This window comes from Pseudomonas sp. PDM15 (assembly GCF_014851565.1).
GTDB lineage: Bacteria > Pseudomonadota > Gammaproteobacteria > Pseudomonadales > Pseudomonadaceae > Aquipseudomonas.
In genome coordinates, this window is the sequence record NZ_JACVAA010000003.1 from 509,605 (window position 1) to 565,935 (window position 56,331).

Here is a 56,331-nt window from a genome sequence, read left to right on the forward strand (position 1 = left end):
CGTAGCCGAGCATCTGCTGGGTGCGGGTGAACTCCTCGACGCTCGGATCGCCCTCGAAGAAGCTGCCGGAGATGCGCTCGCCATTGCGCTTGTGCAGGGTGCCGGAGGCCGGGACGCTGCCGTGGTAGCCGCCGTTCGGGTCGTGCTGCAGATAGGCGTAGAGGTTGAGCAGCGTGTCCTCGCCCAGGTTGAGCATCAGGCTGGGCATCAGCGCGTAGCGGGTTTCCTCGACATGGTCGACCTGAACGTCGGCGTCCTTGGCCAGGCCGACCAGGCGGTAGGCGATGTTGTCGTTGAGCGGGCCGGTGACGTCGAAGGCGGTCTGCTTGTAGTCGTGGCTGCCGTAGGACACGTCGATGCGCGCAGCCTGTTCGAACTCCGGACGCTTGGTGGTCAGCGCCGCCAGGCCGCCCGGGTTGCTGCGGCCGTAGAGCACCGAGGATGGGCCCTTGAGCACGTCGATGCGCTCGATGAAGTACGGGTCGATCTGCAGGCTGGTGAACGAGCCGGGATCACCCATGGACTTCAGGCCGTCGATGATGATGTTGTCCACCGAGCCGTCGTTGATCCCGCGCATGGCCAGGTAGTCGTAGCGGTGGGTGTTGCCGTAGGGGTTGGTGAGCACGCCGGCGGTGTAGCGCGTGGCCTCGGCGACGGTGCGCGAGCCCTGTTCCTCGATCTGCGCGGCAGTCACCACGGAGACGCTCTGCGAGGTCTTCACCAGCTCCTTGCTGGTCTTGGTCGCCACGCTGCTGTGGGTGGCGTTGTAGCCGTCCATGCTGCCCAGCGCGTTGCCCAGGGCGAAGCCTTCGACTTCGGTGGTTTCCAGCGACAGGCTGGCACCGCCCTCACCTGCCGCGCTCAGCGAGTAGCCGCCGCTGGCGTCGCGCACCACCTGCAGGCCGCTGCCTTGCAGCAGCTTGGCCAGGCCTTCGTCCACCGAATACTGGCCCTGCAGGCCCTGGCTCTGCTTGCCGGCGGTGAGCTGGCCATCGACCGCCAGGAGAATCTCCGCCTCGCCGGCGAACTGGCTCAGGGCGCTGGACAGCGGACCGGCGGCAATGGCGTAGCTGCGCAGGCTCTGCTCGGCTTCGGCGGCATGCGCCTGGCCAATCAGGGCCGGCTGCAGGGCGGCCAGCGGCATGGCCAGCACGGCGGCGCGAATGGCGCGGCGCAGGGTCTGAGGAGCCGGACGGTTGATGGTGCTACGCATGGAAATCCCCTGGGTCTCGTAAACAATGGCCGGGCGAAATCGCCCTTTTGCCCCTGGAGCCAGGCGAGATGAAAAAAGGGGAACCGCAAATGAAAAATATTTTCGCCTGCACTCAAACTGCAGCGGCGTTGCGTGGTTCGATGCTGATCCACCAGGGCAGCCGGCGCACCACGCGCACCGGCAGGCTGGCCTCCAGGGCGGCATAGATGCGCTCCGGCTCGGCCAGGGGGAAGGCGCCGACCAGGCGCAGATCGGCCACCTGCGGGTCACAGCCCAGGTGGCCGTGCTGATAGCGCGACAACTCGGCGATGAACTGGCCCAGCGGCATGTCGTCGGCCTGCAGGATGCCGTGGGTCCAGGCCTGCTGGCCCTGGCGCAGCGGCGCCGGGCGGTCCACCCACTGGGCATCGAAATAGGCCTGCTGCCCCGCCACCAGGCTCTGCCGGCGCGCACCGAGAATCTCCAGCGCGCCGACCTGGGTCGAGACCAGGTAGCCATCGTCCTGCTGACGCACGGCGAAACGCCCGCCCTGCACCCGCAGGCGCCCGTGGGCGGTTTCCAGCCACAGCGGGCGGGCATCGTCGGCCGCCTCGACCAGCACCTCGCCACGGTACAGCGCCAGGCGCCGCAGTTCGGCGGTGAAGTCCACGTCCAGCGCGCTGTCGGTGTTCAGCCACAGGCGGCTGCCATCGGCCAGCTGGCTGCCGAGCACCTCGCCCACCGCCGTGCGCTGGTTGGCCTGCCAGTGCTGCCAGGGCAGCGTGCGGCTAGTCAGCGCCAGCAGGCTGCCGCCACCGATGATCGACAGCACCTTGAGCGCCTGGCGCCGGTCCACGCCGCGCGCCTGCAGCGCCGAACGCGCCGCCTGGCGTTGCGGCAGACGCTCGAACTGGCCGCTGATGCTCTCCACCCGCTGCCAGGCCTGGCGATGCTGCGGCTGGGCCTCCAGCCAACGCTGCCAGGCCTGGCGGTCCAGCTCGCTGGCGCGCTCGTCGCGCAGCAGGGCGAACCAGTCAGCCGCCTGTTGCAGCACGACGAAGTCGATCGGGGAAGCGCTGCCGGCCATGATTCAGTCCTGCGCCAGGGTCAGGCAGTGCAGCATGGCCTGAGCCATGTACTTCTTCACCATGCGCTCGGACACACCGAGCTTCACGGCGATTTGCCCGTAGGTCAGGCCATCCAGCTGGGCCATCAGGAAGGCGTCGCGCACCTTGCCCGGCAGGCGGCGCAGCATGGCGTCGATCTGCAGCAGGGTGGCCATGATCAGCTCGCGCTGCTCCGGCGACGGCGCGTACTGCTCCGGTTGCAGGGCCAGGGATTCCAGGTAGGCGCGCTCGATGGCCAGGCGCCGCCAGTGGTTGACCAGCAGCGAGTGGGCGATGGTCGACAGGTAGGCGCGCGGATCGCGCAGCGGCGTGAGGTCGCGCTCCTTTCTCAGCAGACGCAGGAAGGTGTCCTGGGCCAGGTCCGCGGCGTTCTGCGCGCAGCCCATGCGCTGGCGCAGCCAGCCGTGCAACCAGCCGTGATGGTCGACATAGAGCTGTTGAAGGGCTTGCTGCTGAGAGGCCGCGCTGAGCGCCATGGAAAACGTCTGCCACTGGGCGTTGAGATGGCGCGAATGGTAATGCTTCTCAAGTGTTTTCCGCCAGCGTCGTCTGCGCTTTTTTGCCGTGCTTGCCGAATCGCTCGCGATAAGCGCTCGGTGGCAATCCCAGGTGATTGCGGAAGGCGATGCGGAAGCTCTCCACGGTGCGATAGCCGCACTGCTCGGCGATGCGCTCGACGCTCTGCGCGCCACCTTCCAGCAGCTCGCGGGCACGGGCCAGGCGCTCGTGCTGCAGCCAGGCCTTGGGCGTCATGCCGGTGGCCGCGCCGAAACGGCGCAGGAAGGTGCGCTCGCTCATCGCCACCCGCACCGCCAGCTGGCTGACCTCCAGCGGCTGGTCGAGGCGCTGGCGCACCCATTCCAGCAGGCCGGACAGGTCATGCCGCGACGAATGCGCCACCGGTGCGGGGATGAACTGGGCCTGACCGCCGGCACGCTGTGGCGCCATCACCAGGCGCTGGGCCACGCGGTTGGCCACCTGGTTGCCGAAGTCGCGCGCTACCAGGTGCAGGCAGGCATCGATGCCGGCGGCGCTGCCGGCCGAGGTGATCAGCTGGCCGGCGTCGACATACAGCACCTGCGGATCCACCTCGATGGCCGGGTAGCGCTGCGCCAGTTCATCCGTGTAGCGCCAGTGAGTGGTGGCGCGCTGGCCGTCGAGCAGGCCGCTGGCCGCCAGCACGAACACCCCGGAGCAGATCGACAGCAACCGCGCGCCGCGCCCGTGGGCCTCGCGCAGGGCATCCAGCAACGCTGGCGGCGGCAGCTCGGCACGGTCGCGCCAGCCGGGAATGATGATGGTGCGCGCCTCGGCCAAGCCTTCCAGGCCGGCATCGGCCAGCACCCGGATGCCGCCCATGGCGCGCATCGGTCCCTCGTCGAGACCGACGATGCGATGGCGATACCAAGGGAAATCGAACTCCGGCCGGGCCAGGCCGAAGATCTCCACGGCGATGCCGAATTCGAAGGTACACAGGCCGTCGTAGGCGAGAATGGCCACCAGGCCGGGGTCGTTGCGCATTGGCGGAAAATTTCCGATAGCTGTCCGAGCCGCCACTGTAGCCGAGTGGCGGCGACTCATACAGTGGCGCCATCCCCCACCACGAGGAGTTCCACCATGAGCCTGGTCAGTCAGTTCTCCGCCGCCCCTTACGCCGTCGCCCTGATGCACTTCAGCCAGCGCCTGAGCTTCGAGACCGATTGCTCGGACGTCCACCACAGCCAGCAGGAGGGCCAGGTCGACTTCGTCCTGCTCGACGTGCGCGGCGAGGCGGCCTACGCCGCCGGCCACGTACCGGGCGCGCTCAACCTGCCGCACCGCCTGATGAGCGCCGAGCGCATGGCCGAGTTCCCGCGCAACACGCTGTTCGTCGTCTACTGCGCCGGCCCGCACTGCAACGGCGTGCACCACGCGGCCGTGCGCCTGGCCAACCTCGGCTACGCGGTGAAGGAGATGATCGGCGGCGTCACCGGCTGGCTCGACGAGGGCCTGAGCCTGGTCGGCGGCGATGCCCAGCCGAGCACCGCGCCGCAGAGCGTCAGCTGCGCATGCTGAGCCCCGTGCGGGTACGTGCCGCCTGCCTGGCGGACGTGCCCATGCTGCTGACGCAGATGCGCGAACTGGCGGCGTTCGAGGACTACCTGGCGCAGTTCGCCGTGGACGAACAGGCGCTGCGCCAGCGCGCCTTCGGCCCCACCGCACAGTGCCAGGTATTCGTCGCCGAGGCCGAAGGCGAGCTGCTCGGTTATGCGCTGGCGCTGCTGATTCCGTTCACCTACGACCTGCGGCCCACGGCCCGGCTCAAGGAGCTGTACGTGCGCCCCGCCCGGCGCTCGTCAGGGCTGGGCCGGCGGTTGCTGGTAGAGCTGGCGCACTGGGCCCGCGGACAAGGCGCCGGACGCCTGCACTGGGATGTGCTGGCCGGCAATACGCGCGCCGAAAGCTTCTACCAGCGCCTGGGCGGTCGCCCGGTGCAGAAATGGATCGCCTACGAGATGGATGACGCCGCGCTGCGGATGCTGGCGCGCGGCTGAATCAGCCGGAGATCGGCCGGCGCCCGGCCAGGGCATGGGCCAGGGTACCGCCATCCACCAGCTCCAGCTCGCCACCCAGCGGCACGCCGTGGGCGATGCGCGACAGGACGATGCCCTTGCCGTTGAGCATCTGCGCGATGTAGTGGGCGGTGGCCTCGCCTTCCACCGTCGGGTTGGTGGCGAGGATCACTTCGCCGTACTGGCTGGCGCCGATATGCGCCAGCAGCTCGGGAATGCCGATGGCTTCCGGGCCCAGGCCATCCAGCGGTGACAGGTGGCCCTTGAGGACGAAGTAGCGCCCGCGATAGCCGGTCTGCTCCACCGCGAACACATCCAGCGGCCCCTCGACCACGCACAGCAGCGCGTCGTCGCGGCGCGGGTCGCTGCACTGCGGGCACAGCTCGTCCTCGCTCAGGGTACGGCAGCGCTTGCAGTGCCCAACCCCCTCCATGGCCGCCGCCAGCGCCTGCGACAGGCGCATGCCGCCGCTGCGGTCGCGCTCCAGCAACTGCAGCGCCATGCGCTGCGCTGTCTTCTGCCCGACACCGGGGAGAAGGCGCAGCGAATCGATCAGTTGGCGGATCAGCGGGCTGAAGCTCATGGATAAGTGTCGCTATGAGAAAGGAGCAGCACGGAGTAAGGGGGCGTTCAGGCGACGTGCAGGGCAAGGCGCGAAAAGGCGTGGGCACCGGAGTTTACTGGCGTAAATGAGGATGCCCGCGCCTTTGAGCAACGCAGCCATGTGCGTCGACTGGGCGGCCCGGTTTAGAACGGCATCTTGAAGCCGGGCGGGAGCTGCATACCTGCGGTCATGCCGGACATCTTCTCCTGGCTGTTCTGCTCGACCTTGCGCACGGCATCGTTCACCGCGGCGGCGATCAGGTCTTCCAGCACCTCCTTATCTTCCTGCATCAGGCTGTCGTCCAGGGTGATGCGCTTGACGTCGTGGCGACCGGTCATCACCACGCTCACCAGGCCGGCGCCGGACTGGCCGGTGACTTCGGCGTTGGCCAGCTCTTCCTGCATCTTCTGCATTTTTTCCTGCATCTGCTGCGCCTGTTTCATCAGGCCTGCCATGCCGCCTTTCATCATGATGCTGTCCTCAAGTGTTCAAGGGTTCGATGGAGTCGGCGCGGATCGACGCGCCGAACTGTTGGATCATCTGCTGCACCAGCGGGTCGTCGTGGATCGACTGCTCCGCCTGGCGCTGGCGTTCGGTGCGCTTGCGCGAAGCGGCCTGGGCCGGGGTTTCCTGTTCCGGGCGAACCAGCTCGATGCGCAGGTTGAGGGGGCGCCCCAGGTGCTGGTTCATCGCGTCGTTCAGACGACGCTGCTGAGTGGCATTGAACAGCGCGCTGTGCGCCGGGTCCAGGTGCAGCAGCCAGTCGTCGCCATTGGCTTCGATCAGGGTGCAGTTGGCGCCGATGCTGCCGGTCATGCCGGACAGCCCCAGGCGCGGGAACAGGTCGAGCCACTCGGCGGCCAGGCCGGTGGCCGGTTGCGCGGCCGGCAGCGGCTCTGCCACGGCGGCCTCCGGCTGGGCCGGCGCATCGAAATCGTAGTCGAGGCTGTCCGCATCGGGCTCGTAGTAGTCGTAGTCACCAGGTGGCGGCTCGTCGTCATCGTCGGCCTCGCTGGCGACCGGAGCGCTCGGAGCCGTATCGACCACCTGCGCCGTCGACTCGCCCAGCGGTAGCGCCACCGGCGTCTCGGCAGGAGCTTCGACGATAACAGTCTGGGGCACGGCCGGAACCTGCGTCGGAGCTACCGGCAGGCTCTCCTCGGCGGCAGTTTCCCAGGGCACATCGACGGCCACGGCAGGCTCAGCAAGCGCCTCGACCATTGCCGCCGACTCGGCCGGCGGCGCCGCGATGACGGGAGCAGGTGCAGGTACGGGCGCAGGGGCAGCAGCCACCGGAGCCGGAGCCGGAGCCGGAGCCGGAGCCGCGGCAGGCTGGGCGACGGGCGCAGGCTGCGCAGCAACCGGAGCAACCGGAGCAACGATAGCGGCCGGCGCGGCAACGGGGGCTGCGCCGGCCACCGGGGTCTTGTCGGAATCAGCTGTGGCCTTGCTGATCCCCAGATTCTTTAGCGGTGACCTTGGCGCACCATCGGCATCGGCCGGGCGGAACGCCAGCATGCGCAGCAGCACCATCTCGAAGCCACCGCGCGGCTCCGGCGCCAGCGGCAGGTCGCGGCGGCCGATCAGGCCCATCTGGTAGTAGAACTGCACGTCTTCGGCCGGCAACGCCTGGGCCAGCGCCAGCACCTTGTCGCGGTCACCCTGGCCGTTGTCCACGGCCTCCGGCAGCGCCTGGGCGATGGCCACGCGGTGCAGCACGTTGAGCATTTCCGAGAGCACGCCGTTCCAGTCCGGGCCCTGTTCGGCCAGGTGGCGCACCGCTTCGAGCAGCGCACGGGCATCGCCTTCCAGCAGCGCATGCAGCACGCCGTAGACCTGGCCGTGATCGAGGGTGCCGAGCATCGAGCGCACATCGCTCGCCACCACCTTGCCTTCGCCGAAGGCGATGGCCTGGTCGGTGAGGCTCATGGCGTCGCGCATCGAGCCATCGGCGGCGCGGCCAAGCAGCCACAGGGCGTCTTCCTCGAAAGGAATGTTCTCGGCGGTCAGCACATGGGTCAGGTGCTCGACCACCCGCTCCGGCGGCATGTTCTTCAGGGAGAACTGCAGGCAGCGCGAGAGGATGGTGACCGGCAGCTTCTGCGGGTCGGTGGTGGCGAGCAGGAACTTGACGTGGGGTGGCGGCTCTTCGAGGGTCTTGAGCAGCGCGTTGAACGAGTGCGTGGAGAGCATGTGCACTTCGTCGATCAGGTAGACCTTGTAGCGCCCGCGGCTCGGTGCGTACTGCACGTTCTCCAGCAGCTCGCGGGTGTCCTCGACCTTGGTACGGCTCGCGGCGTCGACTTCGATCAGGTCGACGAAGCGGCCCTCGTCGATCTCACGGCAGACCGAGCAGGTGCCACAAGGCGTGGAGCTGATGCCGGTTTCGCAGTTCAGGCACTTGGCGATGATCCGCGCGATGGTGGTCTTGCCCACGCCGCGGGTACCGGTGAACAGGTAGGCGTGGTGCAGACGCTGGCTGTCCAGGGCGTTGATCAGGGCCTTGAGCACATGGGTCTGGCCAACCATCTCGCGGAAGCTGCGCGGGCGCCATTTACGTGCAAGAACCTGATAACTCATGAAAAACCGTCGCGGCTGGGAAAGCGGAAGTGGCTAATCCTAGCGGAGCACCGGGTAAATTGCATCCGCCGTAGACAGCACCCCTCATCGGAGCGGACTTGTAGAGGTGCGCCTTATCAAATACTGTTTTTATATACAGTATTTTAGCGACACTGCCATGCCCACCCTCCCCACTCCTTCTTCCCGGTGCTCCTCATGAATGCATCGGTCATCGCCCTGGATCGTCTGCTCGACGAGCGCCGCGTCTGGAAGGGGCAACCCCAAGGCCAACCCAGCGGCCTGCAACCCAGTGGCCATAGCCGCCTGGACGCCGCCCTGCCCAGCGGCGGCTGGCCAGAGGCGGCGCTCAGCGAAATCCTCCTGCCCAGGCCGGGCCTGGGCGAGCTGCACCTGCTGTGGCCGACCCTGGCGCGCCTGAGCCAGGCCGGCGAGCGCCTGGTCCTGATCGCCCCCCCCTTCCTACCCTACGCGCCGGCCTGGCAGCTGGCCGGTATCGACCTGCACTGCCTGGAGATCGTGCGCACCAACGAGGAAGACGCCCTGTGGGCCGCAGAGCAGTGCCTGCGCTCCGGCAGTTGCGGCGCCGTGCTGTGCTGGCCGAGCCAGGCCAGCGACCGCGCCCTGCGCCGCCTGCAGGTAGCCGCCGAAACCGGGCAGACCCTGGGTTTCGCCTATCGTCCGGCCAGTGCCGCCCATAACCCCTCGCCCGCCGCCCTACGCCTGTTGCTGGAGGGGCCGGCGCAAGTGCGCGTGCTCAAGTGCCGCGGCGGCCTGGCGCCGGCGCGCGCCATCGCGCTCTGAGGCCGAGATGCGCTGGGCCTGCATTCTCCTGCCGCAACTGGCGCTGGACCACGCACTGCGCCAGCGCGACGATCCGCAGGCGCCGCTGGCACTGCTCAGCGGGCCGGCCAATCGCCGCGTGCTGCAGGCGCTCAACCCGGCGGCGCGCGAACTCGGCCTGCGCCCCGGCATGGCGCTGAACGCCGCCCAGCTGCTCAGTCGCGACTTCGCCACTGCCGACTACGACCTGGCCGCCGTGGAGCGCTGCCAGCAGTTCCTCGCCGCCTGGGCCTACCGTTTCAGCTCGCAGGTCAGCCTGCACTATCCGCGCGCCCTGCTGCTGGAGGTGCATTCCAGCCTGGCCCTGCTCGGCCCCTGGCCCCGCCTGGAGCAACGGCTGCGCACGGAACTGGATGCCCTGGGCTATCGCCATCGCATCGTTCTGGCGCCCAACCCGGCCGCCGCGCGGGCCCTGGCCAATGTCCACGCCGGCCTGGCCGTCGACGAGCGGCAACTGCCCCAGGCCATCGCTCAGCTGCCGGTCAACCGCGCCGGCCTGCCCGGCGAGATGGCCGGCGCTTTGGCACGCATGGGCCTGCGCCAGCTGCGCCAGGTGCTGGAGTTGCCGCGCGAAGGCCTGGCCAGGCGCTTTCCATCCCAGCTGCTGGGGCACCTGGACCAGTTGCTCGGCCACCGCCCGCTGGGGCTGGACTTCTATCTGCCGCCGGACGAGTTCAGCACGCGCATCGAGCTGAACTTCGAGGTTGCCTCGCACCAGGCCCTGCTGTTTCCGCTGCGCCGCGCGCTGGGCGACCTGGCGGCCTACCTGGCCAGCCGCGACGGTGGCGTGCAGCGTTTCAGCCTGACCCTGGAGCACCGCAGCGGCGTGGCCACCGAGCTCAAGGTCGGCCTGCTCGCGGCCGAACGCGACGCTGGCCTGCTCTTCGAGCTAACCCGCGTGCGCCTGGAGCAGCTGCAACTGCCCGCGCCGGTGCTGGCCCTGGCACTGACGGCCCGTGACCTGCCGGCCTTCGTACCCGAATGCCGCGAGCTGTTCGATCCACGCCCCCAGCAGAACCAGAGCTGGGAACAGCTGCGCGAGCGCCTGCGCGCCCGCCTCGGCGATGAGGCCCTGCACGGTCTCAACGCCCACGCCGACTCACGCCCCGAACACGCCTGGCGCCCTCTCTCCGGCAAGGCCATGCCTCTCGTCGATCGGCCGCGTCCGGGCTGGCTGCTGCACGAGCCACAACCGCTGCGCGAACCGCTGGCGCGCATCCTCGCCGGCCCCGAGCGCATCGAATCCGGCTGGTGGGACGGTGGCGACCTGCGCCGCGACTACTACCTGGTGGAAACCCGCAACGGCCAGCGCGCCTGGGTGTTCCGCAGCGTCGGCACGGACGAGCCGTTCCAGCTGCACGGGTGGTTCGCATGAGCGCTTATGCCGAGCTGCACTGCCTGTCCAACTTCAGCTTCCAGCGCGGCGCCTCCAGCGCCCTGGAACTGTTCGAGCGCGCCCGGCGCCTGGGCTATCGCGCCCTGGCGATCACCGACGAATGCAGCCTGGCCGGCATCGTGCGCGCCTGGCAGGCGGCCAAGGAAAGCGGTGTACCCCTGATCGTCGGCTGCGAGCTGCGCATCGACAACGGCCCCAAGCTGGTTCTGCTGGTGGAGAACCTGGCGGGTTACCAGCGCCTGTGCCAGCTGATCACCCGCGCCCGCCGGCGTGCCGACAAGGGCAGCTATCGCCTGCTGCGTGAGGACCTGTCGGCGCCGCTGGAGGGCCTGCTGGCGCTGTGGCTGCCCGAGCGTGACAGCACGCAGGACGGCCACTGGCTGCAGACGCTGTTCCCCCAGCGTCTGTGGCTGGGCGTGGAGCTGCACCGCGGCCCGGACGATGCCTCGCGCCTGACCGAGCTGCTGGCACTGGCCGAGCACACCGGCATTCCCGCCGTGGCCTGCGGCGATGTGCACATGCACGCCCGTGGCCGCCGCGCCCTGCAGGACTGCATGACCGCCATCCGCCACCACCTGTGCGTGGCCGAGGCCGGCCAGCATCTGTTCAGCAACGGCGAGCGCCATCTGCGCACTCCGGCGGAGCTATGCACGCTGTACCCGCCGGAGCTGCTGGAGGAAAGCCTGCGGATCGCCGAGCGCTGCCATTTCGACCTGAGCGAACTGCGCTACCAGTACCCGCACGAAGTGGTGCCCAAGGGCGAGACGCCGACCAGTTGGCTGCGCCACCTGGTCGAGCAAGGCATGCGCAAGCGCTGGCCGGATGGTGCGACACAGAAGGTCCGCGACCAGCTGGAGAAGGAGCTGCAGCTGATCGCCGAGCTGGAGTACGAGAGCTACTTCCTCACCGTGCACGACATCGTCGCCTACGCCCGCAGCCAGCACATCCTCTGCCAGGGCCGGGGCTCGGCGGCCAACTCGGCGGTGTGCTTCGTGCTCGGCATCACCGAGCTCGATCCGGGCCGCACCAACCTGCTGTTCGAGCGGTTCCTGTCGCGCGAGCGCAACGAGCCGCCGGACATCGACGTGGACTTCGAGCACGAGCGCCGCGAGGAGGTCATCCAGTACGTGTTCCGCCGTTATGGCCGCGACCGCGCCGCCCTCACCGCCGTGGTCAACACCTACCACGGCGCCGGCGCCATCCGTGACGTGGCCAAGGCCCTCGGTCTGCCGGCAGAACAACAAGGCGCCCTGGCCGACTGCTGTGGCCGCTGGACCGACCGCCTGCCGCCGCCCGAGCGCCTGCGCGAGGCCGGCTTCGACCCGGACAGTCCGGCGCTGCGCCGGGTGCTGGCGCTAACCGAGGCGCTGATCGGCTTTCCCCGCCACCTGTCGCAACACCCCGGCGGCTTCGTCATCTCCGAGCAGCCGCTGAGCGAACTGGTGCCGGTGGAAAACGCCACCATGGCCGAGCGCACGATGATCCAGTGGGACAAGGACGATCTGGACGAGGTCGGCCTGCTCAAGGTCGATGTGCTGGCCCTGGGCATGCTCACCGCCCTGCGCCGCTGCTTCGACCTGATCGCCCACTACCGCGGCCAGCGCTGGACCCTGGCCACGCTACCCCAGGAGGACCAGGCCACCTACGAGATGATCAGCCGCGCCGACACCATCGGCGTGTTCCAGATCGAATCGCGGGCGCAGATGGCCATGCTGCCGCGGCTGAAACCCGAGAAGTTCTACGACCTGGTGATCGAGGTGGCCATCGTCCGCCCAGGGCCGATCCAGGGCGACATGGTCCACCCCTACCTGCGCCGCAGAAATGGCGAAGAGGCAGTGACCTACCCCAGCGAGGAGCTGAAAAAGGTCTTCGAGCGCACCCTGGGCGTGCCGCTGTTCCAGGAGCAGGTGATGGAGCTGGCGGTGGTCGCCGCCGGCTATACCCACGGCGAGGCCGACGACCTGCGCCGCTGCATGGCCGCCTGGAAGCGCCGCGGCGGCCTGGAGCCGCACCAGCAGCGGCTAACCGAGGGCATGCTGGCGCGCGGCTACAGCGCCGAATTTGCCGCGCGCATCTTCGAGCAAATCAAGGGCTTCGGTAACTACGGCTTCCCCGAGTCCCACTCGGCCAGCTTCGCCCTGCTCACCTATGCCAGCAGCTGGCTCAAGTGCCACGAACCGGCGGCCTTCGTCTGCGCGCTGATCAACAGCTGGCCGATGGGCTTCTACAGCCCGGACCAGCTGCTGCAGAACGCTCGCCGGCATCAGGTCGAGATCCGCCCGCTGGACGTGCGCCACAGCAACTGGGATTGCAGCCTGGAGCCCGGCGCGGATGGACAACCCGCCCTGCGCCTGGGTTTGCGCCTGATCCGTGGGTTGCGCGACGAACAGGCGCAGCGCCTGGAACAGGTCCGCCAGATGCAGCCCTTCAGCGATATCGCCGATCTCTGCCTGCGCGTCGACCTCGACGACCGCTGCCGCGCCCTGCTGGCCGATGCCGGCGCCCTGCAGGGCCTGGTCGGTCATCGCCACCAGGCGCGCTGGGCGATCGCCGGTGTGGAGCGCCAGGCGCCGCTGTTCGCCGATCTGCCGGCCGCCGACGAGACGCCAGTGCAGCTACCGCAGCCGAGCCAGGGCGAGGACGTGCAGACCGACTACGCCACCATCGGCACCACCCTGGGCCCGCACCCGCTGACCCTGCTGCGCGACGACCTGCGCGCGCGGCGCTGCCGCAGTTCGCGGGAGCTGGATGGACTCAGCAACGGGCGCCTGGTCAAGGTCGCCGGCCTGGTCATCGGCCGGCAGCGGCCGCAGACCGCCAGCGGCATCACCTTCGTCACCCTGGAAGACGAGCACGGCATGCTCAACGTGGTGGTGCGCCTCGAACTGGCCGAGCGCCAGCGCCGCGTACTGGTGGGCTCGCGGCTGATGCAGGTGGACGGCCATCTGGAACAGGCCAGCGGCGTGCGCCACGTGATCGCCGGACGCCTGCACGACCTCACGCCGCTACTCGACGGCCTGGACGTGCGCAGCCGCGACTTCCACTAGCCGCGGCTGCGCACCGAGTCAGAAAATGTAGTCGGTGGTGATGAAGCCCGACTCGCGGTTGCGGATGATCTCGCTGACCAGCGCCTTGTTCTGCGGGTTGAAACGGGTCGCCACCAGGGTACGGATGGAGAACACGCGCAGGGCGTCCTGCACCGAGAGGGTGCCCTCGGCGGAGTTCTTGCGGCCGTTGAACGGGAAACTGTCCGGGCCGCGCTGGCACTGGGCGTTGATGTTGATGCGGCCGACCTGGTTGACGAAGGCATCGACCAGCCGCCCGACCTGCGCCGAATCGTTGCCGAAGATGCTCAGCTGCTGGCCGTAGTCCGAGTGCAGCACGTAGTCGATCACCTCCTCCACCTCGCGGTACGGCACCACCGGCACCAGCGGGCCGAACTGTTCCTCCTGGTACAGGCGCATGGCCGGCGTCACCGGGCTGAGCAGCGCCGGGTAGAAGAAGCTCTGCCGGTGCGCGCCACCACCGGGGTTGATCACCCGCGCCCCCTTGGCGATAGCGTCGTCGAGCAGGCCGTTGAGGTAGTCGACCTTGCCCGGCTCGGGCAGCGGGGTCAGCGCCACGCCATCCTCCCAGGGCATGCCGGGCTTGAGTGCGGCGAGCCTGGCAGTGAATTTCTCGAGAAAGGCGTCGAGCACATCCTCATGCACGAAGAGGATCTTCAGCGCCGTGCAGCGCTGGCCATTGAACGACAGCGCGCCGGTGATCGCCTCGTCCACCGCGTTGTCCAGGTCGACCTGCGACAGAACGATGCCCGGGTTCTTCGCATCCAGGCCCAGCGCGGCGCGCAGGCGGTGCGGGCGCGGGTGCAGCTTCTTCAGGTCGGCGGCGCCCTTGTGCGTGCCGATGAAGGCGAACACGTCGATCTTGCCGCTGGCCATCAGCGCGCTGACCGTATCGCGGCCGCGGCCGTAGATGATGTTGATCACCCCCGGCGGGAAGCTGTCGCGGAACGCCTCGAGCAGCGGGCGGATCAGCAGCACGCCGAATTTGGCCGGCTTGAACACCACGGTATTGCCCATGATCAGCGCCGGGATCAGCGTGGTGAAGGTCTCGTTCAGCGGGTAGTTGTACGGTCCCATGCACAGCGCCACGCCCAGCGGCACGCGGCGGATCTGGCCGAGGGTGCCCTGCTCCAGCTCGAAGCGGCTGGAGCGGCGGTCCAGCTCCTTGAGCGACTCGATGGTGTCGACGATGTAGTCGCAGGTGCGGTCGAACTCCTTCTCCGAGTCCTTGAGGTACTTGCCGATCTCCCACATCAGCAGGCGCACCACCGCCTCGCGCTGCTCGCGCATGCGCGCCAGGAAGTCCTCGACATGCTGGATGCGCTCGGCCACGCGCAGGTTCGGCCACAGCCCCTGGCCATGGTCGTAGGCCTGCACGGCGGCATCCAGGGCGATCAGCGCGGCATCGGCATCCAGCAGCGGCGTGCTGCCCAGCACCACCTGCTCATCGCCCTGCTCGCCGGCCAGGAAGATCGGGCTGCGCACGGTCGCCAGCGGGCCATCCCAGCGGCGCAGCTCGCCGTCGACCAGGTACTCGCGCTGCTCGATGGGCGCGCCCGGGCGGTAGCGTTCGGGAATCTCGGCGAGGGTGGGAAACAGGTGCTCGAGCTGGCTGGCTGTGGTCATGACGGGGCCTGGAAAAAGAGATGGGGTCAGTGTGCGGAACGGCTGGCAGGTGCATTGCCCTGCGCCGCTTCGCTGCGCGGGTTGAGCAGCTCCTGCTGCTCGGCGTAGCGCGCGCGGATATCGAAGTCGCGCGGCAGGTCCGGCTCGGCCTGCGGGTCACGTGGGGCGGTGTCTCGCTTGCTCTCGTTCATGGGCAATTCCTAGGGTTTCCTAGCGGTAGATGCAGCACCGGCCTCAGGCCAGCAACTGCAGGGCTTCGGCGCTGGCCGCCTGGATGCGCGCCCAGTCGCCCTGGCGAATCCAGTCGCGGTCCATCATCCAAGTGCCGCCCACGCACATCACGTTGGGTTGGGCCATGTAGTTGCGCACGTTGTCCGGGGTCACGCCGCCGGTGGGGCAGAAACGCACGTTGCCGAACGGCCCGCCGAGGGCCTTGAGCGCCGCCACGCCGCCGGAAATCTCCGCCGGGAACAGCTTGAAGCGGCGGTAGCCGAGGGCGTAGCCGAGCATGATTTCCGAGGCGCTGCTGATACCCGGCAGCAGCGGCAGCGGGCTGTACACGCCGGCGCGCAGCAGCTCGGCGGTGCAGCCGGGGGTGACGATGAACTGCGCCCCGGCCGCCTCGGCCTCGGCCAGCATCAGCTCGTCGAGCACCGTGCCGGCGCCGACGCACAGCTTGGGCCGCTGCTCGCGCAGGGTGCGGATGGCGCCCAGGCCGTGCTCGGAGCGCAGGGTGATTTCCAGCGTGTCCAGGCCGCCGGCGGCCAGGGCATCGGCCAGCGGCAGCACGTCTTCCTCACGCTCGATGGTGATCACCGGCAGGATGCGCGCACGGGCGCACAGGTTGTCGATCAGCTCGATCTTGTCGGCCATGTCAGGGACGGCGTCGCGCCGGCTCGCGCTGCGTTGCGGAATGCTGCTCATGGCAAGCTCCTCGGGCTCAGGGGCACCAGTAGATTTCGAGAGGTCGGCGCAGGAAGGCGCGGATCGGCATCTGTGCATCGCCTTCGGCGGCCAGGGCCTGCCGCAGGGTGTCGAGTTTGCCGCGGCCCTGTACGGCGAGCAGGGTCAGACGCGCGCCAGCCAGCAGTGCCAGCGGCATGCTCAGGCGCTGACGCGGCACGCTGGGCGCGTGCATCGGCAGGCAACGCTGGGCGCAATCGGCGCTCAGCGCCAGGTCGAGATTGCCGCTGGCGGGAAACAGCGAGGCGGTATGGCCGTCCTCGCCCATGCCCAGCACCAGCACATCGATCGGCTGCGGCAGCTCGGCCAACGCCTGGTGCGCCAGCATGGCCGCCCCCTCCAGCGTGGCGGCCGATTGATACAGGCCGATGAAGCGCGCCTTGGCTGCCGCGCCCTGCAACAGATGGCGGCGCACCAGGCCTTCATTGCTGTCGGCATGGCCGACCGGCACCCAGCGCTCATCCGCCAGGCTCACCGCCACCCGCGACCAGTCCAGTTCCTGGCGCGCCAGGCGCTCGAAGAAGGCAATCGGGCTGCGCCCGCCGGAGACCACCAGGCTGGCGGCGCCACGTGCGTCGATGGCGAGGCGCAATGCGTTGGCGACGGTCACCGCCAGTTCGCCGGCCAGCTGCTCGGCGTTGCCCAGGCCGAAGCCGAGTACCTGCGCCGGCAGTTGCAGATTAGAGATCGCCATACCAGTCCTTGCCATCACGGGTTATCAATGCAATGGAAGCCGTCGGCCCCCAGGTTCCTGCCGCATAGGGCTTGGGCGCGCTGCCCTGACGCTGCCAGCCATCGATCAGTTGATCGCACCACTGCCAGGCGTATTCGATTTCATCTTTGCGCACGAACAGGTTCTGGTTGCCCTTCATCACTTCCAGCAGCAGGCGCTCGTAGGCATCGGGGATGCGCGCACTGCGGTAGGTGTCGGAAAAACTCAGCTGCAGCGGCCCGCTGCGCAGCTGCATGCCCTTGTCCAGGCCCTGCTCCTTGGTCATCACCTGCAGGGAAATGCCCTCGTCCGGCTGCAGGCGGATGATCAGGCGATTGCTGATCATCGGCCGCTGCTCGGGGGAAAAGATGTAGTGCGGCGGCTCCTTGAAGTGGATGACGATCTGCGACAGCTTCTGCGGCATGCGCTTGCCGGTGCGCAGGTAGAACGGCACGCCGGACCAGCGCCAGTTGCGCACCTCGGCACGCAGGGCGACGAAGGTCTCGGTGTCGCTCTGGGCGTTAGAGTTCTCCTCCTCCAGGTAGCCCGGCACCGCCTTGCCCTTGATGCTGCCGGCCACGTACTGGCCGCGCACCACCTGGTGCGCCAGCTGCTCGCTGGTGATCGGCGCCAGCGCCTTGAGCACCTTGACCTTCTCGTCGCGGATGCTGTCGGCCGAGAGGTCCGAGGGCGGATCCATGGCGATCAGGCAGAGCAGCTGCAGCAGGTGGTTCTGGATCATGTCGCGCAGCTGCCCGGCCTGGTCGAAATAGCCCCAGCGCCCCTCGATGCCCACCTGCTCGGCCACGGTGATTTCCACGTGGCTGATGTGGTGCTGGTTCCACTGGGTCTCGAACAGGCTGTTGGCGAAGCGCAGCGCGATCAGGTTCTGCACCGTCTCCTTGCCCAGGTAATGGTCGATGCGATAGATGCGCCCCTCGGGGAAATGCAGGGCCACCGCCTCGTTCACCGCCCGGGACGACTCCAGGTCGTGGCCGATGGGTTTCTCCAGTACCACGCGGGTGCGCTCCGCCAGGCCGACCTCGGCCAGCCCCGCGCAGATCGCGCCGTAGACCTTGGCCGGGGTGGCGAAATAGGCGATCAGCCGCTCCGCCTTGCCGACCCGTTCGAGCAGCAGCGGATAGGCCTCGGCGCTGAGGAAATCCATGGTCAGGTGGCCGAGACGGGAGAGGAAGCGCTGCAGGGACGCCTCGTCGATTTCCTCCGCGGGCACGTAGCGTTGCAGGTGCCCTTCGATCACCAGCAGCTGTTGCGCGCCCTCGCCGCTTTCCCGGCCGAGGGCAAGGATGCGGGTGTCGGCATGCAGCAGGCCGGCGCGGTCGAGCTGGTACAGGGCGGGAAACAGCTTGCGCAGGGCCAGGTCGCCATAGGCGCCGAACAGGGCGAAGGTGCAGGGTTCAATCGCGTCAACGGTCATTTTATTTATTCTTACGTCAAACATTGGCATATGAATACACCTGCAAAAGTGATTCATCAAGACAAAATGTAGTAATAAAACTACATTTACCTAAAACCTTCATTCATCCCTGACTGCCAGCCAGATACCGGTGGCCGGACACCGGGGCGCTCAGTACGATAAGCGTCCGATTGCAGTCCCCTCCCAGGAACCGACATGGACCGCGTGAACAACCTGCTGGAGCAGATCCAGAACCGCCTTGGCGAACTCAACAAGGCCGAGCGCAAGGTCGCCGAAGTGATCCTCGCCGCCCCGCAGCAAGCCACGCGCTACAGCATCGCCACCCTGGCCCAGGAGGCCCAGGTCAGCGAGCCGACGGTCAACCGCTTCTGCCGCTCGTTCGGCGTCAGCGGCTACCCCGAGCTAAAGATGCAACTGGCGCAGAGCCTGGCCAGCGGCGCGGCCTATGTGAGCCGCGCGGTCGAGGCCGACGACGGCCCGGAGGCCTACACCAGCAAGATTTTCGGTAGCGCCATCACCTCGCTGGACAGTGCCTGCAAACAGCTCGACCCACAGCTGATCAGCCACGCCGTGGATCTGCTGATCCAGGCCCGGCAGATCCATTTCTTCGGCCTCGGCGCCTCCGCCTCGGTGGCCCTGGACGCCCAGCACAAGTTCTTCCGCTTCAACCTCGCCGTGTCCGCCCATTCCGATGTGCTGATGCAGCGCATGCTGGCGTCGGTGGCGCACACGGGTGACCTGTTCGTGATCATTTCCTACACCGGCCGCACCCGCGAGCTGGTGGAGGTGGCGCGCCTGGCGCGGCAGAACGGTGCCTCGGTGCTCGGCCTGACCGCTGCCGACTCGCCACTGGCCAAGGCCAGCACCCTGAGCCTGAACATCCCGCTGCCCGAAGACACCGACATCTACATGCCGATGACCTCGCGCATCATCCAGCTCACCGTGCTCGACGTGCTGGCCACCGGCATGACCTTGCGCCGCGGCGTGGACTTCCATCCGCACCTGCGCAAGATCAAGGAAAGCCTCAACGCCAGCCGCTTCCCCAGCGACGGCGAAGCCGACTGAACAACCCTCTGCGCACCCAGACCGACTGCGCATGATCGATAGTCAGGAGACCACCCCCGGACGCCCGGGGTTCACCCCTGCTCCAGCCTGGCGCGCAGGCTGAGCAGCGCCTCCTCGCCGGGCTGCAGGGTCCGGCTGTCGTCGCCACAGCCGGCCACCTGCACACTGAGAAAGCCCAGCGCCTCGCGCCAGGACACCTCGGCCAGCGGCCGGCCACCGGGGTGCCAGACCACGCAATTGGGGCCTGCGCCGGTATCGATGCGTAGGCGTCGCTGCCACGCCAGGTCCTGCAGGTGCAGGACTCCCGCCTGACGAAACACCCGATGGCAGGCTTCGGCCACCCGCAGCTCCCCCTCCTGCCGGCACGGCTCGCGCAACAGCAGATCGCGCCCGTGCGCCCCGTCCAGGCCGCTCAGGCTGACCCGCGACACATCGCTGACCGCCCAGTAGGCATGCAAGGCATGGCTGAGCTGGCAGGCCTCGCTGTCGCCGTGGCGGGTCATCAGCTGCAGGTCCAGATCCGCGCCAAGGCGGGCCGTCAGCTCCACCCGCCAGTCACACAGCTCCAGGCGCCACAACAGCTGCACGCCGTCCCGGTCCGCTTCGTTGCTGACCAGCCGCCAGTCATTCAGCCGCGCCCAGCCATGGTGCGGCCAGCCGCTCTCGCTGGGATGCCGACCGAACCACGGCCAGCACACCGGAACCCCGCCGCGAATGGCGCCGAGGTTGTGCCAGTGCGCCGCACACCACAGCCACGGGCGCTGCCCGCGGGGCTGGAAGTGCAGCAACTGGCCACCCTGCCGACTGAACACCGCCTGGCACAGCGGATGGTCGATCAGCAGAATGTCGCGCCCCTGATGTCTGTCCCAGCGGAACACCTGGCGCGACGGAAAACGGAACAGCGCCGCCAGCGGATGCTCCGCCAGCGCGCTGCGCCCGACAGGCGCGTGGTGTGGCTCAACGGCCACGACGACGCCACTCCTGCCCGGTCATTTCCACCAGTACTCCACCTGCACGCCGAAGTTGGAGCCGTGCAGATCGTCGCCGAACACGCCGCTGTCGGACAGGGCCGAACCCGCCGCGAGCTGGCTCGCCGAGCGCTGCGCCGCCTCGTTCCAGTTGGCATAGGTGTAATACAGGCGCACTTCCGGGCGGGTCCAGAAGCCCGGACCGGCCGGCGCCCAGGTCGGGGCGACGGTGAACTTGGTCAGCTTGCGGGTGCCGCCGGGGGCCTCCACCTGATCGCGGCCGATCTCGCCGACCAGCTTGAACTCCTCGGTGATGGCATAGCTGGCACGGCCGCCCACGGACAGCCAGTTCTGGTCGGCGCCGTCATCGCGCTTGTCCTTCTGGTACACCAGCTCGACTTGGCCACCCAGACGCGGGGTCAGCTGGAAGTCGAAGAACTCCACCGCGCGCCAACTGGTGGCGCTGCTGTCCAGGGTCGGATCGCCGGTGTAGCCGAGACCGGTGCCCGGGCCCTCGCCGTACTGCAGGGCGAAGGTGTTGACCCCACCGAGGAACTCCTTCTGCTTGTGCTGCGCGGTGACCGACCAGCCGCTGTGGGCATCGGTGCTGTCGGGCTTGTCGATGTAGCTGACGCCGACCTCCATCTCGCCATTGGGGTTGGTCTGGAACCCGGCGACGTTGAAGTCGTGGCGATTGATGTACGGCTCCTGGAAGTAGTCGTCCTTGCGCGAGAACACGTAGCTGTACTTGAGGTCGCCGATCTTCACGCTGTCCAGGCCGAAACCGGTGGCGCTCTGGTTCCAGTAGTAGAAGTCGGAGATGTGGATGTCGTTACGCTTGTAGAAACGGCGACCGGCCCACAGCGAGCCGCCATTGAGCGCCGACATGTTGCTCCACTCGGCGTACATCTGGTTCATCCGCGCGAAGCCGTAGTCACCGGTGAACTTGGGCGTGTGGCCGTACTCGTTGTACAGCTGGGCCATGCCCTCGACGCTGATCTGCGAGCCGTCGTCCAGCGTCAGCAAGTCCTGGCGCAGATCCAGCTCCGCGTACTGCTCGCACTCGTTGCCGAGGCGGTACTTGGACCGGGCACCGGGCAGCTGGAAGCAGGCCTGCGAGCCACCTTCCACGGAGCCGCCGGCACCGCTGCGCACGTAGCCGGTGAACTCCGTGCCGGGCGCCAGCTCCACACCCCAGGAAGCTCCGGGCAGCGCCAGCAGCGCGCAGGGGACCAGCCACAAACCTCTATTCGTTGCGTTCATATCCACTCCACAGGTTTTTATTGTTGTATTGCCTGGATAGCCAACCCGGCGCGCAGAGAGACGGCAGCCCGCGCCCGGGTCATTTTTCAGAACCTGTCTTGGATCTCGCAAGCTAGAGAAAAACCAGGCGAACGCGGCTGAGGAAGCGGAGTTTACGAACGGTAAATGAGCATTCCGAAGCCGCTTTCAACGCAGTTTTTCCGACGCGCAGCAGATCCAAGGCAGGTTCTCAGCGCCCGATGAAGCGCGCGACGTTTGTCGCTCGCTCACTGGCGCGGGTCTTTCCCGGCAGGCCCAGCCGCTCACCGCTTTGCGCGTCGAAGAGCAGGGTCTTGTCGGGATCGAATTGCAGGACCAGGCTGTCGCCCACCTGCGGCGCCGCATCGGGCGCCAGGCGGCAGCAGACCTTGGTCTGGTTGAGGCTGACGAACACCAGGGTGTCCGGTCCGGTCGGCTCGGTGACTTCCACCTCGGCGCGGATTGAGGGCAGCTCGCTGCCGCCGGCCAGCTGGATCTGCTCCGGGCGCACGCCGAGGATCACTTCGCGACTCTCCATGCCCTCCTCCAGCGCGCCCAGCGGCAGCTCGCAACGGGCCTGGCCGGAGTCCAGCAGGCCCCAGACCTGGCCGTCGCGACGCTGCAGGCGCAGCGGGATGAAGTTCATCGGCGGCGAACCGATGAAGCTGGCGACGAACAGGTTGGCCGGGTCGTTGTAGATCTGCTGCGGGGTGCCGAACTGCTGGATCACCCCGTCCTTCATCACCGCCACCTTGTCGCCCAGGGTCATGGCCTCGATCTGATCGTGGGTGACGTAGACCGTGGTGGTCTTCAGGCGCTGGTGCATCAGCTTGATTTCGGTGCGCATCTCCACGCGCAGCTTGGCGTCGAGGTTCGACAGCGGCTCGTCGAACAGGTAGATCTTCGGCCGCCGCGCCAGCGCCCGGCCCATGGCCACGCGCTGCTGCTGGCCACCGGACAGCTGGCCGGGCTTGCGCGTGAGCAGGTGCTCGATCTGCAGCAGCTTGGCCACCCGCGCCACCTCGGCGTCGATGTCGGCCGGCGCCATCTTGCGGATCTTCAGGCCGAAGGCGATGTTGTCGCGCACGGTCATGGTCGGGTACAGCGCGTAGGACTGGAACACCATGGCGATGTCGCGATCCTTGGGGCTCTGCCCACTGATGTCGGCACCGTCGACCAGGATCGCCCCGCCACTGATGTCCTCCAGACCGGCGATGCAATTCATCAGGGTGGATTTGCCGCAGCCGGACGGGCCGACCAGGATCAGGAACTCGCCCGAATCGATCGACAGCTCGATGTCCTTGAGGGTGTCCGCCAGGCCGCTGCCATAGCACTTGTTGACGTTGCGCAGTTCAAGGGTTGCCATGGATCGTTACCTCAGCCTTTGACGGCGCCGGCCGTGAGCCCGCGCAGGAAATATTTGCCGGCCAGCACGTAGACCAGCAGGGTGGGCAGGCCCGCGATCATCGCGGCGGCCATGTCGACGTTGTATTCCTTGGCCCCGGTGCTGGTGTTGACCAGGTTGTTGAGGGCCACGGTGATGGGCTGGCTGTCGCCGCTGGCGAACACCACGCCGAACAGGAAGTCGTTCCAGATCTGGGTGAACTGCCAGATCAGGCAGACCATGATCGTGGGCACCGACATGGGCAGCAGGATCCGCCCGAAGATGGTGAAGAACCCCGCGCCATCCAGGCGTGCCGCACGCACCAGGGCGTCCGGGATGCTGACGTAGAAGTTGCGGAAGAACAGCGTGGTGAAGGCCAGGCCGTACACCACGTGCACCAACACCAGGCCGGCGGTGGTGTTGGCCAGGCCGAACTTGCCGAGGGTGAAGGACGCCGGCAGCAGCACCACCTGGAACGGCAGGAAGCAGCCGAACAGCAGCAGGCCGAAGAACAGCTGCGAGCCCCTGAAGCGCCACATCGACAGCACGTAGCCGTTGAGCGCGCCGAGCAGCGTGGAGATCAGCACCGCCGGCACAGCGATCTTTACCGAGTTCCAGAAGTAGCCGCCGACACTGTCCCAGGCCTTGACCCAGCCGATCAGGGTGAACACGTCCGGCAGCGACAGCAGGTTGCCGGTGCGGATGTCGTCGGGCGTCTTGAAGCTGGTCAGCAGCATCACCAGCAGCGGGACCAGGTAGACCGCGCAGGCGACGATCAGGGTGGCGTAGACCGCTGCCCGGCTGAGGCTGAAAGCACGGCTAGTCATGGCGCTTGTTCCTCAGTTCGGAATACAGGTACGGCACGATGATCGCCAGCACGGCGCCGAGCATCAGCATCGCGCTCGCCGCGCCAAGGCCCATCTGGCCGCGGGTGAAGGTGTGGGCGTACATGAACATCGCCGGCAGGTCCGAGGAGTAACCGGGGCCACCGGCCGTCATCGCCGCCACCAGGTCGAAGCTCTTGATGGCAATGTGGGCGAGGATCATCAGGGCGCTGAAGAACACCGGGCGCAGGCTCGGCAGCACGATGCGCAGGTAGATGGTCGGCAGGCTGGCGCCATCGACCTGGGCGGCGCGGATGATCGACTGATCGACGCCGCGCAGACCGGCGAGGAACAGCGCCATGACGAAGCCCGAGGACTGCCACACGGCGGCAATCACCAGGCAGTAGACGACCCGGTCAGGGTCCACCAGCCAGTCCAGGCGAAAGCCTTCCCAGCCCCAGTCGCGCATCAGCTTGTCCAGGCCCAGGCCTGGGTTGAGCAGCCATTTCCAGGCCGTGCCGGTGACGATCATCGACAGCGCCATGGGGTACAGGTAGACGGTGCGGATAAAGCCTTCGCGGCGGATGCGCTGGTCCAGCAGCACCGCCAGGAGCACGCCGAGCACCAGGCTGATGGCGATGAACAAGCCACCGAACACCAGCAGGTTGTGGCTGGCTACCCACCAGCGATCGTTGTCCAGCAGGCGCTCATACTGCTGCAGGCCCACCCACTTGTAGCTGGGCATGAAGCGCGAGTTGGTGAAGGACAGCAGGAAGGTCCACAGGATGTAGCCGTAGAAGCCGACCAGCACGATCAGCACGCTCGGCGCCAGCACCAGCTTGGGTAGCCAGCGCTGCAGCGCGTCGAACGGCGACGCCTTGGCGAAAACTGCGATAGAACTCATGAATGACTCCGTGGCATGGATGCAGGGCGGGTGCAGCCCGCATCTCCATCGGTATTGCAAAACGCGGGTGACCCCGCCCTACACGGTGCGCACCGGCAGAAAATCGGCGCGACCGCTCCCACAGCGCATGCCGCGAGGCATGCACTCGGAATCGAAAACCAGGGAAACGGCGGGCCGGGCCCGCCTTACGACAGCGGCCGTCTAGGCGACGGCCGCGGGCGCCTTACTGCACCGCTTCGATGGCGGCAGCCAGTTGCTGGGCAGCCTTCTTCGGATCGGCGGCCGGATCGTTGAAGAAGTTGGTGACCACGTCGAACACCGCACCCTGCACGTAGCTGGAAGCGGCCATGCCGTGGGCCAGGCTCGGCTGCAGGCCGTCACCGGCGGCGGCCTCCTTGAAGTCCTTCATCGACTGCTGGGCGCAGCTGTCGAAGCTGCTCATGTCCTGGTCCAGGCGGACCGGGATGGAGCCCTTGTTCTGGTTGAAGAACTGCTGGAACTCCGGCGACATAACGGTGCGCGCCAGGTCGTTCTGCGCCTTGCGGTTGTCGTCGTCGCTGAGCTTGAACATGGCCAGGGAGTCGATGTTGTAGGCGAAGCTGCCCTGGGTGCCGGGGAACGGCAGGCACTGGTAATCCTGGCCGGCGACCTTGCCGGCGGCGGTCCATTCGCTCTTGGCCCAGTCGCCCATGATCTGCATGCCGGCCTTGCCGTTGATCACCAGGCCCGCGGCGGTGTTCCAGTCGCGACCGGCGGCATCGGCGTCGATATAGCCGCGCAGCTTCTTCAGGGTGGCGAAGACCTCGACCATCTTGTCGCCGGTCAGCGTCGCCTTGTCCTGCTCGACGAAGGCCTTGTGGTAGCCCTGCGGGCCGAGGATGGCGAATACCAGGTCCTCGAACACGGTGCCGTCCTGCCAGGGCTGACCGCCGTGGGCCAGCGGGATGAAACCGGCGGCCTTGAGCTTGTCGGCGGCGGCGAAGAATTCGTCGAGGGTGGTCGGCGGCGTGGCGCCGGCCTTCTTGAACACCTCGGGGTTGATCCATAGCCAGTTGACCCGGTGCACGTTGACCGGCACGGCCACGTAGTGATCGTCGTACTTCATGACGCTGGCGACCTGCTTGGGCAGCAGACTGTCCCACTTGCCTTCGCTGGCCACTTCGTCCAGCTCGGTGAGCAGGCCCAGCTCGCCCCACTCCTGGATGTCCGGCCCCTTGATCTGCGCGGCGGACGGTGGGTTGCCGGACACGGCGCGGGTCTTCAGCACGGTCATGGCGGCTTCACCACCACCACCGGCAACGGCGAAGTCTTTCCAGGTGTGGCCCTTGTCTTCGACCAGTTTCTGCAACGTATCGGCTGCGCGCTTTTCGCCACCCGAGGTCCACCAGTGCAGGACTTCGACTTCACCGGCAAGGGCGGAAAGAGGGAACAACGAGGCGAGGGAAACGACAACGGCCAGGCGGGAGATCGCGTTCATGGAAGTACCTTTATTGTTGTTATGCCCGTGCAAGTCATGGTGCTTGCGCTTGCATTGAGTCTAACCACGCCGCGTTTCGCGGCGGGTAACAAAGGGATGCGCGAACGTCACCGAACGGTTACATAAGCGCGGCATTTGTATCCGGATGGTGGCATGCCCAGATGACTTGACGACGCGCAGCACAGAACGGGCGGAGGAGCGGCCGCGCGGCAGCATCGAAGAGAGAACCGGCGGCCGCCGCCGCGGACGAGAGCAAGGCAAATCAGGCCACCAGGCGCGGCAGTCGCAGCGTCACCCGCAGGCCGCCCTCGCGCAGGTTCTGCAGGGTCACCTCGCCGCCATGGCTGTGCGCCAGGCTGCGTGCGATGCCCAGGCCCAGGCCGTAGCCCTGCTGCTGGCCGGCGAGGCGGAAATGCGGCTCGAACACCTGCTCCAGGCGCTGCTCGGGCACGCCCGGTCCTTCGTCATCGACATGCAGGACGAAGGCGGTGCGGTCGTCCTCGATATGCAGGTGCGCGCGCTGGCCGTACTTCAGCGCGTTGTCCACCAGGTTGCCGATGCAGCGCCGTAAGGCCAGCGGCTTGCCCGGGTAACTGCCTTGGGCCGCGCCCTGCAAGGTGACTTGGCCGTTGCCCAGGTAAGGCTCGATCAGGCCGTGCAGCAGGTGGTTGAGATCGACCTGCTCGATGTTCTCGTGGATGTCGGTGTCCTTCACGCACTGCAGCGCGCCCTTGACCAGCAGCTCCAAGTCGTCCAGGTCACGGCTGAACTTGGCCTGCAGGGCTTCGTCCTCGAGCAGTTCCACACGCAGGCGCAGACGCGTGATCGGCGTGCGCAGGTCATGGGAAATCGCGCTGAACAGCTGACTGCGCTCGCTCAGGTAGCGGCTGATGCGCTCACGCATGGTGTTGAAGGCACGGCTGACCTCGATCACCTCGCTGCCGCCCGCCTCCTCCACCGGCTCGACGCTGGCACCCAGCGACATTTCCCGCGCCGCCGAGGCCAGGCGCTTGAGCGGCCGGCTCTGCCATTGCACGAGGATGCCGATGAACAGCAGCAGGAAACTGCTGGTGAGGAAGATGAACCACACCTGCTGCATCGGCAGGCCTTCGTCCTCCAGGCTGACGTAGGGTGCCGGCATCAGCGAGGCCAGGTACAGCCACTCGTTCGGCGCGATCTGGATCTGCGTTACCAGTACCGGCGGGTTCAGCGGCTCCAGGCTAAGCGCGTAGTGCGCCCAGGAGCGCGGCACCTCGTCGAGCTTCAGTTCGCCATTGAAGATACGCAGGTCCTCGGGGCTGACGAACTGCACCAGCAGGTCGACATTGCGCCCCAGGTTCTGCCGCAACACGGCGTCGACCTCGGCCAGCACCGCGCGCTTGCGCGGAGTCTCCGGCAGCACCTGCATATCGAGTGGCTTGTCGTTGAGCGACACGAAGAAGCGCGTGCCGCCCATGCTGCGCAGCTGGTCCAGCACCATCGGCCGAAAGCCCAGTGGCAGCGAGCGGAAGTAGCTGACGCTGGCGGACATGGAGTGGGCCAGGCTGCGCGTGCTGGTCAGCAGGCCGTCCATCTGGCTGGCGCGCAATTGCGAGACCCAGATCAGGCTCGACAGCGCCTGAGCCACCAGCACCACCAGCAGGGTCAGCAGCAGCATGCGCCCGAGCAGCGAGCGCGGTACCGGCAGCAGCCGGCGCAGCCTAGAGCGCAGCGCCGGCATGCGCAGTGACACTGGCCGCGAGCAGGTAGCCGGAACCGCGCACGGTGCGGATCAGCCGTGGCGCCTTGCCGGTATCGCGCAAGCGCTGGCGCAGGCGGCTGACCGCCATGTCGACGATGCGCTCCAGCGGCATCACTTCGCGGCCACGGGTGGCGTTGGCAATGGTGTCGCGGTCGAGGATCTGTTGCGGGTGATCGAGGAACAGCTTGAGCAGGGCGAAGTCGGCGCCGGAGAGAATCACTTCCTCGCCATCGAGGTGGAACAGCCGGTGGCTGACCATGTCCAGGCGCCACTCGTCGAAGGCCAGCACCTCGGCCGCGCCACGCTCCTGGCCGAAACCGGCACGGCGCAGCAGCGCCTTGATCCGCGCCTGCAGCTCGCGCGGGCTGAAGGGCTTGCCCAGGTAGTCGTCGGCGCCCAGTTCCAGACCGATGACCCGGTCGGCCTCGTCGGAGCTGGCGGTGAGCATGATGATCGGCACCTGGGCGAAGCGCTGGTGCTGACGCATCCAGCGACACAGGCTGAAACCGTCCTCGTCGGGCAACATCACGTCGAGGATAACCAGATCGGCGATGACTTCGCCCAGGGCCTGGCGGAACGCAGCGCCATCGGCCACGGCGCGCACCTGGAAGCCGGCGCGGCTGAGATAGACCTGCAGCAGGTCACGGATTTCCTCGTCGTCATCGACCAGGAGGATGGATTTTCCGGCTTGGCTCACGTCCGCCGTCCTTGTTCTTGCTCTTGTTGAGGCAGTGCTGATCTTACCGGTGTTGCTGCAATGCTACGCCGGCACCTTCCAGGCCAGGATACTCGGCCGTCACCAGCCATACCGGAACACCCTCGAAGTATCCGCTCATGCAGCCCTTGCTGGACAGGGCGCGCTGGAAACCACTGCCCTGGAAGAACGCGGCGAAACGCGGCACCACGCCGCCGACTATGTACACGCCGCCGCGGGCGCCGAGGGTCAGCACGTTGTTGCCGGCCACCCGGCCGAGCCAGGCGCAGAACTGGTCCAGCACCTGCACCGCCAGGGGCTCGCCGGCCAGCGCCGCGGCGGTTATCTGCGCCGGCGAATTCAGCAGCGGCGTATGGCCGTCCACCGTGCACATGGCCAGATACAACTGCAGCAGACCATTGCCGCTGAGCACATCCTCGGCGCGCACATGCCCCAGCTGATTGAACAGTTGCTGCCACAGCTGCGCCTCGCGAGGGCTGCCGATGGGCAGGTCGACATGCCCGCCCTCGCCCGGCAACGCCTGCCAGCGACCTTCGCCCTGCGGCAGCAGCGTGCCGACGCCCAGGCCGGTGCCCGGCCCGATCACCACCGCCGGGCTGCCCGGCTCGGCCACGCCGGGGCAGATCTGTATGCGCTGGTGCTCGGCCACGCGGGTCATGCCCAGGGCCATGGCGGTGAAGTCGTTGACCAGCAGCAGCTCATCGACCTGCAGCGCCTCGCAGAACGCACCACGGCTCAGGCGCCAGTGATTGTTGGTGAAGCGGAAATGCTCGCCGCCCACCGGCCCGGCCACCGCCAGGCAGACCGAGCCGATGCTGCCCGGTGCCAGGCCGAGGTCATCGAGGTAGCGACTGATCGCCTGCTCCGGCGTGGCGAAGTCGGCAGTCGCCAGCACCCGCACCGAGGCCAGTTGCTCGTCACGCCACAAGGCGAAGCGCGCATTGGTCCCGCCGATATCCCCCACCAAAGCCAGTTTCAACGCAGCGTCTCCAGATTCGAAGTGAATGCACTGGCGCCCTGTTCGGCCGAGCTGAACGAGGCACGCATGAAGGCGAACAGCTCGCGCCCGCAGCCCACGCCTTGCCCGCCAGGCGGCGTCGCCAGCTCGCGCGCCGCCAGCTCGACGGGATCGACCAGCACCTGCAGGGTGCCGGACTCGCCATCGACGCGAATCATGTCACCGTCGCGCACCCGCGCCAACGGGCCGCCATCATAGGCCTCGGGGCAGACATGGATCGCCGCCGGCACCTTGCCCGAGGCGCCGGACATGCGCCCGTCGGTGACCAGCGCTACCTTGAAGCCGCGGTCCTGCAGCACGGCCAGGAACGGCGTCATCTTGTGCAGCTCGGGCATGCCATTGAAGCGCGGCCCCTGGAAGCGCATCACGGCCACCAGATCGCGCTCGAGCTCTCCGGCCTTGAAGGCATCGGCCAATTCCTGCTGGTCGTGGAACACCCGCGCCGGCGCCTCGACTACCTGGTGCTCGCGCGCCAGGGCGGAGACCTTCATCACCCCGCGCCCGAGATTGCCGACCATCACGCGCAGCCCGCCCTCGGCGGAGAACGGCCGCTGCAGCGGACGCAGGATGCTCTCATCCAGGCTCTCGCTGCGCCCTTCCCGCCATACCAGTTGGCCGTCCTCGAGGAACGGCTCCTGGGTGTAGCGGCGCAGGCCGCGGCCCATCACGGTGTTGACGTCTTCATGCAGCAGCCCGGCGTCCAGCAGGTGGCGAACCATGAACGCCACGCCGCCGGCAGCATGGAAATGATTGATGTCGGCCTTGCCGTTCGGGTAGACGTGGGCCAGGGTCGGCACCACCTCGGAGAGATCGGCCATGTCCTGCCAGGTCAGCTGGATACCGGCAGCCTGGGCAATCGCCGGCATGTGCAGGGTATGGTTGGTCGAGCCGCCGGTGGCGTGCAGCGCGACGATGGAGTTGACCAGCACGCGCTCGTCGATGATCTCGCCTAGCGGCAGGAAAGTGCCGCCCTGCTTGGTCAGACGGGTGACCTGGCGCGCCGCCTCGACGGTCAGGGCGTCGCGCAGCGGTGTGTTCGGGTTGACGAAGGACGAGCCCGGCAGGTGCAGGCCCATCATTTCCATCAGCATCTGGTTGGTGTTGGCAGTGCCGTAGAAGGTACAGGTGCCCGGCGCGTGGTAGGCCTTCATCTCCGACTCGAGCAGCTCATCGCGGGTCGCCTTGCCCTCGGCGTAGCGCTCGCGCACATCGGCCTTTTCCTTGTTCGACAGCCCCGATGGCATCGGCCCGGCCGGAATGAACAGCGACGGCAGGTGGCCGAAGCGCAGCGCGCCCATCAGCAGGCCGGGCACGATCTTGTCGCAGACACCGAGAAATACCGCGGCGTCGAACATGTTGTGCGACAGCGCCACCGCGGTAGACATGGCGATCACTTCGCGGCTGGCGATGCCGATCTCCATGCCCGGCTCGCCCTGGGTCACGCCATCGCACATGGCCGGCACGCCACCGGCGACCTGGCCGACCGAGCCGATGTCGCGCAAGGCCTGGCGAATCTGCTCCGGGTACAGCGCATAGGGCTGATGTGCCGAGAGCATGTCGTTGTAGGCGGTGACGATGGCGACGTTGGCCGAGTCCATCAGGCGCAGGCGCTGCTTGTCGCCGCTGCCGCAACCGGCAACCCCGTGGGCGAAGTTGGCGCACTGCAGCTTGCCGCGCACAGGCCCTTCGCTGGCGGCCGCATGGATCATCGCCAGGTAGCGCTCGCGGGTGGCGCGACTGCGCTCGATCAGACGTTCGGTGACCTCAAGAACACGCGGATGCATGGAATCAACTCCGGCTGAATATCTTGTTTTTATACAAACCGAAGCAGACTACAACAAAGACAAAGCCAGTAAAAACAGATTTATCTTGTTATTAAAACAACATAATGCGACTTTGCCTTTGCTCGGCCCGATTACGACCCCAATGGCGTAGCTATGCCACACGCACGTCATCGCCGCCATTCAGGCAGATATGAGAAGAAGGGGAAGTAGGAAGAAGTACACAATCCGAGCGGATTATGGAGGCGGCCCCACCAGCCACACCCCGGCACACGATGTCCCCGCTGTGGCTGCTTCCTTCCGGACCTGACCAGGTTGACGGGTAATCGTTGCGGGGGGACCGATGGGACCACCATAACGCAGCCCGTCAGGCTACGGGCCGAGCTATTGTACTGGCAAACCGAGAAGTTACAACCACTTAGACGCGCCCTACCGGCTCAGACGCGGAAACGCCCGACCAGCTGCGCCAGCCCGTGGGACAGTTCGGACAACCGGGCACTGGCCTGGGTGCTCTGCTCCGAAGTCTGCGCCGCCTCGTTGGACAGGTCGCGGATATCGCTGATATTGCGGGCGATCTCCTCGGTCACGCTGCTCTGCTCGTCGCAGGCGTTGGCGATCTGCGCGGCCATGTCGTTGATCCGCGCCACCGAGTCGCCGGTGGCCGACAACGCATCGTCCACCCCTGCCGCGCGCTCGACGCTGTCACGAGCCTTGGCGCTACCCGAGTGCATGGCCTTGACCGCATTCTGCACACCGGACTGCAGGCGCTCGATCATCTGCTGGATGTCCTTGGTCGAGTCCTGGGTACGCGCGGCCAGGGCGCGCACCTCGTCGGCCACCACGGCGAACCCGCGCCCCTGCTCGCCGGCCCGCGCCGCCTCGATGGCGGCATTCAGCGCAAGCAAGTTGGTCTGCTCGGCGATGCCCTTGATCACCGCCAGCACGGCGCCGATATTGGCGGTTTCCTGCTCCAGGGTCTGGATAGTGCTGGAGGCGCTCTCCACCTCATGGGCCAGTTGGCGAATCGCATGAATGGTGGCACCGACCACTTCGGCGCCCTCACGCGATTGCACCTCGGCGGTTCGCGCGGCATCCGCAGCGTTCTGCGCGTTGCGCGCCACCTCGTGCACGGCCGCGCTCATCTCGGTGGCGGCGGTACTGACCTGATCCACCGCCGCATGCTCGCTGCTGATCAGGCGATCGTTGGCCGCCGCCATTCCCGCCAGGGTCTGGGCCGAGTCGGCGACCTCGCCAGTGACCCGACCGACCTCACGGATCAGCGGCTGCAGCTTGTCGAGGAAACGGTTGAAGGCATGACTCAGCTTGCCCAGCTCGTCGCGCGACAGCACATCCAGGCGCACACGCAGGTCGCCGTCGCCATCGGCGATCTGCTCGATGCGGTGCAGCAGGTTGTGCAACGGGCGGGTCACCAGCACCGGGAAGCCCAGCACCAGCACGGCACAGATCAGCAGGCCGAACACGGTGATGCCGCCCTGCTGCCAGCTGCGCTCCTCACCCAGGGCAATGGCCACGTTGCCTTCGCTGTTGGCCTCGCCGTCCTCCAGCTCACCGAGCTTGTCGATGGCATCGCGCATGGCCTCGAACTGCGCCTCGCTGTCGCCATAGCTGAGTAGCGAGGCGGCGGCGGGATCGCTACTGGCCAGTTCCAGTACCTTGGCCGAAGTCGACTTCCACTGGGCGAAGCCGTTGTCGAACTTGTTCACCAGCGCCATCGCCTCGGCACCCGGTTGCATGTCGGCGTACTTGTGCACCCGGTCATAGGCCTGCTGGATGTTCTCCGCATGGGCCGCCCTGAGCGCATCGGCATGCTCACTGGCGGCTTCGTCGAGCAAGCTGCGCTCGGCGACGAAGGCCTGGTAGAGGTCGCGGTCGGCATTCAGCAGCAGGCTGATGGCGGGCAGGTAGCGGTTGGTCAGGCGCGTGCTGGAGTCAGCCACCTGACCGATGCCCATCACCCCGAGCATACCCATCAGTACCAGCAGCACAGCCAACAGCAGAATCGGCAGAGCGATCTTCCAGCGAAACCCGAGATCGGCGAATAGGCGCAACATGGCAATCTCCAGCGGGGTCGTCAGCAATATTGTTATGCCACCAAGCATAGACACTGCGCGCGTGACTGGCCGTAGGGGACTTCCCAGCGCGGCCGGGCCGCTAATAGCCTGCCCCGCCTCGGGGAAAGCCTGGCCCGCCGAGCGCAAGCAGCGATCGGCAAGACGCAGCCGCTTTGTGGTAGCTTGCCGGCCAAAACCAACTACCGGAGTGCCCCATGGCCATCACCAAAGACCAGCTGATTTCCGACCTCGCCGAAGCCACCGATCTGCAGAAGAGCGACGTGCGCGCCCTGCTCGACCAGCTCGGCGACATAGTCGCGGATGCCCTGGAGAACGATGGCGAGATCAGCCTGCCGGGCATCGGCAAGCTCAAGGTCAACGAGCGCCCGGCGCGAACCGGCCGCAACCCGTCCACCGGCAAGGCGATCCAGATCGCCGCCAAGAAAGCGGTCAAGCTGGTGCCGGCCAAGGCCCTGGTCGACGGCCTCAACCAGGCCTGAGCCGATCCTGCAGGCTGCTCAGGGAGTAGCCTGCAGCTTCTCGCGAGGGACCACGGCGAAGGTCTCGACCGCAGCGGCATCCTGCCCTACCCCGTCCTGGCGCAGACGGCGTATCTGCTCCACGCGTCGCAGGTTCTCCCAGGCCATCTCGAAGTGCGTCGGCGACTGGTCGATGGCGCTGCGGAAGAACTGCTCGGCGACATCCAGCTTGCCTTCGATCAGGCAGATGTAACCCACGTCATTGCTCGCCTCGGCGCGCCCTTCGACTTGCTCGAAGGTCGACAGCGCCTGCTCGTAGCGGCCCATGCGCGCCAGCAGCAGGCCGTAGTTGCGCCACAGCGGCTCGTAGCGTCCATCGAAGCTGATGCCTTGCCGGTACAGGGTTTCCGCCTCGGCCCAGTTGCCGGCGAGATACGCCGAATAGGCCTGGCTGTTGGCTACCAGCGGCGAGCGCGGCTCGATCTGCCGGGCCAGGCCGTAGTAAAGCGCCGCACGGGCGAAGTCATTGTCCAGGTCGGCCAGCACACCCAGTCCGTTGTACACCCGCAGCGGCGACGAGCCGTCCACCTTGAGCCCGCTCGGCGCCTGCGCGGCAGAACCGCCCAGGCGCTTCTGGTCGGCGGCCAGAGCCCTGTCGAGCATCTCACGGGCATCGCCAGGGCGACGCATCGCCAGCTGCAGCAGCCCCATCTCGGCCAGGGCCATGGCGTTGTCGGGCTGGTTGTGCAGTACATCGGAGAACGCCAGCTCGGCCAGGTGATTGTTACCGCGCTCTCGATGAATGCGGCCAACCCAGACCAGGGCATCGTAGCTCTCTGGGTCCAGCTCGATGGCACGCAGGTACTGGTACAGAGCCTGATCGAAGGCGCCGGCCTGGTAGGCGACTGCCCCCATGCGCATGGCCTGCTCCGGCGACTCGGCCTGCTCCTGCACCTGGTAGAGCACCGAGTTGCGGCCACTGTAGAGCGATGATTGATCGCCTCCCTGTTTCGGCCCCATGGCCTGGCAACCGGAGAGGGCAACCGAGATGACCAACAGCATTGTTTTCCTGTTCATGTCAAAGCTTCCCGAAAGTTCTGAGAACCCCGATGATCACGGGACCGATTGCCACCAGAAAGAACGAAGGCCAGAGACACAGAATCAGCGGGAATACCAGCTTGGTTCCCACCTTGGCCGCCTGCTCCTCGGCCGCCTGCGTGCGGCGGTCACGAAACTCCTCCGAATACACCCGCAGCGTGTCCGCCACGCTGGTACCGAAGCGGATGCTCTGCGCCAGTAGGCTGACCAGCCCCTGCACGTCCTCCAGCCCGGTGCGCTCCGCGAGGTGCTTGAGCGCCTGGGTACTGGGAATGCCGGCACGAATCTCCGCGTTCACCAGCGCCAGTTCCTCGGCCAACTCCGGCTGGCTGACCAGCATTTCCTCGGCCACCCTCTCCATGGCCTGGGGCAACGCAAGGCCGGACTCCACGCAGACCACCATCAGATCCAGCGCATCGGGGAAGGCCGCGCGCAGACGACGCATACGCGCCTCCTTGCGCTTGTCGACATAGATGGCCGGCACCAGCCAACCCACCGCGACAGCGCTGGCGGTAATCAATGCCCCGGTCTGCAACGACACCTTGGCCAGCAGCGGCAGCACCAGCAGGGCGACTCCGAGCATCAGCAATGGCAGCAGCAGGCGGATGGCCCAGTACACCTGCACGGCAGTGGCCGAGCGGTAGCCGGCATGGGTCAGCAGCTGCCTGGTTGGGGACTGACTACCCTGTTCGGCGCTGACGAAACGTTGACCGACCTGTTCCAGCAGCAGTTGCAGATTGCTCGGCGCATAGGCCACGCCAGCACCCCCATGCCCCCGCTTGATCATGCTCAGGCGTCGCTGCACCGGGTCCTGCAGCCCCATCAACAGCAGTGCCAGGGTGATCGCCAGCAACACCACGCTGAGGGTGATCGCGCCGATGAACAGCAGTCGAGCCAACTCTTCGTTACCAACCGCCCGATTGAGCAGCCCTAGAAGAAACTCCATGAAAGCCTCCTACACATCGATCCGAATGACCCGGCGAATCCAGAAGATGCCGAGCAGCATGGCGATGAATGCAGCTATCACCAGACGCTGGCCGAATGGGTCCTTGACCAGCATCGGCATGTAGCTGGGCGTGGTCACGGCAATCAGCCCGGCCAGCACGAACGGCACGGCCACCAGCACCCAGGCGGACATGCGCCCCTCGGCGGAAAGCGTCTTTACCTTGCGCTGGAATCTGAAGCGGCCACGAATGACCCCGCTGATGCGCTCCAGCACCTCGGTCAGATTGCCGCCGGTCTCACGGTGAATGAGGATGGTGGTGACCAGCATCATCACCGTCATGCTCGGCATGCGCTCGAGCAGGCCGAGCATGGCGCGGCGCACGTCGTTGCCGTAATTGATGTCGGCGAAGGTCTGACCGAATTCCTGGGCCACTGGCCCCTTGTGCTCCTCGGCCACCAGACGCAATGTCTCGCTGAACGGGTGACCTGCCCGTAGCGCGCGGCACATGGCATCCAGCGCATCCGGCAGGCCCTCCTCGAACGCGGCGAAGCGTCGGTTGCGATCACTGGCGATCTTCAGAAAAGGCAGGCTGGCCAGCATCACTCCGAGGGCCAGCGCGGCCCACCAGAGATTGAGCAGCAGCCACACCAGCGCGCCCCCCGTCAGCCCCAGCAACAGCGCCAGCAGAACGACACGATAGGCCCGATAGTTGTGACCGGCCTGCTCGATCAGCGCCGCCAGGCCATCGAACAGTGGCAGCTGCTCCAGCATCGCCTCGAAGGGTGACAGGCGCTTGAGGTACTTTTGCCGCAACACGGTCTGCATGTTTGGCAGGTTGTTGGCGTTCTCCAGCAGGTGCAGGCGCGAGCGGATGCGCTTGCGCATCCTGCCGGCCTCACCGAACACCGGCACTACCACACCCTGGCTGAGTAGGAACACGGCGGTGAACACCATGCCCAGGAAAGCGAAGATGTACTCGCTGGGAATCTGATTCATGACTGCAGGGCCTCCATCCAGTCGGGACGGAACAGATTCAGCGGCAGCTCGATGCCACGCTTGGTCAGCACATCGCGGAATACCGGCACCATGCCGCTCGGGCGATATTCGCCGAGCACCTCACCGTGCTCGCCGATGCCGCGGCGCTCGAAGGTGAAGATCTCGGTCATGGTGATCATCTCGCCCTCCATGCCATTGATCTCCTGCACGCTGACCAGGCGACGCTTGCCGTCCTCCTGACGCTCCAACTGGATGACCAGGTCGATGGCCGAGGCAATCTGCTGACGCAGGGCCTTGATCGGGAAGGTCGCGCCAGTCATCGACACCATGTTCTCGATTCGCCCCAGGGCATCGCGCGGGGTGTTGGCGTGGATGGTGGTCAGCGAGCCGTCGTGGCCGGTGTTCATCGCCGTCAGCATGTCCATCGCCTCGGCGCCACGCACCTCGCCAATGACGATGCGGTCCGGACGCATGCGCAGGCTGTTGCGCACCAGTTCGCGCTGATTCACCTCGCCACGCCCTTCGATGTTCGACGGCCGGGTTTCCAGGCGCACCACGTGCGGCTGCTGCAGCTGCAGCTCGGCCGAATCCTCGATGGTGACGATGCGTTCATTGTCCGGAATGAAACTGGACAGCACGTTGAGCATGGTGGTCTTGCCGGTGCCGGTACCACCAGACACCAGCACGTTCATGCGCCCGCGCACCACGGCCTTGAGCACCAGCGCGATGGCCGGCGTGATGGTGCCCGTCTGCACCAAGCTGTCGGCGCTGAGCAGGTCCACGGCGAAGCGACGGATCGACAGGCTGGGGCCGTCGATGGCCAGCGGCGGGATGATAGCGTTGACCCGCGATCCGTCCTTCAGACGAGCATCCACCAACGGCGATGATTCGTCGATGCGACGACCGAGGCTGGAGACGATGCGATCAATGATGTTCAGCAAATGCTGATCGTCCCGGAAGCGCACGTCGGTGCGCTGTAGCTTGCCGAAGCGTTCTACGTAAATAGAGGCGAAGCCGTTGACCAAGATGTCCGACACGCTGTGATCGGCCAGCAGCGGCTCCAAGGGACCGAGCCCCAGCACCTCGTCGGTGATCTGCTTGATGATCAGTTGACGGTTGGCTGCCGATACCGGTGCCGAATGCTCATCCAGCAGACGCTGGCAGATCTCGCGGATCTGCCGGGTAGCCGCGGCCGGTTCCAGCGAATCGAGCAGCGACAGATCCATGACCTTGAGCAATTGCTGGTAAATCTTCTCGCGCCACTCGCACTCCGTGGGGTTGAGCTGGGTCCGCGTCTCGTAGACTTCAGCAGGCTGCACGACCTCCCACGGCATTACGCTTGACTCGATCTCGGCAGGCGCGGCAGTGGCCTTGCTCTTCGCGGAATGCTCACGCAGGCGGTTACGGAAGTCGCTCAGCATGTCTCACCCTCCGAACAGTCGACTGACAGTGCGTTTGAACAGGCTCTGGTCAACCTCTTCGGTGCCAGCCAGCTCTTGTTTCAAGGAACGCAACGCCAGCGTGATGGGCGCCCGTGGCGCGTGCAGTTCGAGCGGCACGCCACTGTTCTGGCTTTCGCTGACCGCAGCGAAGTCGTTGGGCAGCCGTTGCAGATCGGAACAACGCAGTGCCTCGCCGATATCCTGCAGGGTGATGGGTGCCGACTTGTTGTAGCGATTCACCACCACATGCAGACGGCTGCCATGCACACCCAGATCGTTGCGCAGGATCTGGATCAGGCGGCTGGCGTCCTTCAGATGGCTGAGGCTCTGCTGCAGCAGGATGTAGCAGTGATCGGCCTGCTCCAGGGTGATACCGGTGAGGTGGTCGATCTGCCGCGGCAGGTCCACCACGACCCAGTCGTAGCTGGAACGAGCCAGCTGCAGCAGCATCTCCAGATGTTCCAGATGGACGTCCTGGGCCAAGCACAGGTCATCGGCACGCCCTCCCAGCACATGCAGCGTGGGGCTAAAATGACTGCAGAAGCCGCGCAGGGCAACGCTGTCCATGTCCTCGACCTGCTGCATCACCTCCACGTGGCTGTGTGTCGGCAGTATGTCCAGGCTGTGGGCAACGCTGCCGAACTGCAGATCGAGATCCAGCAGTAGCGTGTTGGCTCCCATGGCGCTGAGCTGATGCGCCAGATTGCAGGCCAGCATGGTGGCGCCGGAGCCACCCTTGGCATTCATCACCGCCACTACCCGCCCGCCACTCGCGGGGGACGCGTGACTCTCCCGCAGCATGCGCTGCAGAGCGCCCAACAGTTCGCTGTCCACCACCGAATCCGGCAGGAAATCGCGAGCTCCGGCCTGCATCGCCATGCGCATGCCCTCGCGTTCATCCAGCGCGCCGCACACCAGCAGCGGGGGACGCTCATGCAGCGGACGCTGCAGCAATGCCTCCAGCTCATCGCGCCACAGATGGCTGACCCAGAGCAGGAGAAAGTCGGGCAGCTCCTCCAATCCATAGAGCGGGTCGGTATGGCCATTGCTGACCAAGCGCGTCGTGATCTGCAAACCAGGCACCTCAGAGCCGATGGCTTGCATACGCGCCAGCGCCTGCGCATCGCGGCTGCTGATCAGCAGCCTGGGGCCCGAGCGCGGGCTTGCCGTGGCCGGTGTAGTGTCTCTGTGCTTCAGCATGGCGTGATCTCCGGAACCACCCCTTCCTCGGCATGCCGGCCCAGGCTTTCTCGCGGCAACGTCGCCCGGAAAGTGGGCAAAGTGATCTGCTGGCCAAGCACGGGGATCATCAGGTCGAACGTGAAATTCTCCACCCGCAGCTGTACATAGCGGATGGCGCGGAAGCCGTTGGCGCCAGTGGTATCGGAGGGTGCAGCCACCACCGAGCCGGTGCCATCAAGGTAGACCAGGGTCAGGTCGGCGGTTTCCAGGTTGCCTATCAGGCTGCTGGCACCGGCATCCTCGGCCGCGTTGAAGATGGCCCGACGCAGGATGCGTGGATCGCTGATGTCGCAGACCGACGCCAGCCTGGCACCACGGCGTACCGTCTCGTTGAGGGTATTGACGGTGAAATACAGGCGACCCATTTCGATCACCCCGAACAACAGGATGAACAGCAGCAGCCCGATGATGGCGAATTCGACCACATAGACTCCCTGCATCTGCTGCCTCATCACAGGGCCCTCATCACGACGCTGGAGGTAAGCAGCACATTGAGCGGCACCGAATCGCCGGTGAAGCTCGGCAGCACCGTCCCTATCACCGGCTGGAAGGTGTAACTGATGCTGACAACGACATGCTCGGCGCCGAGAGCCGAGACCTGCACCTGGTCGGTGGTCAGCCCCGGCACCGTGACGGCGGAGCCGGTCTGCGCCGAGGGCACACCGTACACCGCGACGTTCTTCACCCTGGCCTGCAGCTCGCCGCTCAGCTCAACCTTGCCGAGCGTGGCGTTCCACGCCTCGCTGGCTGCGTAACGACCGGCATCGCGACCGGCCTGCAGCAGGCTGTTGTACTGGAACAACATGCGCCCGAACTCGGCAATTCCGAACAGCAACAGCAGCAACAAGGGCAGCGCGATGGCGAATTCGACCATCGCCACCCCGCGCTGCCCATTTCGCTCGTTGATGCTGGCCATGATCGCCTCCTAGGAGTCCGAACTCGGCGTGCGGTTGTTGTCGATGTAGGACTTGTACAGCTGGATGATCTGCGGCCCCTGATCACTGGCAGGATCAGGCCCCGGTACGTTGTCGCCTTCGCACTCCTCGACGAACTGGCCAAATATCTGCGACTCGTTGCCCTTCTGGCTGGCCGGTTGCAGCACGAAGAAGCAACCGAAACCGAGGACCGGAACCTGGGCAGTGCCGCCGTCGGTACCGGTACATTGGCCGACCACCACGCGCAGGATGCGGCGCTGGAACACACCATTGCTCTGGCATCCGCTACCGCTGCCAGAGATGCATTCGGCGGAGCGCTGCTGCCAGTCGTTGTAATCGAACACCGCGACACCGCTGGCAGTCGTGATGTTGCCATCGGCATCCGCCGACACCGCCTCCGTGTCACCACTCTTGCCGTTGCTCTTGCCGTAAACGATGCTGCCGCTATCGCTCAGGCTGAGCGCTCCCTGGTTACCCACCTGGGTGTAGTTGGTCACCAGATCCGGCGGGTACTCACTGCCGCTCATGCCGCCGCTGTACTCGCCGAAGCGGGTGTTTAGCCCCTGTATGGACGGGCCGACGGTATTACCCGGTTTGGTCTGTACATCGTCACCCACCAGCGGGCAGATGGTGCCGCCACCGGCCATGAGCTCACGCACGGTGCTGCCACCCGAGCCGAAATCGAGCAGCTGGAAGTTGCCCGGCCCGATGCCCGAGCTGTTGTTGCTGGCCGATTTCAAGACCTCGAGATCGCCAAAGCTGTAGCCAAAGAAGGTGTTGGGCACCGACTCGCCACAGACCATCACCGGCGCCAGGTCACAAGGACTGGTCGGGCTGGGGCCGGCAGTGGCCACGGCAGCTACTGATTTGTCTGGCGTGGTGCCGTCGCCGAATACCTGTACCACGTTCCAGAAGAAGCCAGCCAGGGGATAGTCCGGCACCGAGACTCGCACATAGCGCGCATCGCTCGGCCCGGGGAAGGAAAACGGTCCGTAGACGCTGGCGGAGAGCTCCACCACGGCGAATCCGGCTACATTGCCGGCAATGGCAGTAGCCAGTTCGGCATTGCCGGTAGCCGCGGCGTTCAGGTTGAGGGTTTGCAGCGCCGCATCGCGGCTAAGCGTTGAGGCATTGAGCGTACCCATCACCTGATGAAGGGTCTTGGCACCACTCAGCGCCGCCGCATCGACCGCATTCTGCAGGCGGGTCTTGTTAACCAGCATGTGGCTGCCATCCAGAGCCAAGGCGGCCATCAACAGCATCGACAGCATGGCGATGACGATCAGCACGATCACGGCGCCCCGCTGCCGTTGTGGCAGCGCCCTGGTGCTATGCGCTAAGCGGGTGGCCATGACGTGTCCGCTCCTACTGGATGTTGATCTGGATCGGCTGCTTCACCTGCTGGGCGTCGCCGGTCTTGCCGCGATAGCCATCCATGACCTTCTCCACCAGCGGGCCGTCGGTACCGCTCGGCGATACCTCCGTGCCAGGGTTGGCAGCGACCTCCTTGTTGGCGATCTGCTCGTAGTGGGTGGCGTAGACGCTTTGCCCGAGAGTGCCGACGCGCCCCTCGTTGTATGTCATGCAGCCAGCCACGCTGGCGAGCAAGACGGACAGGACTAGTGCTTTCATCGTCTTGCCTCCTTCACTTGAGGTCGTGACCAAAGGTGCTGCCGGTCACGCCGAGACTGACCGGCACACTGCGCCCAGGGTGGTCGCTCTTGGTCTTGCCCAACAGGTAGAAATCCATGTCGCCGGGCTCGACGAACTTCTCCGTAGGCAGGCGCACCAGCTTGGCATCCACCGGCTTGGCGATATGCGGAGTAACCAGAATGACCAACTCGGTCTCGCCCTTGATGAATTCCTGGCTGCGGAACAGATGGCCGATCACCGCGATGTCGCCCAGCCCGGGGAAGCGGCTGACGAAGTCGCGGGTGGTCTCGTTGATCAGGCCGGCGATAGCGATCGTCTGACCGTCCGCCAGCTCCACGGTGGACTGGGCACTGCGCTTGGTCAGCGACGGAATGAACTGGGCAACACCGTCGCCGAGCACGCTGTCCACTCCGCTGTCGAGCAACAGTGAGTTGACGTTGGAGATCTCACTGACCTCGACATTCAGGTTGAGATTGATGCGCCCGGCATCCAGCACCACCGGCAGGAAGCGCACTCCCACGCCGAACTCCTTGTACTCGATGGTGATGCCATCGTCCTCGGTGATCGGGATGGGAAACTCGCCACCGGAAATGAACTCGGCTTCCTGCCCGGTCAGGGTGACCAGGGTCGGCTCGGCCAGCACCTTGGCCGAGCCATCATCCTTGGCTGCCTCCAGCACCATGTCGAAGAGGAAGCTTCCGGAGGCGAACTGCGCCAGCAGCCCCTTGCCGTTGCTCAGCAAGCCATCCTCGGTCAGCGCGGAACCATTGTTGAAGCCACCCAGGTCCCAGTTGCCGGCGCTGCCGATCGCCAGGAAGCGCACGCCCAGACGTTTGACCAGGTTGCGCTGCATCTCGGCGACCTTGACCTCCAGCATCACCTGCTGGCTGCCACCGACCGTCAGCAGATTGATCACCTCCAGCGACTCGGTGGCCTTGGCCTTGGCGGCCTCGCCTTCGCCCTGGACGATGCTCGCGGTCTGCGCGGCGTAGGACTTGGCTACCTTGATGGCGGTATCCATGGCGGCGGCGCTGCCGACCTGGCCACGCAGCACCAGGGAGCCCTGGGCACTGAATACCTCGATCTTCTCGTTGGGCAGCAGCTGATACAGCTTGCCCTTCAGGCCGCTGAGGTCATGCACCACTTCCAGGTCGAGACTGTCGATGAGCTTGTTGTTGCCATCCCACAGCAGCATGTTGGTGCTGCCTAGTGACCGCCCGAGCAGATAGAGCTGGGTCGGGCTAGTGATAAGGATGTCTGCGATCTCGGGATTGCCCACCGAGATGCGCTTGACCGCCGCTCGCGTGCTTAGCACCCGCGACTTGTAGATGGGCACCTGGATACCACCGCTGTTGGCGGCCGGCATCACGCTCACCGCGGGCTGCGGCTCGGCCAGCACACCGACCGGCTGCCACAGGCAGGCGGCCACGGCCAGTATTGCTCCCATCACTCGAATGCTTTGCATGTCGCGCTCCTTGCCGGCCCGTAGGGAACGACAGGTTGATGTGGACTAGAGCTGTACCTTCGCCACGTTCACTTCGGTGCCACGGATGATGGTCACCCCGGCACCACCATTGCTGCGCCTCACTACCGGCTTGGCCACTGGCTTCGGTGGCTCGACCACGGGCGCCGGCTGGGCCACGGGTGCAGGCTCCGGCTTCTTCTGGTTATCCAGGGGGTTGCGCAGCGCCAGCTGCAGCCGTCCTTCGGTCTGCGCCTTGACCAGCACCTCGGCCTCCTCGGAGGTCATCTCCAGGGTCACCGCTCGCACCACCACCGGCTGTGTCTTGTCGGTGCTGGCGGTCTGGTCGACGGCGAGTACCCGCAGGTCTTCGAGGATGGTCTTGGATTCGGCGTCATTGTTGCTGTTGCCCACGCGCTTGGTGGCCAGCACGTCGACCCGGTTACCCGGCAGAAGGAAACCGGCGACGCCCACCACATCGTCGACCCGCACCGAGACGGCGCGCTTGCTGGTGTCAATCAACGACGCCAGGGTGCTGCCGCCAAGGTGCTCGGCAACCCGCGCAGCACGGAGGATGTCGCCACGCAGCATGGAAAACGTGGCGATCTTGCCCACCACCTTCTCCGCAGAATCGAAAGAGTCATCGGGGACCGTGCCTTTGGGCATGCGCACCTGCACGACGTGCTGAGTCTCGACCATGGTGCCGAAAGGAATCTCCACCGCTGCCACCATGACGCTTTGCATGTTGTCGTCGGGCCTGGCGTTGAGTCGCCCGCTCAGCCAGTTGTTGGCCATCCAGGCAGCGCCCAAGCCGAGCACAAGGGAAAGAACCACCAGAGAGAGAGTACGGGAGCTCATGTCTGCGCCTCCTCAACCGAGAAAATCCAGCTGCACGAAGTAATTGCGCCAGGCCCATTCCAGCTCACGGGGCGAAAGGGGACCGGAACCGTCGAGATAGCGTTGACGATCGAGGGCCATGCTCAGCAGATCGCGTGGGTGACAGGGCACCAGCGGCATGCCCTCGGCCTCGTACAGCCCTTGCAACACGTAACGCAGCAAGACGGGGTCGAACGCCAATCCGAGGCGATCGCATTCCTGGTGCCAGATGCGTTCGTAGTCCTCGGGCCTGAGATAGTTGAAATGCAGCTTGTAGCCGATACGGCGCAGGAAGGCCTCGTCGGCCAGCTCCAGCGGATTGAGGTTGGTGGAGAACACCAGAATCAGGTCGAACGGCAGTTCACAGTGACGGCCACCGCCGAGGTTGAGGAAATCACGCTTCTCCTCCATCGGCACTATCCAACGGTTGAGCAGTTCGACCGGCGCCATGCGCTGGCGGCCCATGTCGTCGATGATGAACAGGCCGTTGCTGGCCTTCAGCTGCAACGGCGCCTGGTACTGGCGACTGTAGGGGTCGTAGCGGATGTCCAGCTGTTCCATGCTCAGCTCGCCGCCAGTAATCACGATCGGCCGTTTGCAGCACAGCAGGCGGCGATCGATGCCCTCGTCGAGCATCAGCGGATTCGGTTGGGCATCTTCCAGGCTCTGGTGCACCTGGGGGTCAAAGACCTCCACCACCGACTCGTTGATAGCGATGGCGTAGGGCACCCAGATGGCCTCGGCGAACAGACGGATCAGGCGCGTGCTGATGTAGGTTTTACCGGTACCCGCCGGGCCGTAGATCATGATGGCGCGGCCGGAATTCATGGCCACGCCGAGCTGGTCGAGCATGCCGTCGGTTAAGACCACGCCACTGAAGGCGCTGCGCATGTCGCGCGCTGTGATATTGCCGTGGTGGATGGTCTGCACCTTGAGCAGGGAGCGATAGGCGCTTACCGGAAATGGCGCGGCGCCGATATAGCCGCTGCGCTCCAGTGCATCGCGCGCGGAGATGCGCCCACGATCCGTCAGCCCATAGCGCAGTGCCTGCCCACCGCTCTGCCCGAGCACTTCGATGCGCCCCTGACGCCGCAGAAACTGCAACACCTCTTCCAGAACCGCGCCGGTCAGGGCCAGACGCTCGACCAGTCTGGGCAGATCCAGCACTCCAGCATCGTGCAGATGTTTGCACAGCAGGTCGCCGAGGAAATTCTCGTTGAGGCCGGTATCGCGAATGCACTTCGGCTGCGGTGCCAGTTTCTGCACCGCCTCGCGCTCACTGGGGTAGTGCCCGCTGTCGCTGATCGCGTACATGAAGCCTCCTACCTGACCAGGTGGAACCAGTACAGGCTGGCCAGAGAGCCGACCAGAATGGCGATGGAATACGGGAAAGCCTGCGCGGAAATATCTCCAGGCTCTGGCGCCAGGTAGGTACGTGCACGAGTCATGAGCAGATATCGCGCCACGGTTCTGCCCAACTGCCCGCAAAGCACGATCATCGCAAGGCCGATGAGGCTGCCGGCGATGACGCTGACGAACGCCGCCCACATGGCGCTGTATGGATCGAGAAAGAAGCCCGTGACCCCCATCAGCTTCACATCACCGGCGGCCATGCCGCCCAGCAGATACATGGGCAGAAACAGCGCGAAGCCGGTCAGCAGCCCCAGCCCACCTTCGGCCAGGCCACTCCAGCCGCCAGCGTAGGCGCGGGTAAGGATTCCCAGCAGTAGACCAGTCAGCAGCAGGTAGTTGGGAATGCGGTGGCGATGCACATCGATCGCCACCGCAGCCCCCAGCAGCCCCAGCAGGCAAAACACCACCAGCAGCTGCTCCATGGACATGGCGGCACCCTCGCGGCCGACTGTTCGCGGATCAGCAACCGGCGCCGGCAGCGCCAGCCACGGCCTGATGCAGGCAGGTGATCTCGGTGTTGACGTTGCCACCCAAAGTCACGAAGGCGGCTACCACACCGACAGTCACCAAGCCGCCTGCCACAGCGTACTCAACGATGGTCAGGCCATTCTCGTCCCGGACGAACTTCATGATCGAAGCCTTGATAGCTGCAAGTTTCATTTTGTTCACCTCACTCGAAAGTTGCGTGTTGGAAGCCGGGCCTCTCAACCCCGCTGAGGTTCACGCTAGTGGAGGCAGAATTTTGCAGTTAGGAGTTTTTTGCGCATCGCTAGGACTTTTTTGCATCCCGGCTACGCTCTGTGAAAAGTCGACACAGGCGAACAAGCGGAACCTCTCTTGGGACGGTTCTGTAAACGATTCGCAAGCGACAAGCGGAGCGCGAGGACGCCTCGAGAAATGGTCAGTTTTTAAAATAGAAAGCCCGTAAATTCAGCTACTTACATCTCATAAAACGCAACAGAACTAAGCGTGCCGGCGATATTTCGATTCCGTATTTGTACTGATGGCACATTGACAATACTCCTCACATTGGGGAGCCAGAAAAATGTGCAGAGCTAAGTGAATGAAGTCTAACTCGGCCACTAACAACAACCAGCGCAAGCCAGTGCTGCTTTGGCTGGACCTGACCCATGACCGCTCCACCGAGGAGCTCATGGAGCAGTTCCGTCTGACCTGCGATTGTCGGCTGGCCAAGGAATCCGGATTGCCAGCGCGCGAGGCCCAGCAGCCGGACATGATCTGCATGCACTTTGACCGCCCCGATGTCCTCGGGTTGAATCTGGTTCTGGAGGTCAAGCGCACCGCACCTTCTATTCCCATCACCATGTTCACCGTGCAGCACTCCGAGGAACTGGCCGTCTGGGCCATGCGCTCAGGGGTCTGGGAGTATCTGGTACTGCCACTGGGCAACCAGGAGAAGAGCCGCTACCTGCAATCGCTGGAGCACCTCTGCCAGTTGCGTTGGCAGGAAGACATCCATGCCAAGAAGCCGCAGGTCGAGCACTGCGGCAGCCTGCCGGACAGCATTCGCCTGACCAAGGAACATCAGAAGCACCATGCCCTGCAGAAGGCCATTTCCTACATCGACCAGCACTATCGCGAAGGTATCGATCAGAAGGACTTGGCCCAGCGCTGTGGCATGACGCCATTTCGCTTCTCCCGCCTGTTCAAGGAAGTACACGGCCTGGGCTTCATGGAATATGTGCTGCGCAAGCGCATGGACCTGGCCAAGGAGTTGCTCAACAACAGCCAGATGCCGGTCACCAGCATTGGCTACGAGGCCGGCTTCAAGGATCCGTCCTACTTCGCGCGAGCCTTCAAGCAGTGCCTGGGCTGCACTCCCAGCGAATACCGAGACGCCAGCCGCCCACCGCTGCCCGGACTCGCCGGCACCTCGCTGCACGATGGCAACCTGGGATTGCTAGCAAATACCTGAATAGATGCGCAGAATTTGAACCAGTCAACGCTGCGGGCAAGCGCGTTTGCTCCACGACACGTCCTTGGTTAAGGTGCCCCGAGCCCGGTATTGGGCCGGGTCGTATTAAAAAGCCAAGGATGCTACATCATGATCAAACGTATTCTGACTGCCACTGCTTTCGCCACCCTGCTGAGCGGCTGCGCCAACGGTCTGTCGCCGGTAGGTGTAGGCCTGATCACCGACGTTAAAGGCCCGATCACCGCTACCACCGCCCAAGGCGGCAAGCAGGGCACTTCCTGCGCCACCACCATCATCGGCCTGGTCAACAAGGGCGACGCTTCCATCGAAGCCGCCAAGGCCAACGGCAGCATCTCCACCGTTGCCACCGCCGACTACCACACCAAGGGCTTCTACCCCTTCTACGGCAAGACCTGCGTCAACGTCACCGGCCAGTAATGGTCAGGGCCCCGGCGTTCGCCGGGGCCTCTTAGCTCAGAGCCCGTAACCGGCCAGCAGCTGCAGAAACTCCGCTTCGTCCATCACCTTCACGCCCAGTTCACTGGCCTTCGCCAACTTTGAGCCGGCTCCCGGTCCGGCCACCACGCAGTGGGTCTTGGCCGATACCGATCCCGCCACCTTGGCGCCCAGGCCTTCCAGTTTGTCCTTGCCGACATCGCGGCTCATGGTCTCCAGCGTGCCGGTGAGCACCCAGGTCTGCCCCGCCAGCGGCAAGCCCTCGACCACCTTCTTCTCGCTTTCCCAGTGCATACCGAAGTCACGCAGCTGCTCCTCGATGCGCGCAGCGCGCTCGGCGTTGGCCGGCACATCGAAGAAGTCGCGCAGGGACTTGGCGGCCTTCTCGTTGAGACGCTCGACCTGGCGCAGATCCAGCCAATCGGCCTTGATCACCCCCTCCAGGCTGCCGAATTTGGCCGCCAGTTTCTCGGCACCAGTAGCGGCGATGAAGGGGATGTTGAGTTTGTCGATAAAGCCTGACAGGGTCGCGCAGGCGGCGAATTCGGCACTGAGCTCGCCCTCCTCCTGCAGCTCGACGCCGCGGGCCAGCAGGTCGTCGATGACCTTGAGGTTGTGCGAGTCGCCGAAGAAATTGTGGATCTCGAAAGCCACTTCCAAGCCGACGTCCGGCAGGTAGGTCAGCACTTCCGGCAGCGCCACGCGGATGCGCGCCAGGGAGCCAAGGGCGCGAGCCAGCAGCTTGGCGGTTTCCTCGCCCACATCCGGGATGCCCAGGGCATAGATGAAGCGTGCCAGGGTCGGCTTGGCGCTGGCCTTGATCGCCGCCAGCAGGTTGCGGGTCGACAGATCGGCGAAGCCTTCCAGCGCCACCACCTGCTCGTACGTCAGGGTGAACAGGTCCGCTGGCGAAGCCACCAGTCCGGTATCCACCAGTTGCTCGACGATCTTGTCGCCCAGGCCCTCGATATCCAGGGCGCGGCGCGAAGCGAAATGGATGATCGCCTGCTTCAGCTGGGCGCCGCAGGCCAGGCGGCCGACGCAGCGGTAGACCGAGCCTTCGCTGGTGGTTTGCTTGCCCTTGGCGCGCTTGACCAGTTGGGTGCGCTCAACCGCGGAGCCGCACACCGGGCACTGCTCCGGCACATGCACCGGACGCGCATCGGCGGGACGGCGCTCGGCCACCACCTGCATCACCTGGGGAATCACGTCACCGGCGCGGCGGATGATCACTGTATCGCCGATCATCAGGCCCAGGCGCGCCACTTCGTCCATGTTGTGCAGCGTGGCGTTGGCCACGGTGACGCCGGCCACCTTGACCGGCTTGAGCCGCGCCACCGGCGTGACGGCGCCGGTGCGGCCGACCTGGAACTCTACATCCAGCAGCTCGGTGAGCTCTTCCTGGGCCGGGAACTTGTGGGCCAGCGCCCAGTGTGGGGTACGCGCACGAAAGCCCAGCTGCTGCTGGTCCTCGATGTTGTTGACCTTGAACACTACGCCGTCGATGTCATAGGCCAGGCCCATGCGCCGCTCGCCGATATCGCGGTAGTAGTCCAGGCAGGCTTCCACGCCCTTTGCCAGCTTCAGCTCCCGGCTGATCGGCACGCCCCAAGCCTTGAGCTGTTGCAGCATGCCGACCTGGGTGGCCGGCAGCTCGCCACTGACCTGGCCGACACCGTAGCAGCAGAACTCCAGCGGGCGGCTGGCGGTGATGCGCGGGTCGAGCTGACGCAGGCTGCCGGCGGCGGCGTTACGCGGGTTGGCGAAGGTCTTGCCGCCGCTCTCGGCCTGGCGCGCATTGAGCTCGTCGAAGCCGGCCTTGGGCATGTATACCTCGCCGCGCACTTCCAGCAGCGCCGGCCAACCTTCGCCCTTGAGCTTCAGCGGTACGTTGCGGATGGTACGCACGTTGGCGCTGATGTCTTCACCGGTACTGCCGTCACCACGAGTGGCACCACGTACCAACTGGCCATCGCGGTACAGCAGGCTGACGGCCAGGCCATCGAGCTTGGGCTCGCAGCTGTATTCCACCTCGGCGCCACCGCCAAACAGATCCCCGCCGGAAACGCCGAGGCCGTTCTGCACGCTGCGATCGAAGGCACGCAGGTCCTCTTCCTCGAAACCGTTGCCCAGGCTGAGCATGGGCACCTCGTGGCGCACCTCGCCGAAGGCGCTCAGCGCCTCGCCCCCTACGCGCTGGGTCGGTGACTCCGGTGTCACCAGTTCGGGATGCTCCGCCTCCAGGGCCTGCAGCTCGCGGAACAGGCGGTCGTACTCGGCGTCTGGCACGCTCGGCTCGTCCAGCACGTAGTAGCGGTAGTTGTGCTCGTCCAGTTCGGCACGGAGGTCGGCAATGCGTTGATCGGCGTCGGTCATGGTGCGTGTGTCCTTGAAAACGACAAGAGCAGCCTAGGCTGCTCTTGGGATTGCATGCGGTGAAGCTGTCAGCGCTTGCCGGCGAGCTGCTTCTTGCGCTCGAACTCGACTATACGTTGACGGTAGTGCTCGATGGTCTGCGCGGTCATCACGCTGCGCTGATCGTCCTTCAGCTCGCCGTTCAGCTCGTGGGCCAGCTTGCGCGCGGCGGCGATCATAACGTCGAAGGCCTGCTTCGGATGGCGCGGGCCCGGCAGGCCGAGGAAGAAGCTCACCGCCGGGGTGTAGAACAGCTCGAAGTCGTCCAGATCGAAGGTGCCCGGCTTGACGCCGTTGGCCATGGAGAACAGCACCTCGCCGTTGCCGGCCATGCTCTCGTGGCGATGGAAGATGTCCATCTCGCCGAAGCGCAGGCCACTCTCCAGGATGTTCTGCAGCAGCGCCGGGCCCTTGAAGCCATCGGCATCGCGGGCGATCACGTTGATCACCAGCACTTCTTCCACCGGCAGCGCCTCGCGGGCCTGGGCAGGCAGCTCATCGTCATCCTCGACCGGGATCAGCAGGGTCGGTACCGGCTCGTCGGCGTCCAGCCCCAGATCGCCCTGTTTGGGTTCGAGGTTGCGCTTGCGATTGAGCTCGCTGGCGCTGACGGTGGGCATATCCGCCTCGTTGAATTCGGGCTCGCGCTTGCGATCGATGACCCGTGCCGGACCGAGCAGGTCGGGATCGGCATCGTCGTCCGGCAGGTTGCTGAAACTGTGGTCCAGCTTGAACTTCAACTTGCCACTGCCGCCCCGCATCCGACGCCAGCCATCAAACAGAATGCCGACGATGACGATGACACCAACGACGATCAGCCAATAGCGCAGCTCCATGAAACTCCTAAGCCCCTGAACGATGAAAATGTAATGAAAATAAGGGCTTCCTGCCCCTTTGGAACGCGAACAACTGTATGTTTCTACAGGTATTTTTCGCGCGTAACAAAAGTGGAGCCTAAGCTAGCACGACGAACGGTAAATGTGCACCGTCGCAAGGCATTTTGCCGCGTTTGCTGCCCTGCTTCAGGCCTCTACCAGCGTCATAGCCTCCTCGACGTCCACGGCCACCAGGCGCGAGCAACCCGGCTCGTGCATGGTCACCCCCATCAGCTGATCGGCCATTTCCATGGCGATCTTGTTGTGGGTGATATAGATGAACTGCACTGTCTCCGACATTTCCTTGACCAGCCGCGCATAGCGGCCGACGTTGGCGTCATCGAGCGGCGCATCCACTTCATCGAGCATGCAGAACGGCGCCGGGTTCAACTTGAAGATGGCGAACACCAGGGCCAGGGCCGTCAGCGCCTTCTCGCCGCCGGACAACAAGTGGATGGTGCTGTTCTTCTTGCCCGGCGGGCGCGCCATGATCGCCACCCCGGTATCCAGCAGGTCCTCGCCAGTCAGTTCCAGGTAGGCATGGCCGCCGCCGAACACCTTGGGGAACAGCGCCTGTAGGCCGGAGTTGATCTGATCGAAGGTCTCCTTGAAGCGGTTGCGGGTCTCCTTGTCGATCTTGCGGATAACGTTCTCCAGGGTCTCCAGCGCCTCCACCAGGTCGGCGTTCTGCGCATCCAGGTAGCGCTTGCGCTCGGACTGCTGCTGGTATTCGTCGATGGCCGCCAGGTTAATCGCGCCCAGGCGAGCGATACGCCCCGCCAGCTGCTCCAGCTGCTGGTCCCAGGCCGCCTCGCTGGCCTCGGCGGGCAGCGTGGCGAGTACCCCGTGCAGGTCATAGCCGTCTTCCAGCAACTGATCCTGCAGCGCCTTGCGCCGAATGTTCAGGCCCTGCCAGTCCATGCGTTGCTGTTCCAGTTGGCCACGCAGCAGTTGCGCCTGCTGCTCTGCCTGGCCGCGGCGCTTCTCGGCATCGCGCAGCTCGCGGTCGGCATCTTCCAGGGCCAGGCGGGCGAGCTTGAGCTCGTCCTCCACGCCCATCCGTCTTTCCAGCAACTCTTCGAGCTTCATGCGCAGCTCTTCCAGCGGCGCGGCGCCCTCCTCCAGATTGAGGTTGAGCTGCTCGCGGCGCTCGATGGCACGCTCGAACTGCAGTTCCAGGCGCTCCAGGGCCTGGCGCGTAGATTCGTGCTGAGCCTTGATCGAACCCAGGCGCACGGCCAGCTGATGGGCGTGATCCTTGTGCTGGCGTGCCTCCTGGCGCACCCGGTCGAGGCGCTCGCGCAGCTGGTCGCGGCTGGCCAGCAGTTGCTCGCGCTGTTCGGTGTCGATGGCCATGGCGTCCAGCGCGTCCTGCAGGACCAGGCGTGACTCGCCCAGCTGTTCCTGCTCCAGCTCGCGCTGCTCGGCGGCCTCACCCTGCTCTTCCTCCAGACGGCGGCGACGCAGCGCCAGCTGCTCGGCCTTGGCCTGGCCGGCGGAGAGTTTGGCCTTCAGCTCGCCCTGGCGACGCGCTTCGTCCTGCACCAGGCGACGCTGCTGTTCGCGCGCCTCTTCCTGCTGGCGCTGTGCGGCCTGCAGGCGCTGTAGGTTCTCCTCGAGATCGGCCAGGGCCGCCTCGCGCTCGTCACGCTCGGCCTGCAGCCGTTCCAGCTCCTGGCCGCGTGCCAGCACGCCGCTCTCCGCCTCGCTGGCACGCCGCACACGCAGGAACTGCCGGCCGACCCAGTAACCGTCGCGGCTGATCAGCGACTCGCCATCGCCCAGCTGCAGGCGCTGGGCCAGGGCCTGATCCAGGTTCTCCACCGGGCGTACCTTGCCCAGCCAGGGCGCCAGGTCGATATTCGCCTCGACCTTGTCCAGCAGGCTGCCGGCGATGCGACTGCCACCGGGCTGCGGATTGATCAGGCGCAGCTCGCCCTGATCGAAGCCGCTCAGGTTCAAGCCATTGAAATCGTCCAACAGCACGGCCTGCAGATCGGCGCCCAGCACCGTCTCCACGGCCAGTTCCCAACCGCTTTCCACACGCAGGCCTTCGGCCAGGCGCGGGCGATTGCTCAGCTGCTGTTCACGCAGCCACTCGGCGGCGCCCTTGCCGGGATTCAGCGCGGCCTGCTGCAGCGCCTCCAGCGAAGCGAGGCGGCCGTTCAGCCGCTGCAATTCGCCTTGGGCCTGTTGCTGGGCCTGGCTGGCCTGCTGCAGTTCGCCACGCAGCTGCTCGAGGCGCTCGGCCTGGCCTGCTTCGGCGGCGTGCAGCTCTTCCAGCTGCATGTCGCTGACGGCCAGCTGCTCGGCCAGTTCGAGTATGGCGGCGTCTTCGGGATCGGCGGCCAGCTGCATCAGCTCATCGCTGAGGCGGCGCTGACGCTCCACCAGGCGCTCCAGGCTCTGTTCCAGCTGGGCGATGCGCGATTGCTGCACTTCGGCCTGGCGGCGCGGCTCGGCGCTGCGCTGGTTGAAACTCTCCCACTGCTCCTGCCAGCCGTGCATGGCTCCTTCGGCCTCCTCCAGGGCGGCGGCGGACTCCTCGGCGGCGGCGCTGGTCAGTTCCTGCTCGGGTTCGAGCATGGCCAGCTCTTCACCCAGGGTGGCCAGCAGGGTGCGGTCGTGGCCCAGGTGCGACTCGGTTTCCAGGCGCGCGCGCTCGGCCTCGTTGAGATCGTCCTGCAGCTGGCGCAGGCGCTGCTGGCCGTGCTGGATGCTCTGCTCGACACGGGCGATATCACCGCCCACTGAGTAGAAGCGTGCCTGCACCTGGTTGAAGCGTTCGGACAGCTCGTGGTGGCCGTCGCGCAGACGCTCGATGCTGGCGTCGGCGCTGCGCTGCTCGGCCACCAGGGCCTCGTAGGCCACTTCCTGATCGCCGATCACCTGCTCGCGACTGCCCACCTGCAGGTTCAGCGCCTGCCAGCGCAGGGCCGACAGCTGGGCCTTGAGCTGTCGCTCCTCGGCCTTGTATTCCTGATACTTCTCAGCGGCCTGGGCCTGGCGGTGCAGGCGTTCGAGCTGGCGCTCCAGTTCTTCGCGAAGGTCGGTCAGGCGCGCCAGGTTTTCCTGGGTACGGCGGATGCGGCTCTCGGTCTCGCGGCGGCGCTCCTTGTACTTGGAGATGCCGGCGGCTTCCTCGATGAAATTCCGCAGATCCTCGGGTTTCGCCTCGATCAGCTTGGAGATCATGCCCTGCTCGATGATCGAGTAGCTGCGCGGGCCCAGGCCGGTACCGAGGAAGATGTCAGTGATATCGCGCCGGCGGCACTTGGTGCCGTTGAGGAAATAGGTGTTCTGCGAGTCGCGGGTCACCCGGCGGCGGATGGAAATCTCGGCGAAGGCGGCGTACTCGCCGACCAGGCTGCCGTCGGAGTTGTCGAAGATCAGCTCGATGGAGGCCTGAGTCACCGGCTTGCGGGTGTTGGAGCCGTTGAAGATGACATCGGTCATCGACTCGCCGCGCAGGTTCTTCGCCGAGCTCTCGCCCATCACCCAGCGCACGGCGTCGATGATGTTGGACTTGCCGCAGCCGTTGGGCCCGACCACCGCCGCCATATTGCTGGGGAAGTTGACCGTGGTGGGGTCGACGAAGGACTTGAAGCCCGCCAGCTTGATGCACTTCAGGCGCATGCCAGGGCCTCCGCGGGCGCGGATCGGGAAGACTGCAGAACGCGGCTATCCGCTGCCATGAAGCTCATGGATTTCCTTGAAAAAGGGGGCAAATCTGGGGGTCGGCGGAGTGTATCACAGGGTTTTTCGCGGCCAAGAGCCGCGGCCGCGCTATGCTGGCGGCCCCGATCATGGCGAGGTGAAGGATGCTCTCGGAAACACGCTGGCAAGCGCTCTGGCAGGAACTGGGCGGCTCGGCTCCGGCCGGCAGTTTCGCTGAACTACAGGCGGCCTATGCCTCGCCGAATCGCCACTACCACGGCAGCAGCCATATCCAGGCCTGCCTGGCCCATCTGCAACGCTGGCAGCATCTGGCCAGAGACCCAGCCTTGGTGGAGCTGGCGCTGTGGACCCACGACCTGGTCTACGACACTCGCCGCCAGGACAACGAGGCCGCCAGCGCCGAGCACGCCTGCCGATGGATGGAGGACGCGGGTCTGGGCGAACGGCCCCCCGCGCTGCGCTAGATGATCCTCGCCACCCGCCATCAGCAGGCGCCGGACGACGCCGATGCGGCGCTGGTGGTGGATATCGACCTCTCGATCCTGGCCAGCGATACGCAGGTGTATGCGGGTTACGAGGCGGCCGTACGCACCGAGTATGCCTGGGTGCCGGAGCCGCTGTTCCGCGCCGGCCGCGCCAAGCTGTTGCGCCAGTTGCTGGATGCACCGGCGCTCTATCACCACGCGCCGCTGGCGCAGCTGTGGGAGGCTCCGGCCCGGCGCAACCTCAAAGCTGCGTTGGAAGCTCTGGAGAATTAGTCGGCGATGGTACGACCGAGCCCCGCCGGCACACCGCTATTGTCGGTGGGCTGCCAGGGGCCGTTCGGGCTGCTGGCCCAGTTCCAGCCGCGATCCCAGCGGTAGTAGACGCGCTCCCGGTAATACAGCTTGGTGCTGCCCTGGATCACGTACACGCCCAGCGCCGGGTCCCAATAGGCATTGCCACCGGGTGGCGGCGCATAGCGCGGATGGCTCTGCTGCTTTTGCGCAGGCTCGCCGCCCTTGGGCGTGACGCCGGGCTGCAGGGCGCAGCCGCTCAGGGCGAGCAGCAGAGTGAGAGAAACCAGCGACTTGTTCATTGCGCTTGCTCCGGGCTGTCGATCAG

The 56,331-nt window shown here is 66.0% G+C and carries 51 protein-coding genes, 1 other RNA gene and 2 pseudogenes (2 of these 54 cut by a window edge); 10 read left to right on the top strand and 44 right to left on the bottom strand.

Going from position 1 to position 56,331, the window contains the following annotated elements; translation table 11 throughout:
* The 4 genes from IB232_RS10295 to ftrA all read right to left on the bottom strand — a co-directional run.
* Window positions 1-1,213: the start of a TonB-dependent siderophore receptor gene (locus IB232_RS10295; RefSeq protein ID WP_192398399.1), read on the bottom strand. The gene continues 1,271 nt to the left of window position 1, outside the view; only the first 1,213 of its 2,484 coding nucleotides appear in the window; its start codon is at window positions 1,211-1,213; the stop codon falls past the left edge of the window.
* Window positions 1,214-1,325: 112 nt separating this feature from the next.
* Window positions 1,326-2,279, bottom strand: a complete 954-nt coding sequence (locus tag IB232_RS10300) for a FecR domain-containing protein (protein ID WP_192398400.1) — start codon at window positions 2,277-2,279, stop codon at window positions 1,326-1,328.
* A gap of 3 nt (window positions 2,280-2,282) precedes the next feature.
* Window positions 2,283-2,795, bottom strand: a complete 513-nt coding sequence (locus tag IB232_RS10305; RefSeq protein ID WP_192398401.1) for a sigma-70 family RNA polymerase sigma factor — start codon at window positions 2,793-2,795, stop codon at window positions 2,283-2,285.
* 49 nt (window positions 2,796-2,844) lie between these two features.
* Entirely contained in the window at window positions 2,845-3,840 is a 996-nt protein-coding gene (gene ftrA, locus IB232_RS10310) for a transcriptional regulator FtrA (protein ID WP_192398402.1), read from the bottom strand.
* Window positions 3,841-3,936: 96 nt separating this feature from the next.
* Between ftrA and IB232_RS10315 the strand changes: the two genes are divergently transcribed.
* Together IB232_RS10315 and IB232_RS10320 are read left to right on the top strand one after the other, a co-directional pair.
* Window positions 3,937-4,374, top strand: coding sequence for a rhodanese-like domain-containing protein (locus IB232_RS10315; protein ID WP_192398403.1), 438 nt, complete (start codon window positions 3,937-3,939; stop codon window positions 4,372-4,374).
* Complete coding sequence (locus IB232_RS10320) at window positions 4,368-4,853, top strand: GNAT family N-acetyltransferase (protein WP_192398404.1); 486 nt, start codon at window positions 4,368-4,370, stop codon at window positions 4,851-4,853. Before IB232_RS10315 ends, IB232_RS10320 begins: the two co-directional genes overlap by 7 nt.
* Window position 4,854: 1 nt before the next feature.
* Here the strand turns inward: IB232_RS10320 and recR are convergent, their stop codons facing one another.
* From recR to dnaX, 3 genes are all read right to left on the bottom strand, one after another.
* Window positions 4,855-5,454, bottom strand: a complete 600-nt coding sequence (gene recR, locus IB232_RS10325; RefSeq protein ID WP_142134249.1) for a recombination mediator RecR — start codon at window positions 5,452-5,454, stop codon at window positions 4,855-4,857.
* Between the two features lie 164 nt (window positions 5,455-5,618).
* Entirely contained in the window at window positions 5,619-5,945 is a 327-nt protein-coding gene (locus IB232_RS10330; RefSeq protein WP_003460931.1) for a YbaB/EbfC family nucleoid-associated protein, read from the bottom strand.
* Between the two features lie 10 nt (window positions 5,946-5,955).
* Window positions 5,956-8,055, bottom strand: a complete 2,100-nt coding sequence (gene dnaX, locus IB232_RS10335) for a DNA polymerase III subunit gamma/tau (RefSeq protein WP_192398405.1) — start codon at window positions 8,053-8,055, stop codon at window positions 5,956-5,958.
* Window positions 8,056-8,250: 195 nt separating this feature from the next.
* On the opposite strand from dnaX, the gene imuA reads away from it, so the two are divergent.
* The 3 genes from imuA to IB232_RS10350 are packed head-to-tail and all read left to right on the top strand — an operon-like array spanning window position 8,251 to window position 13,338.
* Entirely contained in the window at window positions 8,251-8,856 is a 606-nt protein-coding gene (gene imuA, locus IB232_RS10340) for a translesion DNA synthesis-associated protein ImuA (protein WP_192398406.1), read from the top strand.
* Between the two features lie 7 nt (window positions 8,857-8,863).
* A complete protein-coding gene (locus IB232_RS10345) occupies window positions 8,864-10,270 on the top strand; it encodes a Y-family DNA polymerase (RefSeq protein WP_192398407.1) in 1,407 nt (468 codons plus the stop codon).
* Window positions 10,267-13,338 (top strand): error-prone DNA polymerase, encoded by a 3,072-nt coding sequence (locus IB232_RS10350; RefSeq protein WP_192398408.1) that lies wholly within the window; start codon window positions 10,267-10,269, stop codon window positions 13,336-13,338. The genes IB232_RS10345 and IB232_RS10350 overlap by 4 nt, the downstream gene beginning before the upstream one ends.
* 18 nt (window positions 13,339-13,356) lie before the next feature.
* Here the strand turns inward: IB232_RS10350 and IB232_RS10355 are convergent, their stop codons facing one another.
* The 5 genes from IB232_RS10355 to zwf form a co-directional block, all read right to left on the bottom strand.
* Window positions 13,357-14,982, bottom strand: coding sequence for an NADP-dependent glyceraldehyde-3-phosphate dehydrogenase (locus IB232_RS10355; RefSeq protein WP_192398409.1), 1,626 nt, complete (start codon window positions 14,980-14,982; stop codon window positions 13,357-13,359).
* A gap of 26 nt (window positions 14,983-15,008) precedes the next feature.
* The gene (locus IB232_RS10360) at window positions 15,009-15,173 is read right to left on the bottom strand and encodes a hypothetical protein (protein ID WP_192398410.1); all 165 of its coding nucleotides are present in this window, start codon (window positions 15,171-15,173) and stop codon (window positions 15,009-15,011) included.
* A gap of 43 nt (window positions 15,174-15,216) precedes the next feature.
* Complete coding sequence (locus IB232_RS10365; protein ID WP_192398730.1) at window positions 15,217-15,855, bottom strand: bifunctional 4-hydroxy-2-oxoglutarate aldolase/2-dehydro-3-deoxy-phosphogluconate aldolase; 639 nt, start codon at window positions 15,853-15,855, stop codon at window positions 15,217-15,219.
* A gap of 67 nt (window positions 15,856-15,922) precedes the next feature.
* Window positions 15,923-16,639 carry a 6-phosphogluconolactonase gene (gene pgl / locus IB232_RS10370; protein WP_192398411.1) on the bottom strand — a complete coding sequence of 239 codons (717 nt, stop codon included), beginning with the start codon at window positions 16,637-16,639 and terminating at the stop codon, window positions 15,923-15,925.
* Window positions 16,626-18,095, bottom strand: coding sequence for a glucose-6-phosphate dehydrogenase (gene zwf, locus IB232_RS10375; protein WP_192398412.1), 1,470 nt, complete (start codon window positions 18,093-18,095; stop codon window positions 16,626-16,628). Before zwf ends, pgl begins: the two co-directional genes overlap by 14 nt.
* Before the next feature lie 204 nt (window positions 18,096-18,299).
* Here zwf and IB232_RS10380 point away from each other — a divergent pair, with 204 nt between their 5' ends.
* Window positions 18,300-19,160 carry a MurR/RpiR family transcriptional regulator gene (locus IB232_RS10380; protein ID WP_192398731.1) on the top strand — a complete coding sequence of 287 codons (861 nt, stop codon included), beginning with the start codon at window positions 18,300-18,302 and terminating at the stop codon, window positions 19,158-19,160.
* Between the two features lie 71 nt (window positions 19,161-19,231).
* On the opposite strand, the gene IB232_RS10385 is transcribed toward IB232_RS10380, so the two are convergent.
* The 13 genes and pseudogenes from IB232_RS10385 to IB232_RS23930 form a co-directional block, all read right to left on the bottom strand.
* The gene (locus IB232_RS10385) at window positions 19,232-20,086 is read right to left on the bottom strand and encodes a D-hexose-6-phosphate mutarotase (protein WP_192398732.1); all 855 of its coding nucleotides are present in this window, start codon (window positions 20,084-20,086) and stop codon (window positions 19,232-19,234) included.
* Between the two features lie 63 nt (window positions 20,087-20,149).
* Window positions 20,150-21,391, bottom strand: a complete 1,242-nt coding sequence (locus tag IB232_RS10390) for a maltoporin (protein WP_192398413.1) — start codon at window positions 21,389-21,391, stop codon at window positions 20,150-20,152.
* A 229-nt stretch (window positions 21,392-21,620) separates the two neighbouring features.
* Window positions 21,621-22,775 carry an ABC transporter ATP-binding protein gene (locus IB232_RS10395; protein WP_192398414.1) on the bottom strand — a complete coding sequence of 385 codons (1,155 nt, stop codon included), beginning with the start codon at window positions 22,773-22,775 and terminating at the stop codon, window positions 21,621-21,623.
* 11 nt (window positions 22,776-22,786) lie between these two features.
* On the bottom strand, window positions 22,787-23,620 hold the full coding sequence (locus tag IB232_RS10400; protein WP_192398415.1) for a carbohydrate ABC transporter permease: 834 nt from the start codon (window positions 23,618-23,620) through the stop codon (window positions 22,787-22,789).
* Window positions 23,613-24,521 carry a carbohydrate ABC transporter permease gene (locus tag IB232_RS10405; protein WP_192398416.1) on the bottom strand — a complete coding sequence of 303 codons (909 nt, stop codon included), beginning with the start codon at window positions 24,519-24,521 and terminating at the stop codon, window positions 23,613-23,615. Before IB232_RS10405 ends, IB232_RS10400 begins: the two co-directional genes overlap by 8 nt.
* A 223-nt stretch (window positions 24,522-24,744) precedes the next feature.
* The gene (locus IB232_RS10410; RefSeq protein ID WP_192398417.1) at window positions 24,745-25,998 is read right to left on the bottom strand and encodes an ABC transporter substrate-binding protein; all 1,254 of its coding nucleotides are present in this window, start codon (window positions 25,996-25,998) and stop codon (window positions 24,745-24,747) included.
* A gap of 262 nt (window positions 25,999-26,260) precedes the next feature.
* The gene (locus IB232_RS10415; RefSeq protein WP_192398418.1) at window positions 26,261-27,718 is read right to left on the bottom strand and encodes an ATP-binding protein; all 1,458 of its coding nucleotides are present in this window, start codon (window positions 27,716-27,718) and stop codon (window positions 26,261-26,263) included.
* Window positions 27,699-28,436: a response regulator gene (locus tag IB232_RS10420; RefSeq protein ID WP_192398419.1), complete on the bottom strand. Its 738-nt coding sequence runs from the start codon at window positions 28,434-28,436 to the stop codon at window positions 27,699-27,701. The genes IB232_RS10415 and IB232_RS10420 overlap by 20 nt, the downstream gene beginning before the upstream one ends.
* Before the next feature lie 43 nt (window positions 28,437-28,479).
* Complete coding sequence (locus IB232_RS10425) at window positions 28,480-29,433, bottom strand: glucokinase (protein ID WP_192398420.1); 954 nt, start codon at window positions 29,431-29,433, stop codon at window positions 28,480-28,482.
* Entirely contained in the window at window positions 29,430-31,256 is a 1,827-nt protein-coding gene (edd, locus tag IB232_RS10430; RefSeq protein WP_192398421.1) for a phosphogluconate dehydratase, read from the bottom strand. Before edd ends, IB232_RS10425 begins: the two co-directional genes overlap by 4 nt.
* Before the next feature lie 246 nt (window positions 31,257-31,502).
* Window positions 31,503-31,599: signal recognition particle sRNA small type (gene ffs, locus IB232_RS10435), an RNA gene on the bottom strand.
* A 91-nt stretch (window positions 31,600-31,690) separates the two neighbouring features.
* Window positions 31,691-32,470: a methyl-accepting chemotaxis protein gene (locus IB232_RS23925; RefSeq protein ID WP_412547727.1), complete on the bottom strand. Its 780-nt coding sequence runs from the start codon at window positions 32,468-32,470 to the stop codon at window positions 31,691-31,693.
* Window positions 32,471-32,548: 78 nt separating this feature from the next.
* Window positions 32,549-33,373, bottom strand: a pseudogene (locus IB232_RS23930) (MCP four helix bundle domain-containing protein); the annotation flags it as partial.
* A gap of 167 nt (window positions 33,374-33,540) precedes the next feature.
* On the opposite strand from IB232_RS23930, the gene IB232_RS10445 reads away from it, so the two are divergent.
* Window positions 33,541-33,825 carry an HU family DNA-binding protein gene (locus IB232_RS10445; RefSeq protein WP_192398423.1) on the top strand — a complete coding sequence of 95 codons (285 nt, stop codon included), beginning with the start codon at window positions 33,541-33,543 and terminating at the stop codon, window positions 33,823-33,825.
* Window positions 33,826-33,843: 18 nt separating this feature from the next.
* Here IB232_RS10445 and IB232_RS10450 read toward each other — a convergent pair whose 3' ends face one another.
* The 14 genes from IB232_RS10450 to IB232_RS10515 are packed head-to-tail and all read right to left on the bottom strand — an operon-like array spanning window position 33,844 to window position 46,527.
* The gene (locus IB232_RS10450) at window positions 33,844-34,881 is read right to left on the bottom strand and encodes a tetratricopeptide repeat protein (RefSeq protein ID WP_192398425.1); all 1,038 of its coding nucleotides are present in this window, start codon (window positions 34,879-34,881) and stop codon (window positions 33,844-33,846) included.
* A gap of 1 nt (window position 34,882) precedes the next feature.
* Window positions 34,883-35,848 carry a type II secretion system F family protein gene (locus IB232_RS10455; RefSeq protein WP_192398426.1) on the bottom strand — a complete coding sequence of 322 codons (966 nt, stop codon included), beginning with the start codon at window positions 35,846-35,848 and terminating at the stop codon, window positions 34,883-34,885.
* A gap of 9 nt (window positions 35,849-35,857) precedes the next feature.
* Window positions 35,858-36,844, bottom strand: a complete 987-nt coding sequence (locus tag IB232_RS10460; protein ID WP_192398430.1) for a type II secretion system F family protein — start codon at window positions 36,842-36,844, stop codon at window positions 35,858-35,860.
* Window positions 36,841-38,265 (bottom strand): CpaF family protein, encoded by a 1,425-nt coding sequence (locus IB232_RS10465; RefSeq protein ID WP_192398431.1) that lies wholly within the window; start codon window positions 38,263-38,265, stop codon window positions 36,841-36,843. Before IB232_RS10465 ends, IB232_RS10460 begins: the two co-directional genes overlap by 4 nt.
* Before the next feature lie 3 nt (window positions 38,266-38,268).
* On the bottom strand, window positions 38,269-39,486 hold the full coding sequence (locus tag IB232_RS10470) for an AAA family ATPase (protein ID WP_192398432.1): 1,218 nt from the start codon (window positions 39,484-39,486) through the stop codon (window positions 38,269-38,271).
* Window positions 39,480-39,980: a TadE/TadG family type IV pilus assembly protein gene (locus IB232_RS10475; RefSeq protein WP_412547723.1), complete on the bottom strand. Its 501-nt coding sequence runs from the start codon at window positions 39,978-39,980 to the stop codon at window positions 39,480-39,482. The genes IB232_RS10470 and IB232_RS10475 overlap by 7 nt, the downstream gene beginning before the upstream one ends.
* Window positions 39,980-40,444, bottom strand: coding sequence for a TadE/TadG family type IV pilus assembly protein (locus IB232_RS10480; protein WP_192398434.1), 465 nt, complete (start codon window positions 40,442-40,444; stop codon window positions 39,980-39,982). Before IB232_RS10480 ends, IB232_RS10475 begins: the two co-directional genes overlap by 1 nt.
* Window positions 40,445-40,453: 9 nt before the next feature.
* Window positions 40,454-41,815 (bottom strand): TadE/TadG family type IV pilus assembly protein, encoded by a 1,362-nt coding sequence (locus IB232_RS10485; RefSeq protein ID WP_192398435.1) that lies wholly within the window; start codon window positions 41,813-41,815, stop codon window positions 40,454-40,456.
* Window positions 41,816-41,828: 13 nt separating this feature from the next.
* Window positions 41,829-42,095: a hypothetical protein gene (locus IB232_RS10490; RefSeq protein WP_192398436.1), complete on the bottom strand. Its 267-nt coding sequence runs from the start codon at window positions 42,093-42,095 to the stop codon at window positions 41,829-41,831.
* Window positions 42,096-42,108: 13 nt separating this feature from the next.
* Window positions 42,109-43,581, bottom strand: coding sequence for a type II and III secretion system protein family protein (locus IB232_RS10495; protein WP_192398438.1), 1,473 nt, complete (start codon window positions 43,579-43,581; stop codon window positions 42,109-42,111).
* A gap of 45 nt (window positions 43,582-43,626) precedes the next feature.
* Window positions 43,627-44,436 (bottom strand): Flp pilus assembly protein CpaB, encoded by an 810-nt coding sequence (gene cpaB / locus IB232_RS10500; RefSeq protein WP_192398440.1) that lies wholly within the window; start codon window positions 44,434-44,436, stop codon window positions 43,627-43,629.
* A gap of 12 nt (window positions 44,437-44,448) precedes the next feature.
* Entirely contained in the window at window positions 44,449-45,768 is a 1,320-nt protein-coding gene (locus tag IB232_RS10505) for an AAA family ATPase (protein WP_192398442.1), read from the bottom strand.
* Window positions 45,769-45,776: 8 nt separating this feature from the next.
* Window positions 45,777-46,295, bottom strand: a complete 519-nt coding sequence (locus tag IB232_RS10510) for a prepilin peptidase (RefSeq protein ID WP_192398444.1) — start codon at window positions 46,293-46,295, stop codon at window positions 45,777-45,779.
* A 31-nt stretch (window positions 46,296-46,326) separates the two neighbouring features.
* The gene (locus tag IB232_RS10515) at window positions 46,327-46,527 is read right to left on the bottom strand and encodes a Flp family type IVb pilin (protein ID WP_192398446.1); all 201 of its coding nucleotides are present in this window, start codon (window positions 46,525-46,527) and stop codon (window positions 46,327-46,329) included.
* 403 nt (window positions 46,528-46,930) lie between these two features.
* Between IB232_RS10515 and IB232_RS10520 the strand changes: the two genes are divergently transcribed.
* A complete protein-coding gene (locus IB232_RS10520) occupies window positions 46,931-47,803 on the top strand; it encodes a response regulator transcription factor (RefSeq protein WP_192398448.1) in 873 nt (290 codons plus the stop codon).
* Window positions 47,804-47,932: 129 nt separating this feature from the next.
* A complete protein-coding gene (locus IB232_RS10525; protein WP_192398449.1) occupies window positions 47,933-48,241 on the top strand; it encodes a TRL-like family protein in 309 nt (102 codons plus the stop codon).
* 36 nt (window positions 48,242-48,277) lie between these two features.
* Here IB232_RS10525 and ligA read toward each other — a convergent pair whose 3' ends face one another.
* The 3 genes from ligA to smc form a co-directional block, all read right to left on the bottom strand.
* Window positions 48,278-50,635, bottom strand: a complete 2,358-nt coding sequence (gene ligA / locus IB232_RS10530) for an NAD-dependent DNA ligase LigA (protein WP_192398451.1) — start codon at window positions 50,633-50,635, stop codon at window positions 48,278-48,280.
* A gap of 68 nt (window positions 50,636-50,703) precedes the next feature.
* Entirely contained in the window at window positions 50,704-51,510 is an 807-nt protein-coding gene (zipA, locus tag IB232_RS10535; protein ID WP_192398452.1) for a cell division protein ZipA, read from the bottom strand.
* A 186-nt stretch (window positions 51,511-51,696) separates the two neighbouring features.
* Complete coding sequence (gene smc / locus IB232_RS10540; protein ID WP_192398453.1) at window positions 51,697-55,185, bottom strand: chromosome segregation protein SMC; 3,489 nt, start codon at window positions 55,183-55,185, stop codon at window positions 51,697-51,699.
* Between the two features lie 185 nt (window positions 55,186-55,370).
* Between smc and IB232_RS23750 the strand changes: the two are divergent.
* Window positions 55,371-55,985 (top strand): annotated as a pseudogene (locus tag IB232_RS23750) (hypothetical protein).
* Here IB232_RS23750 and IB232_RS10550 read toward each other — a convergent pair.
* Both IB232_RS10550 and ccmI read right to left on the bottom strand, forming a co-directional pair.
* On the bottom strand, window positions 55,982-56,305 hold the full coding sequence (locus IB232_RS10550) for a hypothetical protein (RefSeq protein WP_192398454.1): 324 nt from the start codon (window positions 56,303-56,305) through the stop codon (window positions 55,982-55,984). The pseudogene IB232_RS23750 and the gene IB232_RS10550 sit on opposite strands and share 4 nt — an antisense overlap.
* Window positions 56,302-56,331: the final stretch of a c-type cytochrome biogenesis protein CcmI gene (gene ccmI / locus IB232_RS10555; RefSeq protein ID WP_192398455.1), read on the bottom strand. 1,167 nt of this gene lie beyond the right edge of the window; the window shows 30 of its 1,197 coding nt (coding positions 1,168-1,197); its start codon lies beyond the right edge, outside the window — the gene reads right to left on this strand; it ends in the stop codon at window positions 56,302-56,304. The genes IB232_RS10550 and ccmI overlap by 4 nt, the downstream gene beginning before the upstream one ends.

Excerpts from the sequence above, each read along its gene's own strand:
- zwf (WP_192398412.1), bottom strand. The coding sequence starts at position 18,095 with ATGACCGTTGACGCGATTGAACCCTGCACCTTCGCCCTGTTCGGCGCC.
- zipA (WP_192398452.1), bottom strand. The coding sequence starts at position 51,510 with ATGGAGCTGCGCTATTGGCTGATCGTCGTTGGTGTCATCGTCATCGTC.
- IB232_RS10470 (WP_192398432.1), bottom strand. The coding sequence starts at position 39,486 with ATGCTGAAGCACAGAGACACTACACCGGCCACGGCAAGCCCGCGCTCG.
- IB232_RS10450 (WP_192398425.1), bottom strand. The coding sequence starts at position 34,881 with ATGAACAGGAAAACAATGCTGTTGGTCATCTCGGTTGCCCTCTCCGGT.
- IB232_RS10465 (WP_192398431.1), bottom strand. The coding sequence starts at position 38,265 with ATGCTGAGCGACTTCCGTAACCGCCTGCGTGAGCATTCCGCGAAGAGC.
- edd (WP_192398421.1), bottom strand. The coding sequence starts at position 31,256 with ATGCATCCGCGTGTTCTTGAGGTCACCGAACGTCTGATCGAGCGCAGT.
- imuA (WP_192398406.1), top strand. The coding sequence starts at position 8,251 with ATGAATGCATCGGTCATCGCCCTGGATCGTCTGCTCGACGAGCGCCGC.
- IB232_RS10305 (WP_192398401.1), bottom strand. The coding sequence starts at position 2,795 with ATGGCGCTCAGCGCGGCCTCTCAGCAGCAAGCCCTTCAACAGCTCTAT.
- IB232_RS23925 (WP_412547727.1), bottom strand. The coding sequence starts at position 32,470 with ATGGCGGCGGCCAACGATCGCCTGATCAGCAGCGAGCATGCGGCGGTG.
- IB232_RS10515 (WP_192398446.1), bottom strand. The coding sequence starts at position 46,527 with ATGAAACTTGCAGCTATCAAGGCTTCGATCATGAAGTTCGTCCGGGAC.
- IB232_RS10360 (WP_192398410.1), bottom strand. The coding sequence starts at position 15,173 with ATGAACGAGAGCAAGCGAGACACCGCCCCACGTGACCCGCAGGCCGAG.
- IB232_RS10480 (WP_192398434.1), bottom strand. The coding sequence starts at position 40,444 with ATGGCCAGCATCAACGAGCGAAATGGGCAGCGCGGGGTGGCGATGGTC.
- IB232_RS10455 (WP_192398426.1), bottom strand. The coding sequence starts at position 35,848 with ATGGAGTTTCTTCTAGGGCTGCTCAATCGGGCGGTTGGTAACGAAGAG.
- IB232_RS10390 (WP_192398413.1), bottom strand. The coding sequence starts at position 21,391 with ATGAACGCAACGAATAGAGGTTTGTGGCTGGTCCCCTGCGCGCTGCTG.
- recR (WP_142134249.1), bottom strand. The coding sequence starts at position 5,454 with ATGAGCTTCAGCCCGCTGATCCGCCAACTGATCGATTCGCTGCGCCTT.
- IB232_RS10365 (WP_192398730.1), bottom strand. The coding sequence starts at position 15,855 with ATGGCCGACAAGATCGAGCTGATCGACAACCTGTGCGCCCGTGCGCGC.
- IB232_RS10400 (WP_192398415.1), bottom strand. The coding sequence starts at position 23,620 with ATGACTAGCCGTGCTTTCAGCCTCAGCCGGGCAGCGGTCTACGCCACC.
- IB232_RS10475 (WP_412547723.1), bottom strand. The coding sequence starts at position 39,980 with ATGAGGCAGCAGATGCAGGGAGTCTATGTGGTCGAATTCGCCATCATC.
- IB232_RS10330 (WP_003460931.1), bottom strand. The coding sequence starts at position 5,945 with ATGATGAAAGGCGGCATGGCAGGCCTGATGAAACAGGCGCAGCAGATG.
- dnaX (WP_192398405.1), bottom strand. The coding sequence starts at position 8,055 with ATGAGTTATCAGGTTCTTGCACGTAAATGGCGCCCGCGCAGCTTCCGC.
- IB232_RS10485 (WP_192398435.1), bottom strand. The coding sequence starts at position 41,815 with ATGGCCACCCGCTTAGCGCATAGCACCAGGGCGCTGCCACAACGGCAG.
- IB232_RS10355 (WP_192398409.1), bottom strand. The coding sequence starts at position 14,982 with ATGACCACAGCCAGCCAGCTCGAGCACCTGTTTCCCACCCTCGCCGAG.
- IB232_RS10505 (WP_192398442.1), bottom strand. The coding sequence starts at position 45,768 with ATGTACGCGATCAGCGACAGCGGGCACTACCCCAGTGAGCGCGAGGCG.
- IB232_RS10550 (WP_192398454.1), bottom strand. The coding sequence starts at position 56,305 with ATGAACAAGTCGCTGGTTTCTCTCACTCTGCTGCTCGCCCTGAGCGGC.
- ligA (WP_192398451.1), bottom strand. The coding sequence starts at position 50,635 with ATGACCGACGCCGATCAACGCATTGCCGACCTCCGTGCCGAACTGGAC.
- IB232_RS10520 (WP_192398448.1), top strand. The coding sequence starts at position 46,931 with ATGAAGTCTAACTCGGCCACTAACAACAACCAGCGCAAGCCAGTGCTG.
- IB232_RS10490 (WP_192398436.1), bottom strand. The coding sequence starts at position 42,095 with ATGAAAGCACTAGTCCTGTCCGTCTTGCTCGCCAGCGTGGCTGGCTGC.
- IB232_RS10315 (WP_192398403.1), top strand. The coding sequence starts at position 3,937 with ATGAGCCTGGTCAGTCAGTTCTCCGCCGCCCCTTACGCCGTCGCCCTG.
- pgl (WP_192398411.1), bottom strand. The coding sequence starts at position 16,639 with ATGGCGATCTCTAATCTGCAACTGCCGGCGCAGGTACTCGGCTTCGGC.
- IB232_RS10460 (WP_192398430.1), bottom strand. The coding sequence starts at position 36,844 with ATGAATCAGATTCCCAGCGAGTACATCTTCGCTTTCCTGGGCATGGTG.
- IB232_RS10445 (WP_192398423.1), top strand. The coding sequence starts at position 33,541 with ATGGCCATCACCAAAGACCAGCTGATTTCCGACCTCGCCGAAGCCACC.
- IB232_RS10300 (WP_192398400.1), bottom strand. The coding sequence starts at position 2,279 with ATGGCCGGCAGCGCTTCCCCGATCGACTTCGTCGTGCTGCAACAGGCG.
- IB232_RS10320 (WP_192398404.1), top strand. The coding sequence starts at position 4,368 with ATGCTGAGCCCCGTGCGGGTACGTGCCGCCTGCCTGGCGGACGTGCCC.
- IB232_RS10410 (WP_192398417.1), bottom strand. The coding sequence starts at position 25,998 with ATGAACGCGATCTCCCGCCTGGCCGTTGTCGTTTCCCTCGCCTCGTTG.
- IB232_RS10495 (WP_192398438.1), bottom strand. The coding sequence starts at position 43,581 with ATGCAAAGCATTCGAGTGATGGGAGCAATACTGGCCGTGGCCGCCTGC.
- cpaB (WP_192398440.1), bottom strand. The coding sequence starts at position 44,436 with ATGAGCTCCCGTACTCTCTCTCTGGTGGTTCTTTCCCTTGTGCTCGGC.
- IB232_RS10510 (WP_192398444.1), bottom strand. The coding sequence starts at position 46,295 with ATGTCCATGGAGCAGCTGCTGGTGGTGTTTTGCCTGCTGGGGCTGCTG.
- IB232_RS10415 (WP_192398418.1), bottom strand. The coding sequence starts at position 27,718 with ATGCCGGCGCTGCGCTCTAGGCTGCGCCGGCTGCTGCCGGTACCGCGC.
- IB232_RS10395 (WP_192398414.1), bottom strand. The coding sequence starts at position 22,775 with ATGGCAACCCTTGAACTGCGCAACGTCAACAAGTGCTATGGCAGCGGC.
- smc (WP_192398453.1), bottom strand. The coding sequence starts at position 55,185 with ATGCGCCTGAAGTGCATCAAGCTGGCGGGCTTCAAGTCCTTCGTCGAC.
- IB232_RS10405 (WP_192398416.1), bottom strand. The coding sequence starts at position 24,521 with ATGAGTTCTATCGCAGTTTTCGCCAAGGCGTCGCCGTTCGACGCGCTG.
- IB232_RS10350 (WP_192398408.1), top strand. The coding sequence starts at position 10,267 with ATGAGCGCTTATGCCGAGCTGCACTGCCTGTCCAACTTCAGCTTCCAG.
- IB232_RS10525 (WP_192398449.1), top strand. The coding sequence starts at position 47,933 with ATGATCAAACGTATTCTGACTGCCACTGCTTTCGCCACCCTGCTGAGC.
- IB232_RS10345 (WP_192398407.1), top strand. The coding sequence starts at position 8,864 with ATGCGCTGGGCCTGCATTCTCCTGCCGCAACTGGCGCTGGACCACGCA.
- ftrA (WP_192398402.1), bottom strand. The coding sequence starts at position 3,840 with ATGCGCAACGACCCCGGCCTGGTGGCCATTCTCGCCTACGACGGCCTG.